This window comes from Paenibacillus profundus, from assembly GCF_021369635.1.
GTDB lineage: Bacteria > Bacillota > Bacilli > Paenibacillales > Paenibacillaceae > Paenibacillus_B > Paenibacillus_B profundus.
In genome coordinates, this window is the sequence record NZ_JAJNBZ010000030.1 from 1 (window position 1) to 57,671 (window position 57,671).

Annotated in this window: 56 protein-coding genes and 10 pseudogenes; 18 read left to right on the forward strand and 48 right to left on the reverse strand. The window is 41.2% G+C overall.

The window, feature by feature from the left end; all coding sequences use genetic code 11:
• A partial coding sequence (locus LQV63_RS24540; RefSeq protein WP_233698650.1) for an IS3 family transposase occupies window positions 1–590 on the forward strand: 590 nt, incomplete at its 5' end.
• A 194-nt stretch (window positions 591–784) separates the two neighbouring features.
• Here the strand turns inward: LQV63_RS24540 and LQV63_RS24545 are convergent.
• From LQV63_RS24545 to LQV63_RS24565, 5 genes and pseudogenes are all read right to left on the reverse strand, one after another.
• Window positions 785–997: pseudogene (locus LQV63_RS24545) on the reverse strand (helix-turn-helix domain-containing protein).
• A gap of 777 nt (window positions 998–1,774) precedes the next feature.
• Entirely contained in the window at window positions 1,775–1,867 is a 93-nt protein-coding gene (comI, locus tag LQV63_RS24550; RefSeq protein ID WP_233698651.1) for a competence inhibitor ComI, read from the reverse strand.
• Window positions 1,868–2,264: 397 nt separating this feature from the next.
• Window positions 2,265–2,954, reverse strand: a complete 690-nt coding sequence (locus tag LQV63_RS24555) for a hypothetical protein (protein WP_233698652.1) — start codon at window positions 2,952–2,954, stop codon at window positions 2,265–2,267.
• 283 nt (window positions 2,955–3,237) lie between these two features.
• Window positions 3,238–3,714 carry a GNAT family N-acetyltransferase gene (locus tag LQV63_RS24560; protein ID WP_233698653.1) on the reverse strand — a complete coding sequence of 159 codons (477 nt, stop codon included), beginning with the start codon at window positions 3,712–3,714 and terminating at the stop codon, window positions 3,238–3,240.
• A gap of 361 nt (window positions 3,715–4,075) precedes the next feature.
• Entirely contained in the window at window positions 4,076–5,005 is a 930-nt protein-coding gene (locus LQV63_RS24565) for an ADP-ribosylglycohydrolase family protein (protein WP_233698654.1), read from the reverse strand.
• Window positions 5,006–5,643: 638 nt separating this feature from the next.
• On the opposite strand from LQV63_RS24565, the pseudogene LQV63_RS32160 reads away from it, so the two are divergent.
• A pseudogene (locus LQV63_RS32160) lies at window positions 5,644–5,946 on the forward strand (S41 family peptidase); the annotation flags it as partial.
• On the opposite strand, the gene LQV63_RS24570 reads toward LQV63_RS32160, so the two are convergent.
• The 23 genes and pseudogenes from LQV63_RS24570 to LQV63_RS24680 form a co-directional block, all read right to left on the reverse strand.
• Window positions 5,936–6,229, reverse strand: coding sequence for an RNA polymerase alpha subunit C-terminal domain-containing protein (locus LQV63_RS24570; RefSeq protein WP_233698705.1), 294 nt, complete (start codon window positions 6,227–6,229; stop codon window positions 5,936–5,938). The pseudogene LQV63_RS32160 and the gene LQV63_RS24570 overlap by 11 nt on opposite strands.
• A gap of 161 nt (window positions 6,230–6,390) precedes the next feature.
• On the reverse strand, window positions 6,391–6,975 hold the full coding sequence (locus LQV63_RS24575) for a GNAT family N-acetyltransferase (protein ID WP_233698655.1): 585 nt from the start codon (window positions 6,973–6,975) through the stop codon (window positions 6,391–6,393).
• A gap of 262 nt (window positions 6,976–7,237) precedes the next feature.
• Entirely contained in the window at window positions 7,238–7,687 is a 450-nt protein-coding gene (locus tag LQV63_RS24580) for a GNAT family N-acetyltransferase (protein WP_019419028.1), read from the reverse strand.
• 402 nt (window positions 7,688–8,089) lie between these two features.
• Entirely contained in the window at window positions 8,090–8,416 is a 327-nt protein-coding gene (locus tag LQV63_RS31855; protein WP_233698656.1) for a GNAT family N-acetyltransferase, read from the reverse strand.
• Window positions 8,417–8,746: 330 nt separating this feature from the next.
• The gene (locus LQV63_RS24590; RefSeq protein WP_233698657.1) at window positions 8,747–9,100 is read right to left on the reverse strand and encodes an acylphosphatase; all 354 of its coding nucleotides are present in this window, start codon (window positions 9,098–9,100) and stop codon (window positions 8,747–8,749) included.
• Window positions 9,101–9,469: 369 nt separating this feature from the next.
• Entirely contained in the window at window positions 9,470–10,447 is a 978-nt protein-coding gene (locus LQV63_RS24595; RefSeq protein WP_233698658.1) for a phosphotransferase enzyme family protein, read from the reverse strand.
• Between the two features lie 286 nt (window positions 10,448–10,733).
• Complete coding sequence (locus LQV63_RS24600) at window positions 10,734–11,735, reverse strand: phosphotransferase (RefSeq protein ID WP_233698659.1); 1,002 nt, start codon at window positions 11,733–11,735, stop codon at window positions 10,734–10,736.
• A gap of 348 nt (window positions 11,736–12,083) precedes the next feature.
• The gene (locus LQV63_RS24605) at window positions 12,084–12,344 is read right to left on the reverse strand and encodes an AAA family ATPase (RefSeq protein ID WP_233698660.1); all 261 of its coding nucleotides are present in this window, start codon (window positions 12,342–12,344) and stop codon (window positions 12,084–12,086) included.
• A 50-nt stretch (window positions 12,345–12,394) separates the two neighbouring features.
• Window positions 12,395–12,925, reverse strand: a complete 531-nt coding sequence (locus tag LQV63_RS24610; protein ID WP_233698661.1) for a hypothetical protein — start codon at window positions 12,923–12,925, stop codon at window positions 12,395–12,397.
• A 330-nt stretch (window positions 12,926–13,255) separates the two neighbouring features.
• Window positions 13,256–13,453: a tyrosine-type recombinase/integrase gene (locus LQV63_RS24615; RefSeq protein WP_325175918.1), complete on the reverse strand. Its 198-nt coding sequence runs from the start codon at window positions 13,451–13,453 to the stop codon at window positions 13,256–13,258.
• Window positions 13,454–14,181: 728 nt separating this feature from the next.
• Window positions 14,182–14,781 (reverse strand): YdeI/OmpD-associated family protein, encoded by a 600-nt coding sequence (locus LQV63_RS24620; RefSeq protein ID WP_233698662.1) that lies wholly within the window; start codon window positions 14,779–14,781, stop codon window positions 14,182–14,184.
• A gap of 134 nt (window positions 14,782–14,915) precedes the next feature.
• A pseudogene (locus LQV63_RS24625) lies at window positions 14,916–16,091 on the reverse strand (alanyl-tRNA editing protein).
• Window positions 16,092–16,339: 248 nt separating this feature from the next.
• Complete coding sequence (locus tag LQV63_RS24630) at window positions 16,340–16,846, reverse strand: DinB family protein (RefSeq protein ID WP_233698663.1); 507 nt, start codon at window positions 16,844–16,846, stop codon at window positions 16,340–16,342.
• A gap of 301 nt (window positions 16,847–17,147) precedes the next feature.
• Window positions 17,148–17,657: a DUF6985 domain-containing protein gene (locus LQV63_RS24635; RefSeq protein ID WP_233698664.1), complete on the reverse strand. Its 510-nt coding sequence runs from the start codon at window positions 17,655–17,657 to the stop codon at window positions 17,148–17,150.
• A 570-nt stretch (window positions 17,658–18,227) separates the two neighbouring features.
• On the reverse strand, window positions 18,228–18,686 hold the full coding sequence (locus LQV63_RS24640) for a DUF6896 domain-containing protein (RefSeq protein WP_233698665.1): 459 nt from the start codon (window positions 18,684–18,686) through the stop codon (window positions 18,228–18,230).
• Window positions 18,687–18,796: 110 nt separating this feature from the next.
• Complete coding sequence (locus tag LQV63_RS24645; RefSeq protein ID WP_233698666.1) at window positions 18,797–19,258, reverse strand: hypothetical protein; 462 nt, start codon at window positions 19,256–19,258, stop codon at window positions 18,797–18,799.
• A 449-nt stretch (window positions 19,259–19,707) separates the two neighbouring features.
• A complete protein-coding gene (locus tag LQV63_RS24650) occupies window positions 19,708–20,079 on the reverse strand; it encodes a retropepsin-like aspartic protease (RefSeq protein ID WP_233698667.1) in 372 nt (123 codons plus the stop codon).
• Window positions 20,069–20,326, reverse strand: coding sequence for a hypothetical protein (locus LQV63_RS24655; protein ID WP_233698668.1), 258 nt, complete (start codon window positions 20,324–20,326; stop codon window positions 20,069–20,071). The genes LQV63_RS24650 and LQV63_RS24655 overlap by 11 nt, the downstream gene beginning before the upstream one ends.
• A gap of 290 nt (window positions 20,327–20,616) precedes the next feature.
• Entirely contained in the window at window positions 20,617–21,540 is a 924-nt protein-coding gene (locus LQV63_RS24660; RefSeq protein WP_233698669.1) for a DUF7638 domain-containing protein, read from the reverse strand.
• Between the two features lie 590 nt (window positions 21,541–22,130).
• Window positions 22,131–22,460: a hypothetical protein gene (locus LQV63_RS24665; RefSeq protein WP_233698670.1), complete on the reverse strand. Its 330-nt coding sequence runs from the start codon at window positions 22,458–22,460 to the stop codon at window positions 22,131–22,133.
• A 15-nt stretch (window positions 22,461–22,475) separates the two neighbouring features.
• Window positions 22,476–22,943 (reverse strand): serine hydrolase domain-containing protein, encoded by a 468-nt coding sequence (locus LQV63_RS24670; RefSeq protein ID WP_233698671.1) that lies wholly within the window; start codon window positions 22,941–22,943, stop codon window positions 22,476–22,478.
• 248 nt (window positions 22,944–23,191) lie between these two features.
• Entirely contained in the window at window positions 23,192–23,287 is a 96-nt protein-coding gene (comI, locus tag LQV63_RS24675) for a competence inhibitor ComI (RefSeq protein ID WP_019419116.1), read from the reverse strand.
• A 69-nt stretch (window positions 23,288–23,356) separates the two neighbouring features.
• Window positions 23,357–23,866, reverse strand: a complete 510-nt coding sequence (locus tag LQV63_RS24680; RefSeq protein ID WP_233698672.1) for a hypothetical protein — start codon at window positions 23,864–23,866, stop codon at window positions 23,357–23,359.
• 142 nt (window positions 23,867–24,008) lie between these two features.
• On the opposite strand from LQV63_RS24680, the pseudogene LQV63_RS24685 reads away from it, so the two are divergent.
• The 3 genes and pseudogenes from LQV63_RS24685 to LQV63_RS24695 form a co-directional block, all read left to right on the forward strand.
• A pseudogene (locus LQV63_RS24685) lies at window positions 24,009–24,479 on the forward strand (MerR family transcriptional regulator); the annotation flags it as partial.
• A gap of 11 nt (window positions 24,480–24,490) precedes the next feature.
• Window positions 24,491–24,799: pseudogene (locus LQV63_RS24690) on the forward strand (SRPBCC family protein); the annotation flags it as partial.
• A gap of 30 nt (window positions 24,800–24,829) precedes the next feature.
• Entirely contained in the window at window positions 24,830–25,300 is a 471-nt protein-coding gene (locus LQV63_RS24695; protein ID WP_233698673.1) for an SRPBCC family protein, read from the forward strand.
• Between the two features lie 249 nt (window positions 25,301–25,549).
• On the opposite strand, the gene LQV63_RS24700 is transcribed toward LQV63_RS24695, so the two are convergent.
• Together LQV63_RS24700 and LQV63_RS24705 are read right to left on the reverse strand one after the other, a co-directional pair.
• The gene (locus LQV63_RS24700) at window positions 25,550–27,961 is read right to left on the reverse strand and encodes a penicillin acylase family protein (RefSeq protein WP_233698674.1); all 2,412 of its coding nucleotides are present in this window, start codon (window positions 27,959–27,961) and stop codon (window positions 25,550–25,552) included.
• A gap of 386 nt (window positions 27,962–28,347) precedes the next feature.
• Window positions 28,348–29,259 carry an acetamidase/formamidase family protein gene (locus LQV63_RS24705; protein WP_233698675.1) on the reverse strand — a complete coding sequence of 304 codons (912 nt, stop codon included), beginning with the start codon at window positions 29,257–29,259 and terminating at the stop codon, window positions 28,348–28,350.
• Window positions 29,260–29,948: 689 nt separating this feature from the next.
• Between LQV63_RS24705 and LQV63_RS24710 the strand changes: the two genes are divergently transcribed.
• Window positions 29,949–30,194, forward strand: coding sequence for a hypothetical protein (locus LQV63_RS24710; RefSeq protein WP_233698676.1), 246 nt, complete (start codon window positions 29,949–29,951; stop codon window positions 30,192–30,194).
• On the opposite strand, the gene LQV63_RS24715 is transcribed toward LQV63_RS24710, so the two are convergent.
• Window positions 30,179–30,595, reverse strand: coding sequence for a hypothetical protein (locus LQV63_RS24715; RefSeq protein WP_233698677.1), 417 nt, complete (start codon window positions 30,593–30,595; stop codon window positions 30,179–30,181). The genes LQV63_RS24710 and LQV63_RS24715 overlap by 16 nt on opposite strands.
• A gap of 266 nt (window positions 30,596–30,861) precedes the next feature.
• On the opposite strand from LQV63_RS24715, the gene LQV63_RS31860 reads away from it, so the two are divergent.
• Window positions 30,862–31,236, forward strand: a complete 375-nt coding sequence (locus LQV63_RS31860; protein ID WP_325175919.1) for a hypothetical protein — start codon at window positions 30,862–30,864, stop codon at window positions 31,234–31,236.
• Window positions 31,237–31,533: 297 nt separating this feature from the next.
• On the opposite strand, the pseudogene LQV63_RS24720 reads toward LQV63_RS31860, so the two are convergent.
• Window positions 31,534–32,449 (reverse strand): annotated as a pseudogene (locus LQV63_RS24720) (LysR family transcriptional regulator).
• A gap of 110 nt (window positions 32,450–32,559) precedes the next feature.
• On the opposite strand from LQV63_RS24720, the gene hutG reads away from it, so the two are divergent.
• The 7 genes and pseudogenes from hutG (at window position 32,560) to putP (ending at window position 37,704) form a co-directional block, all read left to right on the forward strand.
• Window positions 32,560–33,549, forward strand: a complete 990-nt coding sequence (hutG, locus tag LQV63_RS24725; RefSeq protein ID WP_407672966.1) for a formimidoylglutamase — start codon at window positions 32,560–32,562, stop codon at window positions 33,547–33,549.
• Window positions 33,533–34,371, forward strand: a pseudogene (locus LQV63_RS24730) (sodium/glutamate symporter); the annotation flags it as partial. The gene hutG and the pseudogene LQV63_RS24730, both read left to right, overlap by 17 nt.
• Before the next feature lie 20 nt (window positions 34,372–34,391).
• Window positions 34,392–34,805 (forward strand): annotated as a pseudogene (locus tag LQV63_RS32165) (ATP-binding cassette domain-containing protein); the annotation flags it as partial.
• 9 nt (window positions 34,806–34,814) lie between these two features.
• Window positions 34,815–35,114, forward strand: coding sequence for an ATP-binding cassette domain-containing protein (locus LQV63_RS32170; RefSeq protein WP_407672967.1), 300 nt, complete (start codon window positions 34,815–34,817; stop codon window positions 35,112–35,114).
• Window positions 35,111–35,296 carry a hypothetical protein gene (locus tag LQV63_RS24740; protein WP_233698679.1) on the forward strand — a complete coding sequence of 62 codons (186 nt, stop codon included), beginning with the start codon at window positions 35,111–35,113 and terminating at the stop codon, window positions 35,294–35,296. The genes LQV63_RS32170 and LQV63_RS24740 overlap by 4 nt, the downstream gene beginning before the upstream one ends.
• On the forward strand, window positions 35,293–35,853 hold the full coding sequence (locus LQV63_RS24745; RefSeq protein ID WP_233698680.1) for an ABC transporter permease: 561 nt from the start codon (window positions 35,293–35,295) through the stop codon (window positions 35,851–35,853). The genes LQV63_RS24740 and LQV63_RS24745 overlap by 4 nt, the downstream gene beginning before the upstream one ends.
• Before the next feature lie 354 nt (window positions 35,854–36,207).
• The gene (gene putP / locus LQV63_RS24750) at window positions 36,208–37,704 is read left to right on the forward strand and encodes a sodium/proline symporter PutP (protein ID WP_325175920.1); all 1,497 of its coding nucleotides are present in this window, start codon (window positions 36,208–36,210) and stop codon (window positions 37,702–37,704) included.
• A gap of 1,222 nt (window positions 37,705–38,926) precedes the next feature.
• On the opposite strand, the gene LQV63_RS24755 is transcribed toward putP, so the two are convergent.
• Window positions 38,927–39,400, reverse strand: coding sequence for a GNAT family N-acetyltransferase (locus LQV63_RS24755; RefSeq protein ID WP_233698681.1), 474 nt, complete (start codon window positions 39,398–39,400; stop codon window positions 38,927–38,929).
• 217 nt (window positions 39,401–39,617) lie between these two features.
• On the opposite strand from LQV63_RS24755, the gene LQV63_RS24760 reads away from it, so the two are divergent.
• Complete coding sequence (locus tag LQV63_RS24760) at window positions 39,618–40,091, forward strand: helix-turn-helix transcriptional regulator (RefSeq protein ID WP_233698682.1); 474 nt, start codon at window positions 39,618–39,620, stop codon at window positions 40,089–40,091.
• 481 nt (window positions 40,092–40,572) lie between these two features.
• Here the strand turns inward: LQV63_RS24760 and LQV63_RS24765 are convergent, their stop codons facing one another.
• The 10 genes and pseudogenes from LQV63_RS24765 to LQV63_RS24810 form a co-directional block, all read right to left on the reverse strand.
• Window positions 40,573–42,105 carry a vanadium-dependent haloperoxidase gene (locus LQV63_RS24765; RefSeq protein ID WP_233698683.1) on the reverse strand — a complete coding sequence of 511 codons (1,533 nt, stop codon included), beginning with the start codon at window positions 42,103–42,105 and terminating at the stop codon, window positions 40,573–40,575.
• A 226-nt stretch (window positions 42,106–42,331) separates the two neighbouring features.
• The gene (locus LQV63_RS24770; RefSeq protein ID WP_233698684.1) at window positions 42,332–42,658 is read right to left on the reverse strand and encodes an AzlD domain-containing protein; all 327 of its coding nucleotides are present in this window, start codon (window positions 42,656–42,658) and stop codon (window positions 42,332–42,334) included.
• Window positions 42,649–43,377 (reverse strand): AzlC family ABC transporter permease, encoded by a 729-nt coding sequence (locus LQV63_RS24775; protein ID WP_233698685.1) that lies wholly within the window; start codon window positions 43,375–43,377, stop codon window positions 42,649–42,651. Before LQV63_RS24775 ends, LQV63_RS24770 begins: the two co-directional genes overlap by 10 nt.
• Before the next feature lie 79 nt (window positions 43,378–43,456).
• Window positions 43,457–43,891: pseudogene (locus LQV63_RS24780) on the reverse strand (TrmB family transcriptional regulator); the annotation flags it as partial.
• Between the two features lie 16 nt (window positions 43,892–43,907).
• Window positions 43,908–44,195 (reverse strand): stalk domain-containing protein, encoded by a 288-nt coding sequence (locus LQV63_RS24785; RefSeq protein ID WP_233698686.1) that lies wholly within the window; start codon window positions 44,193–44,195, stop codon window positions 43,908–43,910.
• Between the two features lie 393 nt (window positions 44,196–44,588).
• Window positions 44,589–45,152, reverse strand: coding sequence for a cupin domain-containing protein (locus LQV63_RS24790; protein WP_233698687.1), 564 nt, complete (start codon window positions 45,150–45,152; stop codon window positions 44,589–44,591).
• 233 nt (window positions 45,153–45,385) lie between these two features.
• A complete protein-coding gene (locus LQV63_RS24795; RefSeq protein ID WP_233698688.1) occupies window positions 45,386–47,725 on the reverse strand; it encodes an ABC transporter permease in 2,340 nt (779 codons plus the stop codon).
• A 74-nt stretch (window positions 47,726–47,799) separates the two neighbouring features.
• Window positions 47,800–48,549: an ABC transporter ATP-binding protein gene (locus tag LQV63_RS24800; RefSeq protein WP_407672968.1), complete on the reverse strand. Its 750-nt coding sequence runs from the start codon at window positions 48,547–48,549 to the stop codon at window positions 47,800–47,802.
• Window positions 48,550–48,665: 116 nt separating this feature from the next.
• Window positions 48,666–50,099: a HAMP domain-containing sensor histidine kinase gene (locus LQV63_RS24805; protein ID WP_233698689.1), complete on the reverse strand. Its 1,434-nt coding sequence runs from the start codon at window positions 50,097–50,099 to the stop codon at window positions 48,666–48,668.
• Between the two features lie 20 nt (window positions 50,100–50,119).
• Window positions 50,120–50,814: pseudogene (locus tag LQV63_RS24810) on the reverse strand (response regulator transcription factor).
• A gap of 438 nt (window positions 50,815–51,252) precedes the next feature.
• Here LQV63_RS24810 and scfA point away from each other — a divergent pair.
• Both scfA and scfB read left to right on the forward strand, forming a co-directional pair.
• Window positions 51,253–51,402: a six-cysteine ranthipeptide SCIFF gene (gene scfA / locus LQV63_RS24815; RefSeq protein WP_076321126.1), complete on the forward strand. Its 150-nt coding sequence runs from the start codon at window positions 51,253–51,255 to the stop codon at window positions 51,400–51,402.
• Window positions 51,403–51,504: 102 nt separating this feature from the next.
• Window positions 51,505–52,884, forward strand: coding sequence for a thioether cross-link-forming SCIFF peptide maturase (gene scfB, locus LQV63_RS24820; protein WP_233698690.1), 1,380 nt, complete (start codon window positions 51,505–51,507; stop codon window positions 52,882–52,884).
• A 110-nt stretch (window positions 52,885–52,994) separates the two neighbouring features.
• Here the strand turns inward: scfB and LQV63_RS24825 are convergent, their stop codons facing one another.
• From LQV63_RS24825 to LQV63_RS24840, 4 genes are all read right to left on the reverse strand, one after another.
• Entirely contained in the window at window positions 52,995–53,531 is a 537-nt protein-coding gene (locus LQV63_RS24825) for an SMI1/KNR4 family protein (protein ID WP_233698691.1), read from the reverse strand.
• Between the two features lie 96 nt (window positions 53,532–53,627).
• Entirely contained in the window at window positions 53,628–54,194 is a 567-nt protein-coding gene (locus tag LQV63_RS24830; RefSeq protein ID WP_233698692.1) for a hypothetical protein, read from the reverse strand.
• Between the two features lie 75 nt (window positions 54,195–54,269).
• Window positions 54,270–54,686, reverse strand: a complete 417-nt coding sequence (locus LQV63_RS24835) for a hypothetical protein (protein ID WP_233698693.1) — start codon at window positions 54,684–54,686, stop codon at window positions 54,270–54,272.
• Between the two features lie 131 nt (window positions 54,687–54,817).
• A complete protein-coding gene (locus LQV63_RS24840) occupies window positions 54,818–55,906 on the reverse strand; it encodes a serine hydrolase domain-containing protein (RefSeq protein WP_233698694.1) in 1,089 nt (362 codons plus the stop codon).
• A 223-nt stretch (window positions 55,907–56,129) separates the two neighbouring features.
• Here LQV63_RS24840 and LQV63_RS24845 point away from each other — a divergent pair, with 223 nt between their 5' ends.
• On the forward strand, window positions 56,130–57,128 hold the full coding sequence (locus tag LQV63_RS24845; RefSeq protein WP_233698695.1) for an IS30 family transposase: 999 nt from the start codon (window positions 56,130–56,132) through the stop codon (window positions 57,126–57,128).
• Here the strand turns inward: LQV63_RS24845 and LQV63_RS24850 are convergent.
• Entirely contained in the window at window positions 57,057–57,611 is a 555-nt protein-coding gene (locus tag LQV63_RS24850; RefSeq protein WP_233698696.1) for a hypothetical protein, read from the reverse strand. The two genes, LQV63_RS24845 and LQV63_RS24850, sit on opposite strands and share 72 nt — an antisense overlap.
• Between the last annotated feature and the right edge of the window lie 60 nt (window positions 57,612–57,671).

Consider the following 57,671-nt stretch of genomic DNA (forward strand, 5'->3'; position numbering starts at 1 on the left):
CAAGGAGTCTTTTTGTTTCTCAAATCTCATATTTCTTCATTATAGGAATGCTGCCTGTAGCCGAAAATGTGCTCAATCAAACGTTCGCCACTAGCGCACCAAATAAGGTCTATATGACCGATATCACCTATATCCCGACGGATGAGGGATGGTTGTACCTTGCCAGTGTGATGGATCTCTATACGCGTAAAATCGTGGGGTTTCACATGGATGAACGAATGACCAAAGAACTCGTCATCATTGCGCTGGATCGGGCTTACAACAGCCAGCGACCAGCTCCAGGAGTATTACATCACTCGGATCGTGGCAGTCAGTATGCATCTGCAGACTATCAGAAACGACTGAAGAAATACCAGATGATCGGCAGCATGAGTCGTAAAGGAAACTGCTACGATAATGCCTGTATTGAGTCCTTTCATAGCGTGCTAAAGAAGGAACTGGTTTATCTCGAGAAATTCAAAACGAGAAGTCAAGCAAAGAAATCTATTTTTGAATATATCTCGTGTTTTTATAATGGTAAAAGAATCCATTCATCCATTGAGTATTACACACCCAATCAGTACGAACGTATGTACCTAGAAACTGCGTAATTCTCTCGGTTTTATGTGTCCAATCTATTGACAGAGGTCCAGACCTTAGATATCTCTGATCTTAGATCGAGTCGTATGTTGAATGAATATTCTTGTTTACTTTCACATCCGACAACCGAGAGACGAAGCCCGTAGCGTTGTGATACAACGGGATCCTTCTGTGAATTCCAACTCATCACTGATATTCTTTTAGGTTACTTATCTTCTTTAGGTTTAGGAATATATTCTAACAAATCACCAGGTTGACAATTTAACGCTAAGCATATTTTATCAATTACTTCTAGTGAGACGTATTCGTTTGTATTCAATTTTGCCATTGTTGCTTATATTCCTGTCAATTTCATTAATTCCTGCTTCTTCATATCCCGGTCTATTAATAACTTTTGAAATGGTTTATAACTAATCATTAGCCATTATCTCTATAGAATAGTTGAATTTTTCTTTAATTATATTAATTATTCTTTACATTATCAAAATTAAATTTATGTTCTCTTAAGAAGAGGATTTAGTATGATAAAATCTTATTCAAGAAGTTAAAGTTTATTTCGCAAATATAAAAATGTAGGAGGTGCTGAAGATGAATTCTGATTTCGTACAATTTTCAGGCGAGTCTGAACAGTACTTCAATAAATTCGAGAATCTTTACCTGATAACCTCCAACATACTTCATTCCTCTATGAAAACGCTTAAATCTCATTACAAGCTATTCTGGAAAGTAAAATATATCTACAGGGGTTTAAAGATGCCTTACATCTTTTTAACGAAGTACATATTTGACCCTGTCGTATAACGTTCTTGTATCTACGAGCCTGTGAGGCTTAAGGCGCTCCACGCCGGGTGCGACGGACTTCGCCTCGCAGGGTTGTTCGCTGACTTGACTTCTCTGCTTACCACATCTTGCGAACCAAGGGCGTAGTCCGTAGCGTAGATACGGTGTTAGATGATGGGGATGCCTTCTCTGTGTTGCCAACAATGTATTCTCTTCTTGATTCTTTTTTCATGTTTTTATTTTCTCAGAAATTCATCTCTCACTTTGATACATACATTTCCTTCTGGTTTTATATAAGTAATAAAGACTAAGTGCGCTAACACTTGGTCCATACAATTGGCTTGGATGGTTTTTCCCTTCTTAGTCAGTTGGGAACGAAAACCCACCTTCGGCTTGCAATCTTAGGGTGGTTTTTTTACTTTTTCTTGTTGTTATCGATATAAGTTAAAAGTGCAAGAATAAACATTCCGAATAGGAACATTATCGTCAATGCATCTTTTACTTCCATGGCTTCACCTACTTTCGAAGGGAAACCATGCCCACCCAAGATTCAATTATAGTTATAATTTACCTTTTCTTTCACCTGCGCACAAGTGTTCTTATTCATTATGGATATTAGTTTTCAAGATTTTATGATATTGTTTCAGTCTGCATCCCTTTCGTATAACGTTCTCTGTATTCACGAACCCTCACCGACTTAAGGGCCAACGGCCCGGGCGCGACCGCGCTTAGGTGGTGAGGGTTGTCTCTGAGTTCACCTCCTCGAAAAGCCTCTGCAGACAAGGGGGCGAAAGCCCTGCAACGTGAATACGGTGTTATGTGATGGGCCTGACATCTGCGAAAATTCCCCATTACTATCTTCCCCTAACTCCTGAGGACACTCTGAATTTATTGAATTAAACACCTTATGTTTCTGAAAGCTCAATTAATTCATTTATCTCATTCTCTGGCAGCAATATGTTTCCGCAATATACTCTGTCTGAATGGAATTCCCACTCACCATATGCAACCATAATACTCTTACATTTAAATTTTTTCACTAATGCCCACACTCCTAAATCCCCTTGTGCACTAGCTTGAAATAAAATCCAATCGTTATATTCAGTCATATATGGTTTTCCAAAAAATTTAAAATATCCTAAATATCCTTCTCCGTCCTTTTGTGTGAATTTATCAGTGATCATTTCTAAGCGTATTACTTCTTCGATCTTAATATTTATCCAAGCTCTTTCTTCATTTTTAGAAATAATACTTTCAAAACTGCACTTAATAATTGCTGATGAATCTATTTCATTTGGATGTTCCTCCCATCCGTTAAAACTTGATAGAGCAGGTCTGAACAAAGTCCAAAACTTTTCTCCAACTGACATATTAAAAGGAAAATGCACTTGTACTTTTTTCATCTCACCAGCTATTGGGGGGATTGAAGTCCTTTCCCAATTCCTAATACTCAGATCTGGTACATCTTGCGAAAAATTTGACCATTCCATAACATCTTCATACGCAACCATTTCAAAACCTTTTTTATCATTCAAGTTTTTTTCCGGTACTTGTTTACATGCACTACATATAAAAGTTAAATTATCAAATTCCATAACATTACCTACTTTTAATTTAATTTCCCTAGTCACTTCATGAATTGATGTTTTATTTGGTTTTTAAATTTACAGGCCTTTCACATAACGTCTCTCGCATTCACGAACCCGAGAGGCTTAAGGCCCCACCATGAGTCGGCTACGCTTGCGCAGTTAGCCTCGCAGGGTTGTCCGCCTGATTCACTTCCCTGCTAATAACACCGGGCGGATCAAGGATCGGAGCCAGCCGATTCGCAGCGTGAGTATAGTGTTATAAGATGTAGCAAGCCATCCTCGAATCTACTTACATAATGAAGTTTTGATATCTTCTTCCGTTCTCAAATCTTACCTTTACTTCCCCATCAGATATTTCTTCTATTATCCTATCCCAGAACTTCTGTGCAGGAATATTATTCTCAAGCTGATAGAGTTCCCACTCTCCCTTAAAAATTTTCAATACATGTTCTGCCGCCTTACTACCTATTCCCAATCTCCTAAATTTACGAAGAATAAAAAAATGCGCTAAATAGTTGTATTTTCTGGTCTCTTCTTTTTCTTTAGTCAAAATAAATCCCGCTATTTCATCGTTTACTTTAATAAGATATGGATGATTCCCATTTAGATTGTTCCAGTATGAATCTAAATCAGGCATTGTATTATATGAACCATTCTCAAGAATTGAAGCACTTGTGAATTCAGTAAAATCGTAAATATAGAACTGTAGTAAATTCTCTATTAGCTTCCTGTCATATTGAGTTGCTCTTGAAACAACTACTTCCATGCTCCCACCATCTTTTCACATTTTGCTTATATAATGTTCTTGTTAGCCGCGACGTGGTTAGGCAGTGCGGGGTTTTCTGCCTGGACAACTATCCTTCGGGCAGACCAAGCGACGCATCACTGCACCAATTGGATAAGCCCCTTCTTCAAAAGCTTTCTCAGCTTCCTAATGCTAAGACGACGTTCTTGTATTATGTAAAGACCCAGCCTTTGATAGCTTTCATCTTAGGCTAGGCCTTTTGCTGTCTGCGCTTCTTCCATGATTATACATCCATCAAACAAAGAGAGTTAGCCCTTCAGCCTGATTATGCTGTTAAATGATTTAGAGTACGGTGTTATCTGAAGTAGGGCATTTTAAAATGCTACTCACTCACTTTTTCAAAGTTAGTACATAATGATACGATTTCCGCCAATTTTGATATCTGATTAATCCAATTTTGTGGGATCTGCTCAAGTCCATATATGATTCCTGCAATACCTCCCGTCACGGCAGCCGTTGTATCCGTGTCATCCCCTAAATTCACTGCTTGCAGTACAGCTTTAGAATAACTATTCGTATTCAAAATGCACCATAAACTTGCCTCTAACGTATGAACGACATACCCTGACGACTGAATATCATTCATGCTTAAGCTTGAAAACTCAGTAGAGAACATTCGGTTGAATTGGTCTGCGCATTCATTGAACACATTCAATTCAGTGATGCTTGCATATGCCCTTTTTATACTATCTTCGATCGTCATTCCATGTATCAAATGTATTGCAATCTCAACATAAATGACACATGCAACTATAGATATTGAGTGTCTATGAGTGATTGAAGAAACTTGACTAACTGTTACAACTCGCGATTGTAATGGCTCATTCCTTACATAAAAGGCCAGCGGCAGGATTCTCATTAATGACCCGTTACCATTACTGAATTCATCCTTGCCTCCGGCTAGGTCTGGTCTTATAAATTCATCGTTTATTCTCTCTATCGCCTTCCGAGTAGCAATTCCAACATCAAATACTTCACCATGTGGGGCCCAATGCCCTCTCCAGAGCCAGATCGTAAACTTATCTGCAATGTTGAATAAGTTGATTCCCTTACATTCTATAATGCTTTCCATTAAACAAAAAGTTAATGAACTATCGTCTGACCATGTGCCAGGAGGCTGGCCATGAGAGCCATATCCGATCATCTCTACTATAGGCTCTGCAATAAGAGCTTTCCTAGACCGAAATTCGGCAGGTACTCCAAGTGCATCCCCTACGCAAAGACCAAGTATTCCAGCCTGTACTTTATCCATGCCAATATCTCCTCCAAGTAATTGAGATGTCCGAATAGAGCCATCACCCTGCGTCATGAATGTTATGTTATCCAATCTCCTTGCCTTTTCGATCAACTTCCAACCCTTTCAAGTAATTCTATTCGTATACCATCTAATTCTTCTTCTTTTTCATCCTTGTCGGTGCGTTCAGCATTCTATGTAAATCAGGTTGCAGCTCTTTTAACTCCCCTTTATCTTTACCTCCATCACCGTGGCTTGTTGATTGCCTACAATATCAGTTGTTTCACGGATAACCTCACCTTCATAAGTAAAATGATTATACCCCATATTTCCAATAGTTAGGTCATATAGATTAATTCTATGTTCATAACCTTTTCCAAAAGCTTATGTAGTCCCCAAACTCACCATCTTCATCTTTCCTGCAATACTCTGCATAGAAGATCTTATCTATTATCTTTTTGTTATTATCATAGAGCGCATAGGGATAGCGAAGAAAGCTACTCTTCAAGCATATGACGATAACTCCCAAACATTAAAAAGGGCATCCACAGGAGGTGAGGCGATCGAAGGTGACATATTAAGCAACGGCTATGGTTATTTAAAAACACACTACTTTCCGATGGCCATCTTCTCAAGCCCCGAAAAAATCCTCGAAGAAAAATTGCAGCAGTTCCAAAGATAACCATGTGAAAGGCTTAATTATTGATCTGCGCGACAATAAAGTCAGTTATGACCAACTAGTCGCTAACATAGCTGGATATTTCGTGAAGGAAGAACGATTTTACGAGGCTACAAGTTACTATAATAAATTTACGAAGAAATTTGAGATTAACCATAACGAAACTCGTAAGATCATCCCGACAAAACCTTCGTATGACGGAAAAATGGCTATTTTAATCAACAGCCAAACGATAAGCTCCGGGGAAGGACTGCCTCTCGTTTTATATGTTAGTTTTTGAATGATAATCCTTCTTCTTGCAAAGCAGCCCTAAGTTTAGGTAAAGATGCTGGTCCCATACCGTGAAATTGCAAGATCTCTTTTTCACTATACGTTGAGAGCTTTTCCAGAGAGGTTATTCCATTGTCTTCCAATGCTCGTCTAGCTGGTGCCGAGAGAAGTGAAAGAAATCCTGTGTCGGGTTTGCGTTCTTGCTCGCAGATCGGGCAGGTTGGGCAATCGCTACTTTTAAAGTATTGGTGTCCTTTGTTGCAAGTTCTTAAATTTTTGCTTGAAGCTCCCATTTTCAATTGTCATCCTTCCTTAAGAATTAGTTCGTATGTACGGTGGTCTATGTTACGCTACGACTAACGTTGTTGAATTCACGAACTCTCACTGGCTTAATGCGCTTGTGCCGGGTTCGACGGACTTAACCAGTGCAGAGATGTCTGCTGGATCCTACTACTTATACAGTTATTGTTCGTTTCTCATTCTCTATAAATTCATCCTTGGTTAAACCAAAAAGGATTAGGTCAAGATACTGCCCCTTTGTGTATATTACCTTACGTCGAACTCCTTCTTGGATACAGCCAAGCTTCCTCATCATGGTTGCAGATGCTTCGTTTCCTTCGAGTACATAATCATTGAATTTATTAAGACGTCGCTCGTAAAAGGCGTATCTTAATAACATTCTTACAGCTCTTGTACCGTAACCTTTACCTCGATGATCCTGATCAATTTGTATACCTATACTGAATGTACCATTCTTTTCATCAATGCTATTTAAATTTATTCCTCCTACGTCTTCACCTTTTACATTTTCAATAGTAAACATAATTCGTCCGGTGCCTGATGAAAAATCTGAAAATGTCTCAACGAATTTCTTTGCTTCAACAATCGTCGGTGGCAGTTCAACCGCACATTCTAATAAACGACGAGCCGTCGAATCAAATCGATTATAATAATATCCCTCCCAATCTTCGGGCTGGGTTGCACGCAATCTAATCTCTTCGTCTTGCCAAAAATAATTGGTATAGTTTATTTCTTTCATTTCTATTCCCCCAAAGAGTAATTTACGAGATTTGAAAATAGACTGTGTTCGTTGTTTGCTTTATGTTTTTGTATCTACGAGCCCGAGAGGCTTAAGGCGACGGAGTCGCCTGGTGGCTATGCCACTTAGCCTCACAGGGTTGTCTGCTGATCCGCTTCTCCGAAAAACCTCATGCAGACCAAGGGACCGTCAGGTCTCGCGGCGTGAATACGTTGTTAGACGATGACTGTGCCATCCCTGAAAACGCCATAAAAGAATAAGTCTATAAAGTCTTCTCAAAAATGTATAGGTCATCTTCTTCTCTAACTTTGGTGAACCCGCACTTTGTATAGAAATGATGATTCTTGACACTCCAGCTAGGAGTATCAAGCCACCATTTAGTGCTATCCGGAAAGCTTATTTCGATTTCTTTCATTACTTTCATACCGATTCCTTGATTCTGAAAGTTTGGATCAATAAAAATTCTTCCTAGATTATGTACTTGATTGCTTTCTATAAATATCAAAGCCCCCCCTATTATTTCTCCATTAAAGAGTACCTTGAAATATTTACAATTTTGCATCATCTCTTCTTGCCAACTTATGGAATCATATCCTAGTGGACCACCGATTTCGTTATTATTGAAATGTTTTGATTCTTCATCAAAGCTGGCCTTTTGTATTTCAGCAAGTTTTTGTGCATCATTTTTTATTGCTCGTTCTAGTATCAACATTTGATACACCTCCATTAATGTGATTTATATTAAATTATCTTTTTTGTTTTTGATTATTTTATCTTGCACAGGTTTCGTCTAACGTTCTTGCATTCACGAACCCTCACCGACTTAAGGGCCAATGGCCCGGGCGCGACCGCTCTTAGTCGGTGCAGGGGTGTCCGCTGAATTCACTTCCCCGAAATGCCTCTGCGGACCGAGGAACCGTCAGGGTCCGATGCATGAATGTTTTGTTATCTGTAGTTACCAGCATCTCGAATTCACCTACATTTATCTTTATAATTTCAAGCAATAAAGAACTTCGTCGTCTACGATTTTACCTGTATTTTCAAATCCAAATTCTCCATATAGTTTTTTTGCAGAATGGTTTTCTGGATCAAACGATAAATATATTTCTGAACATTACTTGTTCTTACTCATCTCTTTAATGATTAGACTTAGTGCCTTTCTACCGAAACCTTGACGTTGAAATTTATAGTCAATCATAATACGGCATAATTCAAAACAATTATCCTCCTCTGAATATCCATACATTGTAAATCCAACCATTGAATCTTCACTATAAATTGCTTTTGTTATCCATCCTTTTTCTATCTTTGATTGTGCAATCGAAACTGCATTTGAAGCTACAAATTTCTCTACAAGGTAATGATTTTTATCAGGATCAGTCGTTAGAAATATACATTCTAGCCAGTTAGTTTCGTCTATGTCCTTTAATAAAACTTCCACGAGATCGCCTTCTTTCTAATGTTCTATCGGTAATTGCAGATAACGTTGTTGTATCTACGAACCCGAGAGGCTTAAGGGAGCATCACGACTGGGTCCGACGGACTTGCCTCGCAGGGTTGTTCACTGAATCCTTCTCCACTGATTACCTCATCTTGCGAACCAAGGGCCGAACGGCCCGAAGCGTAGATATGGTGTTATCGGATGGCGATGTCTTCTCTGTCCAGAGGTTGCCATGGACGGCAACCCTTTTCATATCAAACTTAAATTCCCGTTAGTATTAATCAAGTGTTCGAAATTGAAATTAGGAGAGTCGCTTATACTATATGTACTTTATTCCACTATTGTAAAGCTTTCTTCCCCCTCTCTGATAGGCAGATTAATTATAGTCATTTTCTTTACAGACGCCCGTTTCAATGACCGCATGCAATTGACCAGAAAATCAATATGTGACTCTTCCCCTTGTAATTCTGCTTCCACACTTCCATCTTTTAAATTTCTCACCCATCCAGTTAATTTCATTCTTCGAGCAATACAATATATCTCCAAGCGGAATCCTACCTTTTGCACCCTTCCAGAAAAAGCTACGTTTTTTCTGACTATACTACTTGGTGTAAATTTTGGAAACTTAACACGATTTGCATGCCAAATTACATATTCATTTCTTAATTTCTTAAAAACACTCATTCTTCCGCAGACTCCTTTTTATTACTGTTTTTGCCTTTTAGATTATTAAAACATACCACCTTCAATTAACGAGCCGTTAGTTAATTTAACAATTAATTTAAATAGGTTTTGATTTTTTTAATTATTTGCGTTGATTTCCTATAACGTTTCCGTGTTCACGACGTCCCACCACTTTAAGCGAACGTTAGTGAGTGGCCGCGATGCGGTTAGATGATGCGGATGTGTCCCGGCAATCACTTCTTCGTCTATCTTCCGGGTCCGAGGCAGCTTGTCTGCCGAAGCGTGAACACATTGTTATAGGATGTCAGCGCCGTCTTAGAAATATTTAGACTATTTAACTGTCGTTTCTCGACAGCGGAATAAACAATTTTATATACGTAAAAAGTCCAAATCAATATATGGTGTATTATTCAGTAAGTTAAAATAATAGAAGCGTCGAGCTTGTTCATCCCATTCACTCCAATCAGGAGCATTAAAATCTCTGCTTCTATATAACGCGGATAAGACTCTAGCTTGTCTTAAATCGATAAATAAGGGTATTTTCTTTAACCATACTTGACTTATAGAATTTTCTTTACAATAGCCGTTTAAGAAGTTGGAAAAAAAGCGCTTTGTAATCTCCTTCCTTACCTCTCCATCCACAACCCACGGGATAGGAATTTCGTAAAATAGTGGTGTAGCAATATCGGACACAAACCAGCTATATTCCGCCTCGTCAAAGTCGATAATATGGGCTTTATCCCCGTCATTTAGATAATTACCGCAGCTGACATCTCCATGAATGAGGCCATATGTATCTGTATCCTTGGAAAGAGCGCTAACTTCCCTAATTAAACGGTCAAAACTGTCATTTAATTCTGACGGACAGTAGTTTTTAAAAGAAGATAATAAAGCGTTATCATTCCATTCATAGCGCATATGTTGGGGGGTATAATGAAGTGAAAGCTTATGTATTTTTCCAACAAATTGACCTATATTCTCATAAAAAGTATTGCTCTCCTCAGCAATTTTTGCATTTCTACCAGGGACTTTTTCAAAAGCTGTCACAACAAAAGAAGTATCAATTGTATGAAGAAGATCCCCCGTTAAAGACTGAATCGGTCTGGCTACTTTTAAACCGGACTCCGCCAAAAACATGATAAAGTCTAATTCCGCTTTCGTTAATATTTCATTCCGATGTGTGATATGGGCAATTCTTAGAATAACTTCACGATCTCCGACCAATCCAGAATAAACGAAGTTTTGAAATCCATTTAATTCGATCATTGAGTCTTCGTGTATACCATAATGTTCTGCGGCTTGTCTCAATATATCTTGAGTGAATAGCTGCTTAATCCTCTTGTCCATATTATTCCACCTGCCCGTTAATTGAGTATAATTATCTTAATTTTTTTCTTCAGTCCCATGGTGGGACAAATGATCTGTTTACAAAATGTGTTTTGGGGCCGATCTTTCATATAACATTGTCGTGTTCCTGACGTTGATTCCCCTTAGATAGCTCTTATCTTAGGGGAATCGATGTGTCTGCCTGAATCCGCTTCCTTGAAATGCCTCTGGCAGACCAAGCGGCGACAGCCGTGAAGCTGGAACATAGTGTTATACGATGTATGATACTTCTTTGAGTTATCCAAAATCAATTAAGCCTTAATCTTAACGTTTCAATAAATTCATATTCATTCTGTTCTATCCATTGCTTTCTAATAACTAATTGATTAAGTATGAACCGAAAGTATTCTTCTATCTCCCGTCCTGAATAATATTGACCTATGTAAATACATATTAATGATACATAGTACATCTGCATTAAAAAAGGAATCCATTTAATTTCTTCTTCTGTCAATGTCATATATTGAGAATATTCATCCAAGAATAACTTCAGATTTGCAAGTGAATCATTGTCAAATTGAAGAAGATGATTTATACAAATAGCTAATTCTAATGCTCGAACATCATATGAAGCAAAATCAAAATCTAATACCCCACTCATCTTCCTTGTTTGATTATCAATAAGCAAATTAAAAATTAAAATATCATGATGAACAATTTGCTTTGGTAAATTGTCAATAATGGATTCATTTCTTTGAACAGCTTGTAATGAATCTATTAATATAGATAATTGGTTACTTTCAATCTCAAAAGGTGGCTGATCAATAAAACGTTTTACAGATCTTTCGTTAGATAATTGATGAAGATTGTATATTTTATAAAACTTAATTTCTTTCATTAATACGTCACTTTTAAATTTCTTAAATGCAACCGATATTTCACCAACGGTTTTTCCATATTCCTTAATATCTGATACCTGTGTTAGGTCAGGGACTTCCCCTTCAATAAAACGTACCACTGAACCAAATTGACCATTTGATAGCTCGATAAATCTATCCCCTGTCTTAGCAATTAAAAACCCAGGAAGCTTAAATGGAAGATTATTTTGTTCAAGGAATGTCGTTAATTCAATTTCGAATTTTAATTTCTCTAGATTTTTTGAGTGGTTGTCATATATTCTTGCAACATATTTATTATTGTTAACGGTTAATACTTGAGAGTAATTAGTAAGACCGAATGGCAGTGATTCAATGTTTTCAACTGCCTCATTAAAATAATATGTAATCAGTTCTTTGATTAAATCTTCCAATATGGTTTCCTACTTTCTTTGTCATATATCGTATAACGTTCTTGTATTCACGAACCCGAGAACCTTAAGGCCCGAAAGGGCCGGCCGCGATGCGGTTAGGTTCACAGGGTTGTCCGCCTGATTCAGCTTCCTCGAAATGTCCCGGGCGGACCGAGGGCCGGATGGCCCGATGTGTGAATATGGTGTTAGCTAATGCAACTGTCCTCTTGAATTACTACTACGTGTACTTACCAGTTCTCCAAGATCCAATCTTTAATTTGTTCAGCTACTTCTTCCGCTGGAAGCTCTGTCGTATCAATTGTTGGCATTGGCGGGTTAAATGCAGTTTTTGAATTATTTATTAACCAATTAGCAAAGTTTTTTATGATCTTGAATTATTCTCTCTTCCCATCCTCTTGCCTTTATTCTTTCTTTACGGGCAGAATCATCACAATGCAAGTTAATATAAAGAATTCTATCAAACTTATCTTTATGATCTGCTAATTCAATGTTCTCGGGGATCATCGTTCCACAAAGAACCGTCCCTCGGCCACTTAATGAAATGCTATATGCATTTTTCAACCAATTAGCTCTGGCAATTTGCCAATCAACATTATTAATAATATCCATATCAAAGATGTCATAATAAGGTAGCAGCTAATGATCCGTTCGATTAATTCCTATTGTTGTTCAAACTCCTTAATTAGCTTCTGGGACTTTTTCATTGCTTCTTCTCTGTCACTCGCAGGAAACGTTATCATGTACCCGTCTGATAAAGTTAATGAACCATTCATAGTTAATTTTATTGTAAAATCAGTGAATTTATCATTTGTGTACATCCAACCGTATTGATAAATATCAGGTCTGATTCTGCCTTTAAGAGCTCCGTTTAACTTTCGGAAAGGGGAGAATATCGTGGTGAAATTATGACCGTCGTAATGTAACTCTAATTCAGCTCTATCTTTTGGAATATTAGGAATTTTATCTCCCTTAAAGTCAATTAAGCCATGAAAGGTTTTATTGCCATTGATATGATTCTCCAACTTACCATCAATGTGTACTTTTATATGCTCGATTATTCCTTCCGTCCCTAATTGATAATAAACTCCATCTAATGTCTCTGAATACTTCTTGGGTGTAAAGTACCAAATTAAGAATATTCCTATAACAACAGTAACTATTGAAAGTATGACAGCAATTTTTGTCTTCATTAACTCCTCCATGTTTTTTGATATCCTGTCCGCTAAGTAATCATCGCCATAATTTTAAATTTTATCTTTCATATGTTTCATCAAGCAACAGGACGTTGCGAATGTATTTCCTTACAATGTTTTAGGGGCATTATTTCAGATAACGTCTTTTTTGCGCAAGCACCCTATATAAGGTGATATCTACGAACTTCGCGAATACCTACAAAATTGCGGGATTGTACGAAACCTACCTGCATCAAGGGCGAACTAGCCTCTTACATCTCTTTTTCTCCGTCCTCCATATCACTCTTTATCCGATCGAGCGGGCTCATAATGCGTCGGACTCAATCGTTACTGACATGCGTGTAACGTTCTGTTGTTCGAGAGCCCTGATGACCAAGAAGATTTTGAATGTCCTCGTAAATCCGTACCTGCTTCCAGCAAATGCGTAGCAAAAGAGTAACGAAGCGAATGGACGGTTACAGGCTTTGGTATCGCTGCTCTTTCCTTTGCTTGTCCGAATAACATCTGAACCGTTCGTTCCGTCATATGCTTTCTTATCCTGGCTAGGGAATAAACTGCTCAGCTCTTTCGTAGACATCTCATACTTTTTGCTTGATGTAACATTTGGAATCTTTCTCTATCTTTCTCTCTTTTAAGTATACTGACAGTGTGTAATATTGGAAATATCATCTTACATAGAAAAAGAGACACCTCCTCCACCTAAAGGCAGATCGTGCCTATACCGTTCATCTGATGAAGGCCATCGAAGCGGCTCGGGCGAAGGCGGATGTGTTGGATCTGGATCTCAGCAATTGTTACATCGACTGCCATGAGTATCGTCCGGTACAACAGCCCGATTCCCGCACCCTCTCGTTCTGGTTCTACTCAGAAGATCTAGTGAACTGGAGGGACGGCTACAGCGAGGACTTCCACGATCTTGCGGTGAAGATTAACGCCGATACAGGCCAAGTAATCCAGCTCCTGGGATCGAGCCGCTAAAATTGCTTACATGAAGGTAAACTTACGTTATCTAAACGGATCATCATACTCGTGCTCCAAGATGGGATTGATAGGAATCGTGATGAGGGGGATATAAAAGGCGTTATCGTTCAACCTTTTTCGATTCACGTTTGCGACTATACGAAGTTGCGAAGTCAATTTGGGTAACCAAAGTGCAACAAGCTTTCCGTATAGTCGCTGTTATCGTCCGAGGCAAAGCTAGAGGGCAATGTGGCTCTTACTTATCAATTTGATTCATTTATTTCTCATCGCGTTTACCGATCATTTAAGCCTTTTCCATTGAGGATTTGCTGTACACATTTTTCAACCCTTGACTCCCGAGTTTTGGATTGTTTGGGTGCAGAGAAGTGCATAACATATGCTCTCTGCCGTCCCGGCGTTAATGCTTCAAAAGCCGTTTTCAAGGCGGGATTTTCATCTAATTTGTTTTGAAATTCTTCAGGAAGTATGAGATCCGTACTCTTTTTAAAATCCACTTTCAAACCGGCTTTTTCCACTTCAATGGCTTCATGAATATAGGCTTTCAAGATGGTATCCATCTCAACGATTTCTTGAACATTGGTGAATCGAATCTGGCGGCCCGCCTGCGTATTCTCCCCAATTTGGACTAAAATGCCGTTGGGATCATGTAATAACACACCTTTGAAAAACATAAGCGCACAGAATTCTTTAAATCCTTGTATGATAACGATGTTACTTCCCTCAAACGTGTAACAAGGTTTCCCCCACTTCAATTCTTCGGTCAGCTGACAGTCAAGTATGATCGATCTCAACTTCTCCGTTTCTTCCTGCCATTTATTCGTCTTACTTAAAAAAATATCAACCTTAGGATTCATTTTCATTCCCTTTGTCATATTCGCTTCCTCTATATCGTTTTTACTCATGATGGTTTAGGTATATATCAATATTTGTTTACAGAAAATCGTTTTCTGATACGAAGTGGAAGAAATCACGATATGAACTCTTTCTAAAAAAGAAAAGATCAAATCTATTCCCCTTGTAATGACTGCGCTGTAAAATGGCAAAACGCCTCGGCATCCTCTCTGGTGGCAAAACCGGCCTGTGCCATCTTGTCGCTGCCTCCGCCTTTGCCGCGATAATCGCCCAAATGCTGTTTGAAGAACGCACCGCAGGCTAGTCCACCCTCTCCTCCTTGGGCGAGCAGCACCTTATGGTCTGCATTGGACACGAAGAGCACGACCAGATCAGCTTGGTCGGTGGGCTTTACCGCCAAGTTCTGCATATCCTTCAGTGACTTATCCATAAATACGTGCTTAATTAGGCTGCCCTGACAATCTGCCAATAGCTTCCCAGCCAAATAAGCGTCATTCTCAGCCTTCACCGCGTTCAATTCAGCTTGGAGCTGCTTCTGCTCTTGATCCCATTTTTCAATCCGATCCAGAATCTCTTCCTTTGCCGTATTGAACCGGGCCGATAGACTGCCGAGGATCTCCATTCCGGCATTAAATTCGTTCAACGCACGATATCCACATTTAAAATAGATACGCATATTCCCCTTCTGCTTCTCTACTCTCAGCAGTTTGATCATTCCGATTTCACCCGTTGCCAAGACATGTGTGCCACCGCAGGCGTTATACTCGATACCTTCGATTTCAACGATCCGGATATCGTCGGTTACCTTTGGCTGCTTCACTAGCGACAGGACGGCAGCTTGCTCCTGGTTCACAACATAATTCGTTACCTTGCGATTAAGGTAAATCTGATCATTTACCTCCAACTCCAGCATCATGAGCTGATCCAGAGGCAGATCAGGTCGGGCAATATCAATGGTGGCGTAATCCTGACCTAGGTGAAAACTAAGCGTTTCCGCCTGGCATACCTCCAGACACATGGCTGACAGCAAATGCTGGCCGCTATGATGCTGCATATGGTCGAACCTTCTATCCCAATTCAATCGGCAGCCGACCTCTTCCTACTCAGGAAAACGCTCGACTTTATGCAGAATTTCTCCTTCCTCAAGAACGACATCAAGAACCGGAATTTTATCGATCCACCCCAGGTCACAGGGCTGCCCTCCGCCGTGTGGATAAAAGGCCGTCTCATTTAATATCAGATATGTTCCGTTCTCCCGCTCCAGTTTACGTGTGATTCGTGTATTCCACTCTCGGATATAAGCGGATTCGTAATATAACTTCTTCGTCATCTTCATGTCCTCACTATTCCTAGGTTTCATTTACTTTACTATAAAACGCTCCTATAACTCCAATTGCTTTTTTACCTTGCTTAATTTAGGAATAATCGATAACGTGCAATGCTGATACACTTCGAACTTCGAACTCAAGTGGCTAGGAGCTATGCCATTCATAAAAAAAACAGCCTTAGATAGCATTATCTTAGGCTGGTGCTTCGAAGCAACTAAATCCCAACTACAACTACACATCCGGCAAATCCTTACTTAAATCCATCTATCATTTCATGAATTTGTTTGATATGTCTTTGTTCATGCATGTATATGGATTGAACCCATTCAATTAATAACATCTCTTTGAAGACCGGGTGTTTAAAATGTCTTTTACTCAGCACTGACGGGTCTTCTATTGTATTTAATAACTCAAGCAACTGCTGCCTTGAATGATTTAGTCTCTCTATGATCGCTTGATACTGTAAATATTCATCCGTTGGTTTAGCAATTTCAGGTGCGTCAATCTTTTGGCTTCGATCAAGGAGAAAGTCTAATGATTTATTTCCAACCAAAGATTCCTCATTGCTCTGCAAACCTGTCCGTATTGCCAACACATATAATTCTTCCGTCTTACTTAAGTGCTGGCATACCTGAGCAATACTCCAGCTGCTTTCATCTTTCCGTTTGTTTAATTGCTCTCCAGTCAATCCATTAAGAATTCCAAATAATTCGACTCTGGTCTCTATTAAATTTTGCTTGATTTCTTGAAGTTCCATAGAAATCTCCCTTTCTTTGTATTTTGCGGCTCTTCCTTACAAAGTCATCATTCATTTTATGTTTAAAAAATGTCTTTCAGAATAATAAAAGTCCCCATAAATCCATAGGCCTTGTTAAACCCACTATGATGGGTATCTATGATAAAGACTTATAGTTTTGTATGTACGAAACGCCCCAACCTAAGATCTCTTTCATCTAGGCTGAGGCGTTTATAGTGCGACCTTATTCCATTATTATACATCTAACAATAAAAAGGCGATAGTCCTGCTATTGAATAAGGAGTTGGCCGCGGCTAGTGACTTATGATTCATTTCCGTCGGATTCATTCCAAATTGCAAATTTGCCGTAACCTAAATAATCACGCACTTCAAGAACCTCACTGCCTCGTATAACAATCTCCATCCCATTTTCAGAATCCCATTCTGTCCCCCCACTCAGAATCGCTCCGAATGTATGATCATTTCGGTCGTAAGGATTTCGATATAGCTCAACATCCCCAACCGACATAAAGGCCAAAATATCTCTACCATAAGTCTCGGCTAAGCCACTAGGATAGTCAGCCGTATCACTGGACATTTTAAGATTTTTCCACTCGCATGCTTTGTTACAAATCTCATTAATCGTTTCATCCGGCAAATGATTAAGTACGTTTTGAATATATATTTCTGCTTCTTCCACACTCATGTCCTCAGTACTAAAGTGATATTCAACATGGCATTGGAACAAAGCAAGCAACCCAAACCCAGACATACTGCTTTCATCTATAGGATCTTCTACTCCAACACGTTCTAAATGTAATCTTTCGGTCAAACTACATCCCCCCCTAAAATTATGTATATCTACTTGAATACTCTAAATCTTTTCATAATCATGAATAATCTTAAAGAATATGCTGTTAAGTAAGACAACAGTGGAGGTATTTTTACGTTGACAACTAGAGTGAGCTGCTTGATGAAAGTGATGGCTGACAAGCACGACATATCACTTTTTCCTCGATACGACGTTTCAGTTTCCGACACGATTTCACAAACGGCTACGGCCAGCTTTTTTATATAGGCTCTGCTGTTAAAGTCTATTTTAACAGTCGTTGCTATGGTATCGTCCAATGTTCTAGTATCTATGAACCCAAAAGGGCATAAGGCGCGCTCGCGCTTTTCCCATCGGACTTAGCACGAGCAATGTTGGCTGCCTGAATTCGCTGCTCTGCAATACCTCGGACAGACCTAGGAGCGTACGGACGAAGCAGGAATACGGTGTTTTATACGCTGGTTCGTACTTCTTCGAAATCTTTGCTTCCTATTGTCTCTCTTCCTTTATCTTACAAGAATACATCAATTCTTCTCAATATTGTCTTACTGGATACGGATGCTCCACAATGATCTAAATCTTTCTGTATTCAACACCATGAATATGTATAAGCACTTTTCGCTTTGCTAATATTTCAAAAAGATTCAACATATCATCAAATGGATTTTTGAAATATTGAATTAAGTGTTTAAAATGATCAGTTGATTTCAAGAAGTTGTAAAAAAAATAGGGATCAACATTTCCAACATTGTCTATGTTCCCGAGAGAAACTTCCAATTGTTGTCCAGTTTCTACATTTTCAAACATGCAATGCTCTCCATGAACATCAAAGTACCAATTACCGGTTAAAAATTCATTATCGTTTAGTAATTCTGCATTTGAAATTAAGTAGTAATCTCCTTTTATAATCTCAGATTTTTCAGGCTGGTCAGTTTCCAATATTAATTTGTCAATGAGTTCTTGCGCAATAATTTTATAAGTGTCCATTGCTGCCAACAATTCATCTACCGTTTCCTTTGCAAGCAAGTTCATAACTTACCACCTTCTAAACCATTAATTTTTTTCAAACAAAGCCTTCTTTAAAGTACTTCTTACCAACTCACCCTGCGGGAACGCTTCTTTTATTAAGACCCTCCTATAAATCACCGTTCTCTATGAACGTTACCTACTTTAGCGCGATTGTATTTGGGTTGAAACTTTCTAATGAATTCGGTTTCAACACGAGAAACTGATGGCCTATCAACTTCAAGGTACCAAACATCGTCAAATTCTTTATCTCCACTTTTTAAGTGCTGTAATATTCGGGCAGGCCATGGCGAAGTTGTCTGACCAACGTAAACAATTTCCTCTCCCATTAAGAGAAAATAAACATACGATGGTTCTGTAATCTCTAATCGTTTTACATGCCTAATATTCGCTAGACATTGTGGTACTTCTGCTATATTAACAGGATTCCGATTTCTCCATATTCGAAGTGTCGGATGTCTATCAAGAGTAAATTTCTCTAATAAAAATTCATATGCCTTATTAAAATCCTCATGATACCTTTCTTCATTTAGAGTTTTCTGACTCTCTAACTCCTCTAGTTTTTTTCTAACTGGCATAAATAGCTCTTCTATTGCATCTATGTAGCCCGATCATACACGCAGATTATCCTCTATACTATTTCTCGATATTAATCCTCCCTGAGTGCGCCAAGTTGATCGTGAACATCTTTCCAGTAGTTCTCGAATCAAATCGTGTCCTCCCGTCTTCTTAAATCTCATGATAAAATCAGAGACAATTTCGAATAATAATTGATTATCCTCTGACAAAAGGATCACCTCAATTTAGAATTAGCATCTCTCCGAATTTCTCATAACGTTTCCGCATCTACGACGCGACCCGGCCTCAGATAGCTCTTATCTTAGGCCGGGTCGTGTGTTGTCTGATTATTCTTCTGTGCTTTCCTATCTGATACCTAAGGGGCGTTAAGCCCCGTAGCATAGATGCATTGTTATATGTCGGCGACTTCCCCGATTACACTAATAAAGTGTTCCATTCAATCCATTGCTCAGTTGCGTAGTTCTAATTTTTTCAAATCTACAATAAAGTTATGTTGTTTTAAAATGTCCAAACCTAGTAATCCTTTATGATCTTTGGGTAGTATTCCAACGTCAATTTCTATATCCTCAATACTTTTTGTACCTATTTCTATCCTGTCCATAATTTTTGTGTAGAAAGGTACGCTTCCACCTATCCCATACGCTTCATATATGGAGTCCCCTGTTTCGTAGGTCACACCTATTTCCTCCAAAATATCAGGACTTATTATAGTATGTGAAGACCCCGTGTCTATAATAACATCATCTATTCTCAATATTTCCCCTCTGAATTTAACAGTAATCGATGTTGTAATTAACTGTCCGTTGTAGTTAATTTTCATCTTTACTACGTCTCACTCTTATTAACGGATCTCTACGAAGATGGATCACAAAGTCTTGATTTGAAGTGTGATACACCAAGCTTCCAGGCTCTACTTGAAAAAATTCCTTATTAGCATCCTGCTCTGATATAGAGCGAATCGGTGCAACTTCATCTATTATTTTTTTGTTGCCCTCCTCATGATAATTAAGAATGGAAACCAGAACAAATTGATCAGGAAATAGCTCCCTTACTTCTTGCCATTTCATACGATCTACCTCCTTCAAATCTTTCTCCATCGTTTTGTTTGATATAATTTTATCATATTTAAACTTTTCGCCGATTTCAGATAACGTGTTAATATGTCCACGACTTCCCACCAACTTAAGCCCCGCAGGTGCGGCGTGATGTGGTTAGGTCATGCGGATGTATCCGTCTGAACCTACATCCCTGCTACGGCCAATCTATGAACCTACATCTAACTCCTGCCTGATCAAAGGCCGAATGGATCGATGTGTGAACATAGTGTTATAAGATGCCCCTGCCTTCTTCGGGTCACTTAAACTTCACGCTTTTCGTCGGGTCTGTAAATTATTCTCTGATAATCCCAATCTTTACTATCCATATCGCCTAAGAACATTCTTTCATGTTCGGGTACAAGTTCATATTTTACTTTTAGATTTTGTCGATAAAACTCAATCGGATCTTCTAGATACTGATAATATGCTTCTTTACACTCTTCTAAAGACGTCTTCTCGCCTTTAAGTTTTTTATAAATATCGACCAACTCGACATATTTATCTTTAATATCTGTTGAATAGGCGACTTGTGAAAATGTTACTTCACCAAGATCAGATAAAATGATTTTTGTTGGTTCATTAAAGCTTGTAAAGAACGTTCCATTTGCAAAGAGTTCAGAAATCTCCTCAAACCGAAAGGTAAGTTCATTCGCCTGGAAATAGCAAACAACTAACCCATTCTTATAAACAACTAGATTTACTAAATAATTTTTATCTTCATATTTCATGAAGATGGAGAATGCATCGCCATCTATTGTTTCATAAAACATTTCACGCTCAACATAATAATTAGTAGCTCTAGGCATGTACATAATTTGTCTTTTCTTTGCCAATTGTTTTTGCCAAGAAGTGATTTCATAGATATTTTCAAAGTTAGGGTTAAGAGTTTTTACTTTGTTTCTTATATGTTTGTAGTATTTAGACTTATCAAATTTCCATTCAGCTTCTTGAACGGTATACATCCCTAAACCATGTATAGACAGACTTTCGTTTTCTGGAATTGATGGGTTTAACCAATTAGACCTGAGCTTATTTTTAAGTCCATTCAAATCTACAAGCTCCCAGCAATTTGACATGCCATCTTCATAAACGTCAACATTGATATAAAAATAATGACCACCATTATTTATAATCCCGGGTACAGTTATGCCCTCTATTTCTTTTGTTCTTCGAATTTTCTGCAAATGATTCACACCCTTTGATGTATTATATAATTGCATGGATTTCTTAGTTCAATTATGTATTCACTTCAATAATCAACACTTTCCTTAGACAAACTGTATATTCATCAAACTTCTTTATGTTTATTTACATATCGTTCGTCCTTTTTTGTACCAATAAGTAAGCTTAATGGAAGAACAACTAGGGGAAGAATAATAGTCTCTACCACGATCCCTAGCATTCCAAAGCCCATTTTACTAAGGGCCAAAAAACATAAGGAGCTTGTATTCCATAACTTTCTCGCTTCCTGGCATTCCATTTACAGAAAAAAATTCATTCTGATCAGCATAAGGAAGAAGAAAGAGTAACATATATATTGTCACTTACAATGACATAAGCAAAATAAATATATTGAATTTATGTTTCTTAATCAAAGGCATAAATGTACCTGTCATTTTGATACGTAACCTCCTATAAATAATCTAGCTTTGACTGCTGCAAATTTATCGACTATACATAAATCTTTCCCATATACATGATTTGAGCACATCTCTTCCATGGATTATCAGGTTTATCATAGAATTGAAGTCCGTGTATTGATTCCTTTCCCCAATCATATGTGAATTCTAATAATGCGCACAATATCATTTTCCTTGAAGGCAGTTATAAAATATTTCATTAAAAGAATTCTGATCTTCGTGTCAATTCGCAATTGTTCAATGAGCGTAAATACTTCAACAGGTACTAACTGACTATGATTGATCAAACCTCTATTCAGATGTAAATTCCCCCACTGCGCCAGGTCTCTCGCACTTGAATACAGATTTCTTTCATGACCTTCATTGGACTCAATTCGAACAGATGCATAGCCGTCCGCAGCTTGAAAATCACAAACTAAATTTTCTTTAGGTACCGAAATCCACTCCGTATTCGTTAACTTCATAGGTTTCAATACTCGTTATGTAATTAGTTGAGCAATATTAAATTCGGTAAGTTCTTTGATGAGGTCACGCGCTACTTCCTCACGTTCAATACGATTTGGCCCAAAATATTTCGCACCTGATTTGGTTGCTAAATCTCTTATTGTGGTATTGCCCAACTCGTATTCAGGCCTGTTTGTGAGCACATCAGAAACTTTTCGGTCAACAGACAATTCACTTTCTACAACAGCAATTGCTGTAGCGAGTCCGACATATGTCTTCCTTAGGGAATACAAGTTAAACATTGAATCATGTGTCACTACGAGTGATCCATTCTTAAAATGATGCGTTCCAGAATACCATTCTGTTAACATTTTGTTGTCCTGAATGATCACAATAGACGCAGCTGAAGCCCCAAACTTCTCTTTTGCTCCTTCTGTATATGAAACTAAAGGTGAAAAAATGTTATCAATAAATGTTGGTGCTGCTATGACTTCGACCTCCAATTATTGTTTTCAGAACTTTTACATGTATCCATGAACCCGAGATTCACGAACCCTCACTGACCTAAGTGAACGTTAGTATGTGGATCTGAGGGCACGCTTTGATACATTTTTTTCATTGTGTTATTATATATGTAATAAAGACCAAGTGCTGCGAACACTTGGTCAGTACAATTGGCTTGGATGGTTTATTCCCTTCTAAGTCGTATAGGAACAAAACCCACCTCTGGCCTCAACCTTTGGGTGGGTTTTTACTTTTTCTTGTTGTTATTATTGATGTATGTTAAAAGAGCAAGAATGAACGTTCCAAAGAGGAACATGATCGTTAATGCATCTTTCACTTCCATGGCTTCACATCCTCTCGAAGAGAAACCATGCCCACCCAAGATTCAATTGTAGTTATATTTTACCTTTATTCACACTTGCGTACAAGCGTTCTCATCAATAACTTGGTAATATTCCATATTGCCTTTATTTATTATTGCAGCATCAAACATCCAAATATTATCCAAGTCGTTCTGCATTAAGGCTTCCCAAGGACGACCATCCGTTGCTTCATTAGTAAAATACACACCAGCTTGAATAGGGAAATCTGAGAATGCATTCATTAACTTCCAAATCACTAATCTATGTTCTTCTCTTAATACGTAATCGAAATGACATTGTACAATCTCCTCTGTCCAAAGGAGAAGGCTAACTTCAAGCCAAGATTGCTGCAATTCTTTATAGCTTTTTGAAGTCCAGCCCATTACAAAAGGACGAATGTGTATAAGTTGACCAGCGATCATAAGTTCTTTTGTTACTTCTCCCTCACTCACATAAATAGCGCCATCCTCATCCATCTCCCATTCTAGTCCACTAAAAGCAGAAATTATTTCAGCGTCTTTAATCCCGAAGTCATTTAATGTGTTTATAAAGTCCAGCATAATCTCTTTTATATTGCTTTGTTCGCATTTCTACTTCTCGAATTACGATAATCGTTTCAGGTGGCAACACTTGCACATGACGTAACGTCATGTTTTATAGTATATTTGCCGGCAATAGATGCGCAGCAAAAAAGAGGTGATTATGAAGCAGCTTTGGAAAGTGGGAGAGCTTGCTAAGCTCACAGGACTCACGTTACGAACATTGAGATTTTACGATCAGATTGGCTTGTTTTCTCCTTCGGCGTATTCCGATTCGGGGCACAGGCTGTATAACGAGGCCGACCTGTCGAGATTGCAGCAAATTTTGTCGTTAAAAGAGCTCGGCTTATCGCTTGAGGAAATTAAGTCCGTAGTAACCGGCGGTCACTTTAGTCCGCTGCAAATCGTGTCGCTGCAAGTCGCCCGTCTGAAAGAAACGATCCGGATGCAACAAAAGCTTTTGGCCGAATTGGAATCCGTTTCCGACCTGATGCTTTTGAAACAACCAGTGACGGTCGAAGATTTTACAAAATTATTAGAAATGATGAAAAAGAGCCAAGAAAAAATGATCCTCGAACGTTGGATGAATTGGGAGCATCGCCTAGACCTGCTGGGCGACCTCCTCGACAAGGATGCCGACGAATTGACTTCCGTGTCGGCGGTGGAGAAAGCAGTCAAGGAGGGCCTCCCGGCGGACCGGTGTTTACCTTCGATGCCCGGTACCACGACATTGTACCGGACGAGCGCATCGTTTATACCTATACTTTGGATATGGATGAGACGCGGATTTCCATTTCCGCAACGACCGTCGAGTTCAAGGCGGAGGATGAAGGAACAAAGCTGATTTTCACCGAGCAAGGCGTCTTCCTGGACGGCCACGATACGCCGGCTCAGCGTGAGCACGGCACCAAGGAGATGCTGGACAAGTTGGGTGTGCAGTTGGAGATCGGCTAGCCTACTTTAACATGCGAGGGAGGAACGGGCATGACGGAAAACCGTGCGGCAAACAACGAAATCAGCGCTGCAGAAGAATACGAATTGGTAACAACGAGGGTGATAAATGCATCCCCTGCTCTCGTTTATGAAGCCTGGACAAAGCCCGAGCATTTGGCACAGTGGTGGGGTCCGAACGGGTTCACGAACACTTTTCACGAATTTGATTTACGGCCGGGAGGGATATGGGAGTTTGTGATGCACGGACCGAACGGAGTCGAGTATCCCAATAAAAACGAATTTGTCGAAATCAGGCCAGAACGGATCGTGCTGCGACACGTATGTGAGCCCCATTTTCAACTCACGGCAACCTTTGAGTATCTAGGCGGCACAACCAGACTAACTTTGCGCCAGCTTTTCGAAGACGAAGCCGTATTCAACGCCATCAAGAAAATCGCATCTTCACACACCGAGGAAAATCTTGACCGACTTGAAGCGCATTTGCAGAAGATGTCCATCTGAAAACCTCAGTACCTTTTCCGCGAGATCGCGGCCGGCCGAAAGGCCGGTTTTTTCATGTATTCTTGTATTCGTCACACGACTCAGCCTTAGATAGCTCTATCTTAGACTGGGTCGTGTGTTATCAGAGTTATCTCCCATTATTATACTTTTGACAACCAAGGGATAAAAGCCCTGCAGCATGTATAAGATGTTAGACGAAGCGCATGGTGCTGCTTCAAAGTACAGAATATGGACGATCTATCGCATCTTTCATTCTGGCACTAATTTCAGCTCATTTCCTCCATTTCGGTAATCATTCGGTACGTTACTCGTGATGTGGTATTGTCCGGTAGTCCAGTCATTCACCTGGTCATGGTACCACTTGCTCAGCACATGTCCGGATTGGCCGGGTCCCACCACATTCAACGAGCGGGTCGGATCGGACATATCGATGACCGTTCGCCACGGTGCCCCATGGATGACTTCGCCGCTCTCTGTATTCCAACCTGCAGCCCCGACGGTGACACGGCCGCCGCCCATGGGGACAGAATTGGCGTTAAAAATCAGATCCAACGGCTTCACAGCACCAAGAGGATGCGCAAAATCCACCTGATGGAACTTGCCCCATCGCCAGTTGTCCGGATGTTTGCCCTGCAGTGAAGCAGCCTGTTCCACAGCCAGCTGAAATGCCTGCAGCGCCGCCTTTTCGATTCCGCCTTTTTCGTCGATCCATGGCTCCCGCTCGCCTTGAAGCGCCCTGCGGAGCATTTCATCCTTAACGACAGACTTATTGTTAAACAGCTCCATCAAGTCAGCGTTGATTTCGGGCTTGAACAGCACATCATCAAAACTCTGCATCCACAGCTCATAGACAAGCGGAGCAGCCTGTTCCGGATCATTTACTTTATTCCAGCCTTGTAAAAGCGAAAGCGCGTCGCGGTCGATCTGCCGCAAATCCGGCGATTCTTTGATCTTGGCAATCAGCTCATCCAAAAACTCTCCCGCCTGAAGGTTATGGCTGTCAAATTGAAGTTTTTTCATATCCTCTACGGTCAGCTTATCCTTGGCAGACAGCACCTGCTGGATACGCGCTTCGCGGTATGGCTGGGACCAGACATCTGTCAGATGATACGGGTAGCTGTCGCCGATCACTTTATTGTTTGCCGTAGCGATAAACCCTTCCTTCGGGTTCACGGATGTGGGCAGTTCATCCCATGGGATATATCCCGTCCACTCATATTCATCGGTCCAGCCCGGTACCGGAACCGAACCGTCGCCTTTTTTGCGAATTGGAATCAGGCCGTTCCCACGATAGGCAATCGTGCCGTCCGTAGAAGCAAAAACAAAATTTTGAGCAGGTGCTTCAAAATGTGTCAACGCCTGCTTGAAATCCTCCCAGTTTCGCGCTTTCGCGAACATCTGAACCGCTTCGAGCTCGGTCGTTGCATCCAGGGCGGTCCATTTCATCGCAAGCGCCGTTTCCTGCCGCTGATCATGCGCGAATTCTGAGATAATCGGCCCATGCCGGGTCACGACAACTTCATACGGCACCGGAGCCTCGCCTTTTACCTTAATTTCCTCTTGATAAGCCTTGGCATCCTCCCAGTTGCCCATATATTCGAATTGATGCGGATTGTCCGGGTTTCTTTTTTCAATATAGAGATCCTGTACGTCCGGACTCAGATTCGTCACTCCCCAGGCTATCGTGTCGTTATGCCCGAGAATAATCCCTGGAACGCCCGCAAAAATCACCCCGCTCACATTCAGCTCCGGCGCCGAGAGATGCGTCTCATACCAGATGGACGGCGTACTTAGGCCCAGATGCGGGTCATTGGCCAGCATCGGCTTGCCGGATGCCGATTTCTCTCCCGATACGACCCAGTTGTTGCTGCCGTTAAACGGATCCCGCGGAACCGCAGTGGCAGCCAATGCCGTCAGATCGACCGGATGTTCTGTCAGCGCCTGAATGATCATTGCCCCATCCTTCGGATAGGTTGGCATAAGCGACTGAAATTTCTCGGAGGACAGCTTCTGCGCCATGGCATATCTGAAAGCCTGCCCCTCCCAGTTGCCTGCCAGATCATAGGCCATGTATTTGCCGATCGTCAAGGAATCCACCGGCTGCCATTCCGCGGGTTCATATCCCAATATCGTAAATTCGACCGGCAACGACTTGGCGTCTTTGGCATGTGTGATGTAATTATTGACGCCATCCGCATACCATTGCAGCACCTGTATGGACTCTTTCGAGTAAGCTTCAAGAGAAAGCTCTGCCGCCCGCCGCAAACTGAATGCACGGAAAAATTTATCGCGGTCGATAGCCTTAGCCCCCACCACTTCACTAAGCTGTCCGGAAGCCTGCCTACGGCTTAAATCCATCTGGAACATGCGGTCCTGCGCCGTTACGTAACCTTGAGCCATGTAGAGATCATGTTCGTTTTGCGCCTCGATATGCGGAACACCGAAAGCATCCCTCCATACCGTCACTTCCTTTTCCAGTCCAGAAATGTTGAGTTTCCCCTTAACGACAGGCAGACTTTTATTTACGAACCAATATACGTATCCCCCAGCGCAGGCAAGCAAAAGAACTAAAACCAAAACAATGATTCCGGTAACGCGCGGCCAGCGTTTCATCTTGCGACGTCTGACGCTTGGAACGGTTATTGCCGCCAGAAGCTTCATGCAGAGCCACCTCCAGACTTTTGGATGTATTTTGTAAAATCATTCAATATGGATAGTTAAGCGCTTACAATTTATCTGAGTATCTATTCATAATTGTATTAATGAATACTTTGTCCAATGTTCACATTTACAGATAACATGAAAGCCGTAAATCATCGGAAACCATAATCTATTGTTATTCATTCCATATATAGAGGGGACATAACGAAAACCGGTGATTTCCATGGTCAAGCGGATATTAACCGATACTGAAGTCTTCAATCATATCAGCGTCTATGTTCGATACGAGAATCGATATAATTGCCTGGCTATACCAGAGCAAAATGGCGATCGCTCCCGGTTCTATACCGTAGAGCGATCGCCATTTTGTCAGATAAACAGTTCTTTTATAGCATGGACAGCACGGCTTTTGGAACTTTACAAACGACGCTGTAGGCGGGGTTGAACACATTGGCCACCTCGTATTCCACAGCCTGGCCCAGGAGCAGACTTGCTTCCGAGGCAGTCAGGCCGTAGTCTTTCGTCAGCATAGCCAGCATTTCCGTCGTAGCATGCTGCAGCGCTTGATCAAGCGGCCTGGCGTTGCCGATGCAAAACCAGTGCGTGTCCGATTCGCCTCGCGGCCAACCGATCGTTTTCCCCTTCAATACCTGAACTGTGAAACGGACGTCGAGCGATATTTCCACACCACTGCCTACAATTTCCCCGCAGCCTTGAACGGCATGCCCGTCCCCAAGATGGAAGAGCGCCCCCTCCGCAAAAACCGGTAAATAGACGGTAACACCGGCTACAAGGCCTTTATAGTCCATATTCCCGCCGTATTCCCCGCTCGTTGCCGTAGAAATCGTCTGATCTTTCGGAGGAGCAACGCCAAAGCAGCCCAGAAACGGGCGCGCTTCCAGCTTCAATCCGGCCAAACCAGACGTCGGCTTTTCCAAAACAACCAAAGCTTCCTCAGCGTCCACAGACCATCGCACAATCTCGAGTGGCGGCAAAGCTGCGACAGCTATTGGATCGACGACGTTCTTTGCCAGCACGTTGAACGTCCAGCCCCAATCCCGGCTCGGCACCATCGACTCAAGCCGTACGGCAAGCGTATCGCCGGGCTGCGCCCCTTCCACATAGAATGGTCCCGTCATCGGATTGCCGCCCCCGGCCACGCTTTCCCCTCTGTAGTCCCAGCCTCTCGCATCTACTGTGGATGTCACGACGGAATCGCCGTCGGCAATTTTAAGTACGGGCTCGTGCGCCCCTATGGTGTTATGGTAATGCTTGGGTTGAAAGTGGTGTACAGCCATCGTTTCGTCTCCTTTAGATCGAGGAATTTTCCTTGGCTTTCACATTGCTTTAGAGCATCGATAATTTCGGTATTTTCAGTATAGGCGCAACCGCTAACAGCAAGCACCCGTTAATGGCGAACACAATCGTGATGGACATTTGCGAAGATCGACTTTGCATCAGACTTTAATGTGAAAAAATATTAGTTCAACTTATATAGAATTTTTCTATTAAAAGTCACTTTGGCTGTGACGACCGAGGGCCTGCACAGTCGACCCGAAGCGTGAACACATTGTTATAGGATGTCAGTACCTTCTTCGATATACTTAAACAAAAAAAAAAAGCCGCAATTAAGCGACTTTTAAGCATATATGTTCTTTTCAACCGGCATCTGCCGCCGGGGCGGCAATCTGATAAGGAACACTCTGCAGACGTTCGTATCCACGGACGCCGTGTTCCCTGCCGGCAGAACAAAATGCTGCCGATGTTGCCTAAGCCATAGCGATTGCATTAGCGATTGCTATGGAATTATCCTGTGTATTTAATCTTAACCACAGTGCCTACTGTCCCTATTACTGTCCAGCCCGCTGGCATAGGGAAGCCCGGAAGGACATCCACCGTCGTACCCAAGCTGGCACCGTTCAGGTTCTTAATCCAAACTGTAGTATCTGTTTTGTTAATGACCGCCCAACCAGATGGGAGTGGAGAGATGGGTAAGATCGTGGTGGTCTCTCCGAAGCTTGTTCCTATCACGTACTTAATGGTCATCGTTGAACCTATTGTATTGACAATCACCCATCCATTCGGTAATGGAGTACCGATCAGAACTGTGACCTGCGCGCCTGTTGGTGCTCCATTTAGGTTTCTGATCCACACCGTGCTGTCCGTTCTGTTTATCATCGCCCAGCCAGCTGGCAGCGGCGAGATGGGTACGACCGTTTATGTTACGCCGTAACTAGCTCCGTTCGCATTTTGAAGGGTAAGCGAAGTACTTGTTTGGTTGATAACCACCCAGCCGCTCGGAATCGCGCTACCAAGCATCGCGACGGTCGTCACGCCTGTCGCTCCCCCGATCAAGCACTGGGCAGTTATCATGTCGCCGTTTTTCAGCGCAATGATCCAGCCAGCAGGCAGCGTCGTGCCGACGGGCACCATGGTGGTCGCACCATACTTAGTGCAATTGAACGTCGCACTGCTTGCGGCAGCTTCTGCAATAGATGAGAACCCTCCTACGTTCATACCTAACGAAAAGCTCAACAGAAGCACAAGTATCATCACCCTTGATATCCCTTTTTTAATCATTAATCCGACACTCCCTTCTATTATTTGTCCAAGCGATTGAATATCATTAGTCATTCCAACAATCTTATGATAGACCAATCCATTAGCGGTGTTGTTTGTTAATTTATGATCTTACTCTCCTAATTGCATACTGTAAAAATTTTTAAATTCTAGAAACTTCAATTTGCTGCCGTTAATTCACAGCCAGTTTCCAGAAAAGATCAAACTAACACCTGTATCGTGTATTATTAAAATCAATCTATTACCTTGCTCAATTTATCTATACCATTCTTAAAGAACTGCAATATACTATATCATCCTTAGAAAAAGGAGTGATATAGTTGGCAAACAGTGATATACGTCTTGCGCTTTGGTCAGGTATCAATTTTACTGGTCGCCGGATCCTCTTCAGACGTGGAGGGGTTGCGGTTCGTGATCTTGGAGCGTTTCGATTTGACAATGTGCTTTCAAGCTTCCGACTCAGAAATGTTGTGCAAAGAAATCAAGTAACACTTGTACTGTTTTCGAGAATTAACTTTCAGGGGTCATTCCGGGTGTTTCGTGGCAGTCAAAATGTAGCTAACTTGGGCAATTTCAATTTCAACAACATCACATCTTCATTCATTTTGGTAGGCCGCAATCTTACTAACACGGAAATATCTCAAATTCAAAGCACTGGAATACCTCCTCGAGACATTCTTATTATAAGACAATAACTCTAAATAATATGTTCTTTTGAGATAAGGAAATGATAGTCTGCTACATCAGCGGCAGTCTAGGGCTTATTTATCGTCCTAGGCTGCCGACTTTATTGAACGCAACAAAACGTTGTTGTATCTACGATTTCTTTCAACTGCTGCTGCGCTTCCATGCTGGAACGCTCAAGTTCTTTCGTCTTAACGGTTAATTTTAGTTTTACCTCAGGTAATGGATGTTCTTCCTATTGGAAATATTATCATACATAGAAAAAGAGACGCCTCCTCCGCCAATAAGGAGGTTAAAGTGTCTCTACCTTATACCTCATCTATAATATCCGTTGCTTTTTTCCCCGGCGCAAAGTTTCGTTGAATCTCTTCCAAGAAGCATTGAACCGCAGGTGCCAAATACCGATTTTTCATATACATCATATAAACTGTTCGTTCCAACGCAGGCGAATCCAACGTTTTGTGGACAATCGATACATCCTTCGGTTCAACTAAATAATTTTCAGGAATAATGGCAAGCCCAAGATTTTCTCTTACCAATGTCAAAGCGGTCTCAAACCGTTCGATTTCAAATTTGATGTTCGGAGACACTTGCTCAAGCGCAAAGGCGTTCAAAATATCTTCCCTTGTCTGGAATCCTTCCATGCTAATAATGAAGGGTTCTCTTGCCAACTCTTCGAATGTAATGGTTTCCTTCTCGGATAGAGCGTGATCCCGATGCAGCACCAGGACTAACTTTTCCTTATACAAAGGGAGCGATTCAATATCGTCTTCGTGGATGCTGGTTCGTAATGATGAGATGGGTATGGTATTTCCGCAATGAATCGACCACCGCCTTTCTGCTCAGCACCTCGAACAGCTTAATATGAATCGAAGGAAAGCGGCCTTGATATTCACGAATCACTTGGGGCACCCACTGCCTTACGGACTCGATCATGCCAATCACAAGTTCCCCTCTTCCGGTCAGTTTTACTTCTTCCATCTCTTTTTTCAAAATGTTCATTTGGGAAAGCAGCCGAATCGACTTTTCATACAAAACGCTGCCAGCGTCCGTCAGTTCGATTTTTCTCGTGCTGCGTTCAAACAACGGCAATCCGACCTCATGCTCCAAATTTTTAATGGCATTGCTTAAAGATGGCTGTGATATATGCAGTTTTTGTGCGGCTTTGGAATAGCTCAACTGATCGGAAACCGTCACAAAATAATGTAATTGTTTGATATCCAGAACGATTTTCCTTTCGCTATTTATAACTAAAAGCTATTAATTTATTTGTATTATATATTTTAAATGATAAGAATGTCATCATATAATGAAACAACAGAATACGAGAAAGGGTGGGGACATTGCGAAAACCTATTGGAGCCGATGTATGGACCGGTCGAACCGATCATGCGGAAAGAAGAAGCAGCTTCCGCTACCATCAAATTGTGGAACGGATGGAACTGGATGCACCATGTAAGACCTTCTCTACCAACACTTGTGCCATCATCGGTTTTGAATGCGAGGAAGGCGTTTGGCGCAATCAAGGGAGATTAGGCGCAGCGAACGCTCCGAATGCGATCAGGCAAGCGCTCGCAAGCCTCCCCTGGAGAACAGCGGAAGGACATCGTCTTGTCGATGCGGGGAATGTGACTTGTTCCAATGACAAGCTGGAAGAAGCCCAGGAAGCATTGGGCCATACCGCCACTGATCTCTTGTCCAAATCCGCTACTCCTATTATTTTAGGCGGAGGACATGAGACGCTGTATGGCCATTATTTAGGTGTCCGGCAGCATATCGGACCAGATGCTTCGCTAGGAATTATCAACATTGACGCCCATTTCGACTTGCGCCCCTACGACAATCAGTCTTCATCAGGAACGATGTTCCGACAAATAGTAGAGAAGGATAGCAATAGCCGCTATTTTGTGCTTGGCATCCAGCGTTTCGGTAATACACAAGAACTGTTCGACAAAGCGGACGAGCTCGGTGCCCGCTACATTCTAGAAGAAGACATGCATGAAGGACAGATGGATGACATCCTTTCATCCTTACACGCGTTCATGGAACATCAGGATTATGTCATGCTCACCCTTTGTACCGATGTTCTCAATGCGGCATTTGCGCCGGGAGTCAGCGCTCCATCTCCTTTCGGATTAACACCGATGGTAGTTCGCACCCTTATTCGCACGGTCGCCGCTCATAAGAAAACGCTTTCTTTCGATATTTGCGAGGTAAATCCGGCTGTTGACGAGAACGGAAGAACCATAAAGCTAGGTGCATACTTGACGAATGAAGCTATCATGACATTTATGGGGAGGAACACTGATGACGCTGGCACTTAATCAAGTGAATACGATATTTTTGGCCGTAGCCCTGCTTGAACTAGGAACCTTTATTGTCAGAAAATCGGGAATACTGCAAAAGTCTGTATTCCAGCGCCTGTTGTCGGTGGACTGCTGTTTGCCATCCTTGCTACGATCCTGAAAACGACGGGTCTATTGGAAATTACATTAGATACTTCGCTCCAAAGTCTATTCATGCTCACGTTCTTCACCACGGTAGGATTGGGCGCAAGCTTTCAACTCATCAAATTAGGCGGCAAGCTGCTCGTCATTTACTGGCTTGCCTGCGGATTCCTCGCTTTGGCGCAAAACGTAATCGGGGTTTCCCTCGCCTCGTTATTCGGCATTCATCCGCTGATCGGAATGATGGCAGGGGCCGTAACTATGGAAGGCGGACATGGAGCGGCAAGCGCATTTGGACAAACCATTGAAGATATGGGGATCCACTCGGCATTGTCGATCGGGATCGCGGCAGCTACCTTCGGTCTTATCGCCGGTCTGCTTGGCGGTCCGACGGTTAAATATTTGATAGCGAAATACAGTCTGAAGCCAACGGAAACAAAAGAAGAAGCAGCCGACGTGGAACAAAACGTTCAACCGATAACGACAAATTCCTTCTTCATCCAAGTGCTGCTCATTACATTCTGTATGGCGTTAAGGACGTATTTGGGTGAGCTGTTCACGTCAGCGACAGGCTTTGTCCTTCCCGGATATGTCGGATCCATGTTCGTAGCCGTTATCGTCCGCAACCTCGTGGATAAACTCAATCCGAAGGCCATCGACATGAAGAGCATTAACTTGGTTAGTGACGTGACGCTTGGATTTAGGAGGGATTTGATAACGTGGAAACAACGATCAAGGTAGAAAACTTGAGCAAGACTTACGCCAACGTCAAAGCAGTTGATCATCTAAACCTATCGATTTGTCGTGGTGAAGTATTCGGCTTGCTGGGCGCAAACGGTGCAGGCAAAAGCACCACCATTGAGTGTATATTGGGCACCAAAAAATAGGACAGCGGTACGGTGTCTATATTGGGAATGGATCCGCAAACAGAACGAAAAAAACTGTTTGAGAAGGTCGGTGTTCAATTTCAAGAAGCCAATTACCAAGAGAAGATAAGAGTGTCGGAACTTTGTGAAGTCACTGCATCTCTTTACAAAACCGCTATGGATTACGCGAGCTTGTTACATCAATTTGGGCTTTCCGACAAGCTGAAAAGCCATGTTAGCGAGCTTTCGGGTGGACAGAAGCAACGACTGTTCATCGTGCTTGCGTTAATTCCAAATCCCGAGGTCGTCTTTTTAGACGAGTTGACTACTGGGCTTGATGCAAGAGCAAGACGAGATGTGTGGAAAAGCCTTGCTGATTTAAAAGCAAAAGGGTTAACCATTCTGTTGACCTCTCACTTCATGGACGAGGTGGAAACTCTTTGTGACAAAATCATGATTCTGAAAAAAGGGAAGAGCATTTTTTGCGGGACAGTACAGGAAGCGATTGCGGCCAGTCCTCATGAAAAATTTGAGGATGCATATTTTTGGTATACAGACGAGGAGGGAAGAAAATGAGAGCATTTAGGGCGTTGCTCAAAACTGAGTGTAAATTGTCTCTTCGCGGGATGGACATGTTCATCTTTGCGATCTGCATGCCTGTTGTCGTCGTGATCATTTTAGGTGCAGTTTTCGGAAATAAGCTAGCTTTCGATGGCGCAGCTTATACCTTCCTGGAACAATCCTTTGGAGCGAAGTGACGATTGCAATATGCGCTGAAGGAGTTATGGGACTTCCTTTAGTGGTATCCGATTACCGAAGCAGGAGGATACTAAAACGTTTTAAGGTAACGCCGACCAGTCCCGCTCTTATACTAGCCGTACAAGTTGTCATTTATGCGATTTACTCCATTGCTTCACTTATCCTTGTTTATATGACTGCAGCCATTTTTTTTGGTTATCAATTTCATGGCTCATGGCTGCAATTTTTAGGCACATACTTACTGGTCATGCTGTCCATGTTCAGCATAGGACTACTGGTGGGTGGACTGGCGCCAAACATGAAAATAGCAAGTGCTGTAGCCAGCCTGCTATATTTTCCAATGCTTATTTTCTCTGGTGCTACCTTGCCTTATGAAGTTATGCCTGCGGCGCTTCAAAAAGTGGCCGATATATTACCGCTAACACAGGGCATCAAGATGTTGAAAGCCGCTTCACTTGGCATGCCAATGGATAGTGTCATCATTCCCGTGGTGGTGATGATTGTACTTACAGTGATATGTATGAGTATGCCTCTTCGCCTCTTCAAATGGGAATAATCGGTTGATTTTTCATTTTACACTTTGATACATTTTTTCCATTGTGTTATTATATATGTAATAAAGGCCAAGTGCGCTAACAATTGATCCATACAATTGGCTTGGATGGTTTATTCCCTTCTAAGTCGTAGGAATAAAACCCACCTTCGGCGCTAACCTTCGGGTGGGTTTTTACTTTCGCTTGTTGTTAAAATTTCCTCCAGCTCGATGGACAATCGCCCTCTCTATTGAAAAAAAGTTGACCTAATTTAGAGCCGCCTGCAATCTGACGATAAAAAACTTCGAAATTCAGGTCAATATGTTAATGGGATGGTTATATATTGAATAATAATCATTTTTAAACGAGGTGGAACAGTGTCAGAAAATATCCCAAAAATGATTTCCATTGTACTATATATGGTAACTATGCTAGGTATAGGGTGGTATGCTTTCCGCAAAACGACAAACTTGACGGACTATATGCTAGGGGGTCGTTCCTTAGGGCCTGCTGTAACTGCTTTAAGTGCTGGCGCTGCCGATATGAGCGGATGGCTGTTAATGGGGCTTCCGGGAGGGATTTACCTGACGGGACTGTCAAATATCTGGATTGCCATTGGCTTATCAGTTGGCGCCTATCTTAACTGGCTGTTTATTGCCCCACGTTTGCGCACATACACGGAAGTTTCCGGGAATTCCATTACCATTCCGTCGTTTTTGGAAAATCGATTTAAGGATAGCACCAAACTTCTGCGGATCGTTTCCTCTATTGTTATCCTAACCTTCTTTACGTTCTATATTTCCTCAGGAATGGTGGCAGGAGCCGTCTTTTTTGAAAACTCCTTCTCCCTTCCTTACATAGCGGGGCTGCTCCTCGTATCCGGAGTGGTTGTTGCCTATACATTGTTTGGGGGCTTTCTTGCTGTCAGTTGGACGGACTTTGTCCAAGGGCTTATCATGCTGTTTGCCCTTATCCTTGTACCGGTGTTAGCAATGAGCGAGACGGGTGGGTTTGCCAACACAGTTGCTACAATCAGATCCATAGATCCGTCCCTTCTGGATTTATTTGCTGGCACTACTGCGCTCGGCATCATCTCCGCAGTTGCCTGGGGACTTGGCTATGTTGGACAACCGCATATTATCGTCCGCTTTATGGCCATCCGCTCTGTACAGGAGACCAAAACTGCGCGACGTATTGGTATGGGCTGGATGGTTGCCTCATTACTTGGCGCTTCACTAACAGCATTGGTTGGTCTTGCTTTTTTTACACAAACAAATTATACATTGTCTAATCCAGAGGCTGTCTTCATTCAACTTGGACAAATTTTATTCCATCCGTTTATTGCCGGACTTGTCCTTGCTGCCGTATTGGCTGCAATAATGAGCACGGTTTCTTCTCAGCTCATTGTAACCTCTAGTGCATTAACAGAAGATTTATATAAGCTGATTCTTCGTAAAAATGCCTCTGATAAAGAACTTGTGTTCTTTGGACGAATGGCTGTTCTAACGATTTCAGTCATCGCCTTCCTGCTTGCGCTGGGCGGTGAAAATAAAACCATTTTAAGTCTCGTCGCTTATGCTTGGGCCGGTTTTGGCGCTTCCTTTGGCCCCGTTATCATGTTAAGCCTATACTGGAGAAAAATGACCAATTGGGGTGCCATTGTCGGAATGTTAGCAGGTGCAACAACAGTTATTATTTGGAAAAATGTTGACTTGCAAATTACTAAAGATATATACGAAATTATTCCCGGATTTATCGTCAACCTTATCGTCAGTATTGCCATAAGCCTGTTTACCTATCAACGGGACGAAGCTATCGAGAAAGAGTTTGATACCAGCTTGAAACTGTTACACCCAAATGTAGAAGAAGCATGACAATTGCGGGTAGGGGGAAATTCCTCTCCCCCACCTCTGTATACACATCACCATATGTGAAAACGATTCTCAGATGGAGCAAGCCAGTCCCCGTTCGGGACGTTCACCCTAAAGATGACGCCCATGCCGGGCTTATGCGAAGGACTCTGGAAGTGGGTCAAAGCGGATATAGTGAATAACGTCTTCTATCACACTGTAGATGAGATTTTCGGAAGAATGTCTGCTTTTGTGTTGAAAGAACCTCAAGCAATCATTGACCGTCCCTGTGTGCGAATGAAGTCTGATAGAGTCGACCAAATCATCACAATAATTCTCTTCATTAAAAACTCCTGTTTGTCTTCGACCTGCTTCATGCATACCGACCGTATATTTCCGATTTTCTAATATCCCTGCTTTTGCTAATAAATAGGGTGATCTTGAAATTGAACCAATGATCACTTCGCTATTAAACTCAATGCAGCAAATTTCCATTCTTAAGCCCGAAGGGCGGTATTGATACTAGTTAAGTATATTCTTTCTCTTTTTTTGAATAGTTGTTATGTATCCCGTATCTATTTCATATTTGTTGCGCTAGAAAAATCTCAGCTAGTCCAGGGCCAAATGTCAAAAATCTCATTTACAATTCCTCCAAACACTACATTTGGCAACCCCAAAAAAATGATCTTATATTTTAAACGATTCTTCTCCTGGTAATCAGCTCCTTCATGATTATTTCTAAGCCCGTTATAAATATAAAACCACCGTAATCCGATCTGAATATAAAGCGCTATTGCTAGACTTATCATCCCTAATATCAAATTAAAAAAAACTAAAATTTCAGGCATTCGTGTCATCCAAGCAATTATTAAGGATATAAAAACAAGTAACAATCCTGATAAAAACCATATACGCAATATTAGCAACCAACCTCTCTTTGATAATCAAACGCTTTACCAAATAATTTTTACATTCACCCCGCCTATTGGTATTACTATAAGAATTTTTCCGATTTTGCGATGATTTCTTATAACGTTTGTGTGTTCCCGACGCCTCACCACCTTAAGGTCGGAGGAAAGGCCGCGATGCGGTTAGGTGGTGCGGATATGTCCCGGCATTCGCTTCCCAGACTAATCGCCCAGGATCGAGGCGCTTGTCTGCCGATGCGTGAACACATTGTTATACGCTGTTGTTGGATTTTATTGAAATTCCTACAATATTAGGGTTTAAAAATACTAAGATTACGCTAAATTAAACTTTTATCATAAAACACAATTGTCATTTTGTCGTTAATTTGCTTTATTTCCCCCGTCTTTTGATAACCTAACTTTTCATAGAGATAACAATTACTCTGCTCTTGTAATATTGTTTCTAACTCCCAATTTCTCGCGTCGTTATACATATTTTCGATAATCGAAAATACTTTTTGAGCAATTCCTTTCCCTTGATGTTCAGGCAAAATAAATATTGGGCTGATGCGATAGGTCTTATTCTCTTTCTTTACAATTCTAATTGCACCTACGGAAACATTGGAAATTTTTATAATGTAATAATCCGTAAATGATTGATTTAATCGATCTATTATTCGTTCCACAGATTCATTAGCAGGGCTGGTTTCATAATCTTGATATTTATCTAACAACGGCATAAAGGCTTTGATTTGCATTTCGTGAATAATCGATGCTTCATTAAGACCTGATTTGAATAAAGAGATATCCATTTTATTACCCCCTCCAGATACAAACTTATGACGTGTTCTATTTATATATCGGTTTCCAGCAATTTGTGTATAAAGTTCTTGTATCTACGAACCCGAGAGGCTTAAGGCGACGAAGTCGCCGAGTGGCTCCGCCACTTAGACTCGCAGGAAGCCTTATACGCAACCATTTTGGCTGCCGAAACTTTTCCTTAAAAGGAAAGAGGATTGGCAAAAGAAGATGCTCGAAAAGTTAGATCAAATTTTCAAAGTTTATTTTGGTCATAAAGAAGTTGGATGGGAATATAAAATAGCTATATTATTGACTCAAATCTGGTTTTTGGTAATTCTAAATATAAAGAAAAACGAACTGACTGATACATCCCCTAAATTGTCACTACAATTTGAAAGAATCCAACTTATGTTAAGATTTATCCATGAGAATTATCAAGAAAACATTTCACTAGATGACATCGCTTCTAGTGCTAATATAAGTGTAGCTGAGTGTGGGAGAACATTTCGGAAGTTCACAGCCATGACACCATATAAATATGTAATGGATCATCGTTTACAAAGAAGTGTGGAGTATCTCAAGACAAATAAATACTCAATCACTGAAATTACTAGTTTAACAGGATTTAATCAAGTAACTCATTTTATTCAAGTATTTAAAAGGAAGTATGGTAAAACACCTAAGGAGTATCAAAAAAATTGAAACAACTGACTTTAGATGTTTCCTTCTTAAAGTTACAGAACATCGTGATCTTACTACTAAAATCATTAAATCTCTCCATGTAAGTCGGCTGTTTATACTTCACTCCATTAGTTTCCTCTGGTTCTACAGCCGAGTTTGTAAAGCCGGAAATAATCTTTTATTTATCTCTCATTTCCGTGGTGTGCTATTCAGTAACTTGAAAATAGTAACGTCGAGCTTGTTCATCTCATCCCATTCATTCCAATCAGAAGCATTAAAATCTCTGCTTCTCCCTTTGCAACGTGTTACAAAGGCATGTTAGGCATTCCACTCATTTCTAACATGCCTTTGTCTTATTAAATCTGTTAGGACTTAACATGTCAATCGATCATAATAATCTCATAACCAATACTCTTCCCCGTGACTGGCTAAAAGTCTAGCTAACCATGTAGGAAAATCAGAATTTTCGAGGAAAGTCCTAGGCTGCTTTATACCCGGGCAATCATTTTACAAGTATGGTTGTGCCGTCGAATTTCGTAAGCTTAAATCCGCGGAATGGCTCGTTAAAAGTATGCCTGTAGTTGCGAAGCAAACCAATGGCGGCAGCCTCGCCCAAATTCATGCCATCGAAACAGTCAGAGCGATAATGAATACCAGCAAATGCTCGAGCGATGGCCAAGTTATTGGCAAGCTTATTCAATTCACCGCCTACTGTGAGCGGCGCTCCGTTAAAAGGCTCAAGGGACAGGCCGTCGTCGCTCGCTGTAACCGGATTCGGAAGAACAAAATCTTCATTGAAGAACGCCTTTAACATAGTGACGCCTGCGCCGGCAATTACGGCATGACCTGCCGGATAGGACGGATGTGCCGGGCAGCCTTCCGGGTAAGCCTGCGGCAGCAAATAGGTGCCGTATTTATTGAAGGTTAGATCAACTGCGGGAGAATTCAGGAGTTGGTCATTAATCGGATAATTTGCTTTGTTCGTTATTTTATGTTGAACGAGACCGCCAAACTCTTCCGGCCGAAGTCTCCGATGCACAAGAAACTTCTGATACCAGGCAGACTCGAGCGAGAAATTCGCGGCCCGCGCGACCAAATCCAAAATATACGGAGCACCAAAGGTGACAAATCCGGTTTGGGTGCGCGATTGGGAATACGGATTGGCCGGATCGAGTGCGGAAGGCCCCAAGCTCAACAAATATAAACAAGCCATTAACACACCTTGATAAGAAAAATCTTTATGCACCCATTCGCTTACATCTCTTCCGTTTCTTAAAAAGCGAGGCACCGGATCGTAAACGATGGAAGCAGACGGAGCAGCGCCGTTTTGAATGCTCAGCCATGATTGATAATCTATTAGAAAATGTTGACCCGCCAAAGGAACCTTGTATTTTTGAATCATGGCAGTGGCGCCAAATGGAATATCTTTATATAAAAATTGTGAGATATATGGACCTGTCAGATCGCCTTGCGTAACGCCGCGAAATAAAGTTTGCGGCGTTACTTGTCCATTTATTTTGGGCCCGTAAAAATCCGTCAGATTTGAAAGGTTTTCCGCTGCTGCAGCCGCTAATGGATCCCTATCGTAGCTGTTGAACGGAACATCGCGTAGCAGCGATTCCCAGTACAGTTCTACCATATCGCTGGCGGCCGCAGCACTGTTTATCGAAGGAGGAGCTGGAATCGTTAATGCATGTCCGTCGGGGCCGGCAAGATCATACACGTAAGCGCCTTGCGGATCAACGAGCTTGAGCGTTCCCCCGAGCGGAATTTTTTCAAATTTACTTGGCTTTCCGCTTTTCAATGCTTTGAGATATGCCTGGTAAGCATGCCGATCGACTTCTCCAAGACCGTTATGCGGCAGGCCTTTCGAGAAGTTTCCGATTTTGTTCGGATATTTTTTTTCATCGTGATTGCAGGGCTGCGGTAAGATTTTGCGCAACTTTTCTTCAATGGCAGCTTGTTTCCGAATTTGATACGCGTTACATTGCCTTTCCTCCGGATCTAAAGGGCCGAATGCACATGAGTCATCCATATGATTCCTCCTTGAGCGATTAGTAAGAAACACAAAGTTCTTTACAGTCTATTCAAATTTATCGTTTTAGTATGGTTATATGTAGATTACTAGGCCGTAAAAGCAAAAAAGGGCTTTATTAACATTTTTGCTTGCATATAAAAGGATCTAGCGGCTTGCCGCTAGATCCTTTTAACACGCGCATTTGCATGCAAACGTGGCACTTGACCAAATTAAGTATCTCGTTTTAAAACAAAAAGCGTAAAATGATAATGGAAATAATACCTCCCACTACGGTTCCCAATAGACTACGTGTTTTTATCGCAATAAAAAAAGTCGGTATGGCTGCAAAAAATTCGATGTTATTTGAAAGAGATGAAATCTTTCCATCATGCATAAATATCTCTTGACCTATCAAAGCAGCTATAACAGAAATGGGAACATAATTTAACCATCGCATTCCCCATTCTGGTAATTCAAAACGACTAAGCACCATAAGAGGAACAACCCTTGGAATGAACGTTACAAAAGCTGAGCCTAAAACAATCAAAAAAACGTCCCATCTTACCTCCATTTTTCCACCACCATTCCTATTGTTGAAGCAATAATTGTAGCAACAATAACCCCCATACTGCTGGAAAACACGAAAGAACTTCCTACAGCAATGACAACTGCTATAATTGCGACAACGATATCAAGTTTAATTTTATTTCGCCCTAACATGGAGAGTATGAGAATTCCAATAAACATAGCTGGCAAGGCAAATTCTAGACCAAATTTCTCGGGATTCGAAATCCATTGTGCCAAAAATGCGCCTGCTACATTAGCTATAAGCCAATTTACATAAGCTGTTATGTTGAGGCCATGCATCCATTTCTCACTGATTCGTTTTTTCTTCGCAGCCTCGGTAATCGCGACACCGAATGTCTCATCGGTGAGTAGAGAGCCTACTAGCATGTTTCGAAGAGGAGACAGATGCCGAAAATAAGGTGCTAGTGCTGCACTAAGTAAAATATGACGAAGATTCACAAAGAAAATCGTAATAATAATGGCCGTAAGCGAACTACTTGTTGCTATCATTCCTGCAGCAATAAACTGAGCTGAGCCCGCATAGAGAATTAAAGACATCAGAGCGATCTCAGCTATGCTAAGTCCCGCAGTTTTTTGGATAACACCAGCAGCTAATCCGATACTTAAATACCCCAGTAACGTAGGGATACAATCTTTTACTCCTTGGATAAAGCTATCTTCATCTCTTTGAGATGAATTCATTTGGACGTTCGACAGACTCATTTCATCCCCTCATTATTTTGAAAATTTAGAAGCTAACACACTAACTACTACGAAAAAGTGAAAGAAAATACGGTTCAATTTATTTGAACCGTTTTCCAGTAACAACATGAAATAGGTTAGGGTCGTTTTTCCAAAGAGCTTCTGTTTTCTCTGGGCCAACTTCTTTCACTAATTCTGAGAACATAATGTCATGCCTAATGTATTCCATCGCGATTAACACAAGTGCTGGGTCTTCTGTTTTTACCGCCCATGCAGGCGTATTTGGCGAAAAATTCGCAATTAATACTTCTTCATTATCCCGTGCAACAATCGTTAATCGACCGTCCATACGTTCCTCAGCTACTTCTGGAGCCATGTAATTGTGATGAGTTGTTACACCGAGCTGAATCTCAGGTGCTCCAAAAAGAATAGAAAAAACGTGGATATCATCTTTTATCCGCCTATCTATAGCACCTTTTATCGAAGCGACTTGTGGCTCCCAAATCGACAACCATATTTCTTCTTCTGCTTTATCTTTATTCTACTAGCCCTTATTTTTTCTGTCCAACTAAGTGTAGCCGATCCACTTTTGAGCTTTGCTGTATTTTCACGTTTTGCGCTTTTTGCTGCCAATCCACTTTAAATTTCAAATTCTCGGCAACTACCCGAATGGGAATCATCACGTTATTGTTTATGTTTACGACCTCAGCATTCTCAGGGAGAATGCACTCTTCACCATCCAAAATAATTTTAGTTTGCTTAGCTGCCGCATCGCTATCATTTGGGAGTGCTATCAGAAAAAATAGACAAAATAGAATAAAAAGTATGGATTTCTTCATAATACACCTCAGTCTCATTTCTGCTTCTTACTAGTTATTCATGAGGAAATCTACGGCCTGCCATCCAGTGTAAAAGCATACGATGATTCTCTCGACTGCTTCTAGTTCCTCTTCTATCACAATCCCCAATGATTTGACATACAATATTCTACAAATCTATGTATAACCCCTTCTATTTTATTGGTAAAAATATTCACCCATTGTCTTATTGATCAGTAGAACATCCTCTTAGAACGCCGAAGCCTTGCATTACAGTGGACTCCGTTCCATGACATAAAAAAGACGCCTGGATATAGAATATCTCAGCGTCTTCATCGTCATTTTAATCATCTCTGTCATGCAAGGCTTGGTTGATCTTCATCCTGAATTGGTCTTGGTCTAGTTTATTTTATTTCAATGGTTACTTTCTTCTTCGGCCATGGCAATCGCTTTTGTTGGATGAACGGTTCCAAATGGATGCTCGGGCGGGGCATAGATGGTATAAAGTTTAAGCGGTTTATTCCCTATGTTGACTATATTGTGCCACGTACCAGCAGGAACCAAAATTGCATAATCCTCATTGACTCGCTGCTCGATGTCTACTTTGTCTTTGCTTGGCCCCAACCTGACAAGCCCTTCTCCCTCCTCAATTCTTATGAATTGATCCGTGTGAGGATGTACTTCCAAACCGATATCATCCCCAACATGAATACTCATCAGCGCCACTTGTAGGTGCTCTCCAGTCCATAAAACGGTGCGGTAAGTATCGTTTTGCTTCCTGGCATGATCAATGTTCACTACGAACGGATTTGGACCGTAATCCTTCAATATCATATTTTCCATACGTTGGTTCCAGGCATAAGGCCATAGATATTGACTCCAGCTGTAATCATAAGGGTTCACATTAAAACCTCTAAGAGGGTTATTCACGGCGTAATACATAGAATACTGACATTGCGGGCAATTGCATGGGTACATCTTCATTCACCTCGTAATGATTTTGTTATGCACCCGTTATCCTATGCAATCGCCTATAGAGGCGGAATCAAACATGTCATATTTAGTTTGCTGCTGCGGACTTATTCCTCGGGATTTCGCGGTCGTGGTGTCCGTTAGAATAACGCTCCCCAGTTTCGCTAGTCGAATTCAGATAATATAAGAAAATGGGTCAGAACGCAGGCGCGCTCTAACCCAATATGATTTCTGCAGTTCTACTCTATCACCAGTATTCTAGGGGCTGTTTTGGCAATCACTCTCGTTGATAACCATGAACCAAACATCGCGGATACGATACTGATGAAGGCAATAGGAAGAATACCGCCCCAGTTCATAACAAGGGGGAGTTTTACAAGCCCATAGGTGGCCAGGATTTGTTCCAGTAGGATCGGCAGGATATATATTCCGGCACAAATGCCGATGATCGCCCCGATGACGGATAAAGCCGCGATTCCCAAGGCTACCGATATTCGGATTCGATTTGCGGTCATACCAATCGATTTATAAATGCCATAGGTTTTGCTTTCTTTTCTAATATTGATACGGCAAGTACTGTAGATGATGATGCAAGTGACCACAATAAATATCAAGCCCATGATGCTCATCGGCAAAATAAGTAGTCCAACGGCCACCTTAAATACGGAATCTATTAGCGATTTCTGTGTCTCTGCGGAGAGAGCTTCCTTATATTTCTCATTGATCTCGCGTACGACTTGATCGGATTGGCTGCTATCATGCAAATTGACAAAACACACTTCATCATTGCTGTTCCCGAAGTTTTCCCCTGAGATCACATCGGCTGTTATCCTAGCGGAATAAGACATGTTGGCGATGGATTGGTAAATCCCCGTAACCATAAGGGAATGCTTCATCCCATTGATGTATACTTCCATGACATCCCCAATGTCTTTATTCAGCTTCTTGGATACATTAACTCCAATGGCTATCTCGTTTTTGTGTTGAGGGTTGGTACCTTTGAATGCAGAAAATCCCGCCTGATCATAACTCCCGCCAGCGACGTCTATATTTACATACATGGATGGTGCGTCTGCAGTTCTGGGGTTCTTAGATGTTCCTGAGGTAATCACTCCCGAAATGTTTTTATACCATCCGAAGTTTTTGATTCTGGGGTCGGACCGCATGTCTTTTTCAAATTGGTCGTTCGAAAAAGCCGATTCATTAAAAACGGTTACAGCGATGTTGGAATTGTCATATCCCCATAAGGGCGCCGTCTTCGGTATGGAAATGATGCTGTATAATAGGACAAATCCGAATACAAGGACGGCTGACGTAATCATTGTAAGAACGAGCATTAAGAGAGAACCTTTTACATTTTTCAGAACATTACGAAACCCAATGGTGAGCATTACTGGAAAACGATCGAATCCAACCTGGCGCGTTCCATTAGTACTTAAACGTCTTGTCCGCTTGCTGTTATCCATTTCAGACATGCCATATCGGATCGCTTGCACAGGCTGTACAGAACGGGCTTTATTGGCATAAATCAACACGCATAAAATGACGAGGAGGAATACAGATATTCCCACTGCTATAGCCGCGGTATTGCCTTGCATCGCCAGACCTGAACGGCTTGTTTTCAAAGATGAAAGGGAACTCTCCACAATGATTTTGGATAAAAAATGACTGGAAAATAATCCGGGAATAATGCCTACGATCGAAAGCAAAGCATATTGAGACATGTAAGTAGCGATAATTCCAGCCGAAGATAGACCACAGCTTTTCAATATGCCAATCGTTCGATAGTTAGCCAATATCGCGTCAGAAATTGTGAACCCAATCGTGAACAGCGCCACAAGCAGCATGACAACTCCAAGAAAAACCATTACGAATCCGATCATTTTATTCATAATCAAATAAAATGAAACTATCGATTCGAATTCCCTTTTAGATTCAAGGTATGGGGTACCGAACTTCTTCTCGAAGAGTTTCCAATACTGTGTATTTGCGTCGTAATCTGCGAACCGAAGCCCCATCATATACATGTCTTTTCCTTGTAGGGATTGAAACTGCTTTTCATAATCCTGCGAGTTCATCCAAATGCGAGCATTTGTTGTGAACGGAGCTCCATAAGGAATATCCACGACTAAGCCCGCTACCTTTAACTCAAATGTACCCTGACCTGTTTTAAAGCCTACTTTATCACCAACATTAATTCCGTTGGAATAAGAGAGCGAAGTAGGTATCCATACGGTTCCGGCTTCAGGAGTGCTTCTTTCTTCTCCTTGAGCCCAGACCAGCTTATCAACCGTAAAGGGAAGCTCCGGCGTATTCATCATGTACAAGTATAAATTGATTTCTTTTCCTTGATGGATAATTCCAGATAAATTTCGATAGGGCATCAGTTCGGACGCTGTAACCCCTTGCTGCTCGTCCCACCATTGCTTGAGCTGTTTCGGATCATGCAGGCCGTGTTCTAAAGTTAACATTTGATGAGAACCGTTCGTTTTGTTATGCATGTCCGTAAATAAATTTTGCGTATTTGAGATCACAATCACGGATGTCGACAACATCAGCGCAGATAACAGAATGAGCAATGTTGTAAGCCCGTTTTGCAGCTTCTTCGTTCTTAGGTTAGATCGGAAAAGAGTTCAGACCGCATTCATCACAGTCACTCCTTCCCTGACACATAAGAAAATATGATTTTTTCTCTGTCCTGAATGTACTCATTGCCAGGCTCATATTTATCAAATTCCAGAATGCCGCCAACTTTGCCGTCCCGGATTAAAATAAGCCGATCTGCCCGGCAAGCCGCTTTGATATCATGCGTAACCATGACAACCGATTGCCCTTGACGATTCATCTCCGTTAAAATATCTAATATCGCGACGCCTTGGTCATAATTCAAACTGCCTGTCGGCTCATCGGCAAAAATAACCTCCGGAGAGTTAATGAGCGCCCTTGCAATAGCCGCCCGCTGCTGCTGTCCCCCCGAAGCTTGCGCTGGCAAGCGATTGCCCAGGCCCTCAATCTCCATTGCTTCCATCAGCGAACGCGCCTTTTTCTTCACTTCATTTTTCTTATTGCCAGCGATATAGCCGGGTAATGCGATGTTTTCCAAAAAAGTGAGATCAGGCACCAAATGAATCCCTTGATAAATAAATCCGATTTTCCGCGCCCTAAAATCCGCCATTTTCTTTGCGCTATAAGTATCGATGCGCTGCTCTTGGTAGTACACCTCTCCAGTCGTCACACTATCCAGTCCACTCAGAAGATACATCAAGGTAGATTTTCCTGAGCCGGAATTCCCCATAATGACCGTGAAATCTCCTCGATAAATTTCGATATCCAGATTGCGAATGGCATGGTATTGCTCGCTGCTGGTAGAGTAGGTTTTACAGAGGTTTGCTGCACGAATCATCGTTTTTTTATCTGTCACATTAAAGCCCTCCTGCAATTTCAGCATATTCGTCATTGTAAAGGGCATTTCTTGCATGCTGCTTATCAAATTATTAATAAAGTATTACAAGCGGAGCATCAGCATAATGGAATGGAAAAATAAAAGGTTGTTCCTTGACCCGGGGCGCTTTTAAAGGAAATCGAACCTTTGTGCGCTTCAATAATATATTTGCATATGGACAAACCTAATCCCGAACCCTCATTTTTTGCTTTAGCAGCCCCACCGCCAGCATATCCTTTAAAATAACGTTCAAAAATAAACGGCATGTCCTGTGGAAGAATTCCTTTTCCCGTATCCGCGATTGTGATGATGAGCTGCTCCAGCTCCTGTTCAATGCTAATTCGGATGGAATCTCCCGGACATGTATGCTTCAAGGCATTCGCAATGAGATTGGAAATAACTTGTTCCAGCCGGTTCGCGTCCACGTTGATGAGCACATTCGGAATCTCTGCCGGTTCGATAAAGGTAATGCCTGCCGTACGAACATTGTGGCCCATCGGCTTAAGGATTTGCAGCAGGATCTCTTTACTGTATTGCTCTGTCCTATGGACTGAAATTTGCCCTAATTCTTTTAATGCATGCAGGAGCAGATCGTCCAAAAGCACGGTCATTTTATGCGTATTGGTCTGCATCACTTGAATATATTCCATTACCGAATCCATATCGGGACAAATCCCTGCACGTATGGCCTCTAGATATGCATTGATCGTAGTTAGAGGGGTCTTGAGTTCATGGGATAAATTCGATACCAGCTCTTTCTGGGCCTTATCCTGCTCATCTCTTCGTTTGTTAAGATGTATGATTTCCAGCCTCATTTGCTCGAACATGGCGTATACTTCTCCGATTTCATCCATACGGCCATACTCCGCTTTGTGCTCGTAATTTCCCTTTAGAATCGCTTCCGAATAATATTTTAATTTTTGAATGGGCCGGATGGTATCGTTGTTGATTTTCCTTCTAAGGAACCACAATAAAATGAATACCAGCAGTAAACATGTCACCATCAGGAAGAGAGGAAAAAGGATGGTTTGATGTGATTGTGTTGGAATGACAAGTGCTGCTGGCAATGTAAAAATGGCGTTTCCGATTTGAGTTTGTGTTTCTGGGTTGATGACGGGAAAAGCAATTTTGAAAAGATCCTTATCTACCTTCGAATCATATAAATCATAATGAAGTGAAGTCCTTAAATCGATGGTTTGGATCTTCGTTTCAGGTGCGGAATTAAAAATAACTCTGCCATCCAACAGAGCAAACAGAATACTAACGCCGCTACTTTCGCTCATCTTCAGTAAGTTCTGTCGCAATGTCGCATCCGTAGCGATCGCTTTATGATTTTCCTCAAGAAATAACATCATTTCGTTGACCTTGATCCGCACTTGATTAATGACGTAGTTCGTCTGAACATTGTCTTCTTTCCCGGTCCATATGATGTACGCTCCACAGCCGATCACGATGACAAGGCATAAACATACGGCCATAATCCACTTTTTTAACCAACGGCTTACATACATGATATTCCCCATCCCCAGACTCAATCCGAGCTGAATTTGTAGCCAACACCCCAGACCGTTTTAATATACATTGGTTTTGAAGGGTCCGGCTCCAGCTTTTCTCTAATCTTCGAATATAAACAGTTATTGTGCTTTCATCCCCAAAGGTGTCGTATCCCCATACTGCGTCTAATAGCTGGCTTTTGGAGAACACTTGATTTTTATGTTTGGATAAGTAGTACAGCAGTTCAAATTCTTTGGCAGATAACGAAATTTCTTGACCTTCAACGGTTACCTTGTAGGCTTTCTTATCAATGACAAGGCGCCCGAACTGCAGCAATTCATCTGGCTTCGGCTTATTTTCCATGCTTCCTCTTCGCAAATGGGCGTTAATTCTGGCGACGAGTTCGCTTAGAGAAAACGGCTTTGTCATATAATCATCCGCGCCAAATCCGAGTCCAAGCACCTTATCCGTATCGCTGCCTCTAGCGCTCAAAATTAGAATCGGCGTATTGCATGTCTCGCGAATTTGGCGGCAAAGCTCAATCCCGTCCACATCTGGAAGCATGATATCCAGAATAATAAAATCGGGGGACAAGGTGTCTATGAATTTCAAGCCATCCTGACCGTTTTCAGCAACCGATACCTCATATCCGCTGATCGTTATGTAATCTTTCAAAATACGGGAAATGTCTAGTTCATCTTCAATAACGAGTACTTTCCTTGGTAGATTCATCGTCTAATCTCCGCTTTATATAATATATTTTCAGGTCCGCGTCTTTAATAAAAATAATTGGCCAAGTTGAATGATCATGATTAGTTCTCTTTGTTCAACATGTTATTCACATTTATTCCCTATATCATTTTGGGAAATGATCGATATCATCTGGTTCTAATTATTGTACATCTTTCCTATATATCATAATCTAACTCACTTTTCTAAAATAGACCTATACTAATTTTCACTGTGATACAAGTTGTCAACAAGTCCCTTCACGGCAGCCCGGTTAGGGATCGTGTTACAGCGCGGCCCCTTATTAAGGCATATGGAATTTTATACTTCAAGAGTGGAATGTGTGACCTTTTTGATTGTTGAACCTCCAAAGTTGTTGCTACCATAGTTCAACGTAGCAAGTTTATTCGAATTCACGAAATGGTAGAGGAGTTATTCATGATGAAAAGAATCGTAACACTAAGCACACGCAAACTGATGGACACTGCAAAACACGGCGGATGCGGCGCATGCCAGACATCTTGCCAGTCTGCTTGCAAGACTTCCTGCGGCGTAGCCAATCAGCGTTGTGAGAACGCAATGAACAAATAACAAATAGGCAATGAAACTCACCGCCGTCCTGCCAAGGACGGCGAAGTTGTTTCTACGGATACCACCTGCAATTTGTAGACAAAAAGGAGCTTGATTCGCAGTATGATTCATCAATACCAACTGAACGGATACAACATCGTGATTGACACCTATAGTGGCTCAGTGCATGTTGTTGATGACCTGGCGTATGAGATCATTGCGCTTTATGAACAGGAAACAACCGAACAAATCCTGGCCTTAATGAAGGGAAAACAATATTCAGAAGAAAGCATTCGAGAGACAATCTCAGCGGTCGAGGAACTTATAAAGAATGAGCAGCTTTTTACCGAGGATGCGTATGAGGAACTATCTATTCATTTAAAAACACGTAAAACCTATGTGAAGGCGCTCTGTCTCAATGTCGCGCATACCTGCAATCTGTCATGCGATTATTGCTTCGCCAGCCAAGGGAAATACAATGGCGATCGAGCAATCATGAGCGTAGAGGTTGGACAAAGAGCTATCGATTATCTGCTGGAGCATTCGGGCCACCACCGAAACCTTGACATCGACTTCTTTGGTGGAGAACCGCTTATGGCTTGGAAAGTCGTCAAAGAGATTGTAAAGTATGCACGAAGCAAGGAGAAGGAATGGAAGAAAAAATTCCGCTTTACCTTCACAACGAACGGGATGCTGCTCAACGATGAGGTCACTGAGTTTTTAAATCAGGAAATGTACAATGTCGTCTTAAGTCTGGATGGGAGAAAAGAGGTTCATGATCGGCTGCGCACAACCGTCACCGGTAAGGGCAGCTATGATTCTATCGTGCCGAAGTTCAAGGAATTCGTCCAAAAGCGCGGAGACCAGGAATACTATGTACGGGGAACGTACACGCGGAACAATGTCGATTTCACCAATGACATCTTCCATATCTCAGATCTTGGTTTTGATAAAATCTCGATGGAACCCGTCATCTGTGATCCAAGGGAACCCTATGCGCTTACCGAGAAGGATCTCCCGGAGATATATAACCAATACGAAATTCTCGCCAAGGAAATGATTAAGCGCAGCGAACAAGGCAAAGGATTTACCTTCTATCATTACATGCTTGATCTTTCGGAAGGCCCTTGTATCCAGAAACGAATCACGGGCTGTGGTTCAGGCACAGAATACCTCGCTGTCACGCCATGGGGCGAACTATTCCCTTGCCACCAGTTTGTCGGGGATGAAGCGTACAGCATGGGCAACATCTGGGATGGCATCACCCGGCCTGAGCTGCAGTGCCAATTCAAAGAAAGCAACTGTTACACGAAGCCGGAGTGCCAGAATTGCTGGGCTAAGCTCTACTGCAGCGGCGGCTGTCCTGCCAATGCCTTGCATGCGACGGGTTCCATCAACGGAAGCTACGAGTTTAGTTGTGACGTGTTCCGCAAACGGATCGAATGCTCCATGATGGCCAAGGTCGCCGAATCCATTCGAGAGATGGAAGACAATCAAATGTAGATAGATGAAAGAGGGGCTCACCGCCCCTCTTTGATATTGCCGCTAATAATTCTCTGTCATATTTATCTGAATCAATTTGCGAAACATACCATGTAGAATGATAACATCATCTATTCCCTACGTTGTGCCTGAATGTGCTTGCAAAATTCCAAGAATGAAGGTGCTACAACTATTGCATCATCAGGGTCGTAACTTTCTTCGTAATCCATATATTTAATTTCTCCTGTTTGGATATCAATCCAAAAATCATTATCCGCATGATTGTCAGCAAAAGGGATATGAAATAAAATGAAATTTTCAAAATCCTCAGAATAATCTGCCCTTCTATCTTTTGCTTTTTCCATAGACATTGTGTAATAAGAATCATCCTTATCCTCGATTAACGGAATATGAAAGAAACTCCCAATCTCTATCGATAAATAATCATTGTTTGATATTTCATAAAAATGTTCAGGATAAATGTATGCCCCTTTAGTAAAAACCCCTCCATTATTAGCAAGGTAAAACGCTATAAACTCTTTTTTTCCTGGAAACTCATCAGCTACAACCTCATTTATTTGGGAAACTGATATCTCCTTCCAAGAATCCTCAAAACAAATATCATGATTCAGAAATCTATTATTATTCCCTTTAGAATGGTTGTTCATTTAAGTTCCACATCCCTTTTTAATAGTTATTAGCGCCGCCTATATATGGATTACTTGAGCTTATAGTTTCGGGGTGTACTTGTTTAACCCTTTACATTACTTCCAAAAGCAAGATGTTTGCAAATCCTGAAAGCTGATTTCTTTATATGCGGTTTGAAACCCTCTTATCATATTCGTTGTGCGTTCTACCTTATCTTCCCCAACATAAGGAGCTTCGATTTGAAAGATTTCATATTTCCCTAAAGATTGATTTTCTCTAAATTCTAACACCTTTGTTCCATCAAGGAGAATTACTCCAAACTCCCAATCGAATTCCTCAGATTTACATACATATACGAGAATATCCTTGGACTCTAGACATTCTTGGAAATCAAATAATTTCGGAGAGTCTTCATAGAATTCAATCGCATGCAAGTATCGTTTTCTTTCTGAAAAATACAACTTCAATTCAACTTCTTGGTCATTAAGAATTTCTATGTAATAGGATAAAATCGCATCATACTTCTCATCACCAGACATGTTATTGCAATATCTTTTTAGTATGTCATAGGATTCATCATATACACTGTTTTCAAATGTAGTAGGCTCCGTAATAAAACGATAAACGATTTCATTTATACTAAGTCCTTCTAGCTGACTACTAAGCCTTTTTCTTATTTCCATGATAAACTCCTCTTCTTAAGTAGAACATATCTATAAACAACTTGAAGTAGTTACCGTCGCATCATATTACATCACTCAAACTATTTTATAATCAATAATAATTTCACTAGAAATTATTTCAATGTAATGATCATTATTTTGAATAACATAATGAAAGTACTCCTTTTTATCAAAATTTCTCCACTCTGAATCTTCCTCATCCCTTAGTTTTATTAGAGATTTTAGCCAAGATGAACTAGGCACTACTAAGAAATAAGAACGAAAACTATGTTCCTCTTCTTGGGGATAATAATTTAGCCTTCTATATCTCTGAACCCTTACTGCCCAAATTGATTCAAATGTTAAAACTCCTATTGTCTTCGAATAAACCCCTGGAGTATCCCAAATTTTAAAGTAGCAATGCATAGTGTCTCGAATATATTCTATATTCATGTAATCATTTGGAGCCATCCATTCCTGTAACTCCACTGCAACTGCTTTATCATTTAACACAGTATTATTCTTTTCCTTTCGGAATTTTGCTAGTTCACTCTTTAGAAGTGTTAGATTAATTAAAGCCCTCTCTAGTGAGAGGGGCTTAAGACTAAATTATCTTTTATCAAACTTGAGAAAAGGCTATATAATTAAAGACGCTCTTCCCATATCCAAATTGGCTCCTGAAGAACGATGGATGTAAGATGACGGTTGATTCTTTTTGAATTCACCGTCATCTCGTTGCTAAGAACGATCACTGTTAATTCCTCGTCAATTAGCCGTGTAACATAATGACGGAAACCACTTGGATATCCTCCTGGATGCCCTACTGCTTTTTTCCCCATGACATCTTGCGTATACCATCCATATCCATATTGAGACGGAAACTTTTTAGCATGCGTCATACTCATCAGTTCTGATGATTCTTTGCTTATTAATAAATGAGTACGCAGGGCTCTGTCAAACCGTTCTAAATCTTCAACTGTAGAAATGATATCCCCAGCTGCAAATGCTGCAGAATTATGCATTACGGGTCCGACTTCCCCCTTTACATGTCCTTCCGCTATTGGTGTACCAGCCGAAACCGTAAACATAGAATTCAACATGTTGCTTGGCTTAAAAATATGCTCTTCTATATAATTTGCATATGACTGTCCGCTAACTTTTTCAACAATAAGTCCTAACATCACATAACCAGTATTGCTATAACTAAAGCTTTTACCTGGGGTAAACTCTAATTCAGAATCGCTAACGGTTTTTACAATATCATTTGGATTCCATTCTTTGCTGTAGTCAAATTTGAAATTCGCCTTTAGATAATCCGGGATTCCCGAGCTATGACTTAGTAGATGACTTATTGTAATAGACTCTCCATTCGGAAAGTCTGGAAAGTACTGCGAAATTGGATTATCTAAGTTAAGAAGTTCCTTTTCTACTAGTTGCATGACTGCTACTGCAGTGAATGTTTTAGATAATGAAGCAATCTGATAGAGCGTGCTTGGGCTGTTAGGTAAATCAGTGGCTGCCAATCCATAACCTTTTTTAAATAAAATTTCACCTTCCTTTGCAATTAGGACGGTTCCCTGAAATTTTTCATTTGTCAAATACTGATCGATTTTATCAGAAACGCTTCCAGATAAATTACTATGGTTGTTACGTCCAAATACTAGCAAAGCTACTATAGACACGATTACAATAACAAGAATAGTAATAGAAAAAATTTTAAAGAATTTTTTCATATGTATACCTCTCAGTCTATTTCTTTATGGCCTATTAAACACTCACTATTACAATCACCGTTAAACGAAACCAAAATTCTGACCTTTTACTCCAATTAAAAGTTTTTTATCATGACGGATTGTAATATGAAGTGCGACAGTTACCATTAAATAAAAAAATGGCTCATGATTGATTCGTGTAAAATGGAGTCACCACAACAACCATTACACGGAGGAATCAATCATGAGTTACTCACATTTTAACATGTTCGAACGGGGGAAGCTAGAGCTCCTGCACAGCCAGGGCTGGTCCACCCGAGTCATAGCGAGGGAACTAGGACGACACCATTCGAGTGTTGCTCGTGAATTGAAACGCAATCAGATTTCCAATGAATACAAGGCAGATGCTGCTCATATAGCCTCTGAGGAACGTCGTAATCTTGTCCGTTACTTAGGAAAGCATACACCTGAGCGAATCGATTACATCACGGAGAAACTCGAGGCTACTTGGTCTCCTGAACAGATCGCTGGTCGTATGAAACAAGACTACCCAGACATCCGTATATCCTTTAAAACGATCTATCGCTGGCTGTACTCAGGCCTGTTGGTACAAGGGAGCATTGAAGTTCTTCGACACAAAGGAAAACGCCGCAAACCAGCAGAAACACGTGGACGGTTCAATATCGGAAGAACAATCAGCCAGCGTCCCGTGGAAGTACGAAAGCGTGAGAGCTTTGGGCATTGGGAACTCGATACCGTCGTATCTAGCCGTGGTAGAAGCAAAGCTTGTGTGGCAACCTTTGCAGAGCGTAAGACACGCTGGTATCTTGCGGTGAAGATGCCTGATCGCACCGTTTCTTCCATGGAAGAAGCATTTGATAAAGTAGCTAAGTCCTATCCTACACCCACGTTTCAGACGGCGACCGTGGATCGAGGGAAAGAGTTTGCTTGTCATCGAAACCTTGAGTCCTCGCACAAGATTAAGGTCTATTTCGCTGATCCCTATTCGTCATGGCAAAGAGGAACCAATGAGAATGCCAATGGGCTCCTCAGAGAGTTCTTTCCCAAGGGACATGACTTTGCTAGGGTCACAGAGGAAGAACTTTCACATGCAATAGAATTGATTAATAATCGACCAAGAAAATGTCTTGGGTGGAAAACGGCGTACGAATCATTCATGAGTGAACTGTCGCACTTGGCCTGCATCGTTTTGAATGAAATTTCTAAAAGTATAACGTATTAAGTCTGTTTCGATATCATCATAATCAAAAGAATCATGAACGGTAATATCATCAATATAGTATAAACTTCCATTATCAAAGGGGTTGTCATATAATTCTCTATCAATTATTTCATCAGCTCTTGAGCCTATTACCATATGATCGCCATCAATTGCATCAAGCCAGTAAGACCAAGAAACACCCATACGTTCTCTCCAATTATTTGGAAATTCCGTCATTGTCATCTTTGCAATTATTAATCGATCCCCATTTTCATCAATCCAATATTTCTTTTTCAATTGTTCCTCAATTTCATCTGTTATTTCATATTCATCATTTATTAATTCCAAATTAGAAACAAGCTTTATTGTGTGGACTATTGGATCTATAACGGAATTAAAGTCCACTTCAGGAAAATCAATATGTTCACAATATGTTTCATAAGCGACGGAAGGAAGCACTTCATACTCCCTTCTTCCGTTTGATGTTAATAAATCAATATGCATAACTATCATCTCCTTTATTTATTTTGCAAGTATTTCACCTAACGTTCCTGTACTCACGAT

Coding starts and splice junctions, on each gene's coding strand:
- LQV63_RS24760 (WP_233698682.1), top strand. CDS start 39,618: ATGCTCGAAAAGTTAGATCAAATTTTCAAAGTTTATTTTGGTCATAAA.
- comI (WP_233698651.1), bottom strand. CDS start 1,867: ATGGAAGTAAAAGATGCATTGACGATAATGTTCCTATTCGGAATGTTT.
- LQV63_RS24765 (WP_233698683.1), bottom strand. CDS start 42,105: ATGGATGACTCATGTGCATTCGGCCCTTTAGATCCGGAGGAAAGGCAA.
- LQV63_RS24830 (WP_233698692.1), bottom strand. CDS start 54,194: ATGGAAATAAGAAAAAGGCTTAGTAGTCAGCTAGAAGGACTTAGTATA.
- LQV63_RS24620 (WP_233698662.1), bottom strand. CDS start 14,781: ATGACAAAGGGAATGAAAATGAATCCTAAGGTTGATATTTTTTTAAGT.
- scfA (WP_076321126.1), top strand. CDS start 51,253: ATGAAAAGAATCGTAACACTAAGCACACGCAAACTGATGGACACTGCA.
- LQV63_RS24605 (WP_233698660.1), bottom strand. CDS start 12,344: ATGGATATTATTAATAATGTTGATTGGCAAATTGCCAGAGCTAATTGG.
- LQV63_RS24740 (WP_233698679.1), top strand. CDS start 35,111: ATGAGAGCATTTAGGGCGTTGCTCAAAACTGAGTGTAAATTGTCTCTT.
- comI (WP_019419116.1), bottom strand. CDS start 23,287: ATGGAAGTGAAAGATGCATTAACGATCATGTTCCTCTTTGGAACGTTC.
- LQV63_RS24595 (WP_233698658.1), bottom strand. CDS start 10,447: ATGGACAAGAGGATTAAGCAGCTATTCACTCAAGATATATTGAGACAA.
- LQV63_RS24705 (WP_233698675.1), bottom strand. CDS start 29,259: ATGGCTGTACACCACTTTCAACCCAAGCATTACCATAACACCATAGGG.
- LQV63_RS24755 (WP_233698681.1), bottom strand. CDS start 39,400: ATGGATATCTCTTTATTCAAATCAGGTCTTAATGAAGCATCGATTATT.
- LQV63_RS24840 (WP_233698694.1), bottom strand. CDS start 55,906: ATGAAAAAATTCTTTAAAATTTTTTCTATTACTATTCTTGTTATTGTA.
- LQV63_RS24650 (WP_233698667.1), bottom strand. CDS start 20,079: ATGAAAATTAACTACAACGGACAGTTAATTACAACATCGATTACTGTT.
- LQV63_RS24785 (WP_233698686.1), bottom strand. CDS start 44,195: ATGAAGAAATCCATACTTTTTATTCTATTTTGTCTATTTTTTCTGATA.
- LQV63_RS24655 (WP_233698668.1), bottom strand. CDS start 20,326: ATGAAATGGCAAGAAGTAAGGGAGCTATTTCCTGATCAATTTGTTCTG.
- LQV63_RS24645 (WP_233698666.1), bottom strand. CDS start 19,258: ATGCCAGTTAGAAAAAAACTAGAGGAGTTAGAGAGTCAGAAAACTCTA.
- LQV63_RS24800 (WP_407672968.1), bottom strand. CDS start 48,549: ATGATTCGTGCAGCAAACCTCTGTAAAACCTACTCTACCAGCAGCGAG.
- LQV63_RS24570 (WP_233698705.1), bottom strand. CDS start 6,229: ATGGGAGCTTCAAGCAAAAATTTAAGAACTTGCAACAAAGGACACCAA.
- scfB (WP_233698690.1), top strand. CDS start 51,505: ATGATTCATCAATACCAACTGAACGGATACAACATCGTGATTGACACC.
- LQV63_RS24775 (WP_233698685.1), bottom strand. CDS start 43,377: ATGAGTCTGTCGAACGTCCAAATGAATTCATCTCAAAGAGATGAAGAT.
- LQV63_RS24565 (WP_233698654.1), bottom strand. CDS start 5,005: ATGGATAAAGTACAGGCTGGAATACTTGGTCTTTGCGTAGGGGATGCA.
- LQV63_RS24680 (WP_233698672.1), bottom strand. CDS start 23,866: ATGCTGGACTTTATAAACACATTAAATGACTTCGGGATTAAAGACGCT.
- LQV63_RS24610 (WP_233698661.1), bottom strand. CDS start 12,925: ATGAAGACAAAAATTGCTGTCATACTTTCAATAGTTACTGTTGTTATA.
- LQV63_RS24665 (WP_233698670.1), bottom strand. CDS start 22,460: ATGAAGTTAACGAATACGGAGTGGATTTCGGTACCTAAAGAAAATTTA.
- LQV63_RS24630 (WP_233698663.1), bottom strand. CDS start 16,846: ATGGAACTTCAAGAAATCAAGCAAAATTTAATAGAGACCAGAGTCGAA.
- LQV63_RS24575 (WP_233698655.1), bottom strand. CDS start 6,975: ATGAAAGAAATAAACTATACCAATTATTTTTGGCAAGACGAAGAGATT.
- LQV63_RS24560 (WP_233698653.1), bottom strand. CDS start 3,714: ATGGAAGTAGTTGTTTCAAGAGCAACTCAATATGACAGGAAGCTAATA.
- LQV63_RS24790 (WP_233698687.1), bottom strand. CDS start 45,152: ATGTACCCATGCAATTGCCCGCAATGTCAGTATTCTATGTATTACGCC.
- LQV63_RS24580 (WP_019419028.1), bottom strand. CDS start 7,687: ATGTTGATACTAGAACGAGCAATAAAAAATGATGCACAAAAACTTGCT.
- LQV63_RS24805 (WP_233698689.1), bottom strand. CDS start 50,099: ATGTATGTAAGCCGTTGGTTAAAAAAGTGGATTATGGCCGTATGTTTA.
- LQV63_RS24825 (WP_233698691.1), bottom strand. CDS start 53,531: ATGAACAACCATTCTAAAGGGAATAATAATAGATTTCTGAATCATGAT.
- LQV63_RS24710 (WP_233698676.1), top strand. CDS start 29,949: ATGGGTAAGATCGTGGTGGTCTCTCCGAAGCTTGTTCCTATCACGTAC.
- LQV63_RS24700 (WP_233698674.1), bottom strand. CDS start 27,961: ATGAAGCTTCTGGCGGCAATAACCGTTCCAAGCGTCAGACGTCGCAAG.
- LQV63_RS24850 (WP_233698696.1), bottom strand. CDS start 57,611: ATGCATATTGATTTATTAACATCAAACGGAAGAAGGGAGTATGAAGTG.
- LQV63_RS24845 (WP_233698695.1), top strand. CDS start 56,130: ATGAGTTACTCACATTTTAACATGTTCGAACGGGGGAAGCTAGAGCTC.
- LQV63_RS24640 (WP_233698665.1), bottom strand. CDS start 18,686: ATGAACTTGCTTGCAAAGGAAACGGTAGATGAATTGTTGGCAGCAATG.
- LQV63_RS24770 (WP_233698684.1), bottom strand. CDS start 42,658: ATGGAGGTAAGATGGGACGTTTTTTTGATTGTTTTAGGCTCAGCTTTT.
- LQV63_RS24695 (WP_233698673.1), top strand. CDS start 24,830: ATGACGGAAAACCGTGCGGCAAACAACGAAATCAGCGCTGCAGAAGAA.
- LQV63_RS24615 (WP_325175918.1), bottom strand. CDS start 13,453: ATGACGGAACGAACGGTTCAGATGTTATTCGGACAAGCAAAGGAAAGA.
- LQV63_RS24555 (WP_233698652.1), bottom strand. CDS start 2,954: ATGGAATTTGATAATTTAACTTTTATATGTAGTGCATGTAAACAAGTA.
- LQV63_RS24715 (WP_233698677.1), bottom strand. CDS start 30,595: ATGACTAATGATATTCAATCGCTTGGACAAATAATAGAAGGGAGTGTC.
- LQV63_RS24590 (WP_233698657.1), bottom strand. CDS start 9,100: ATGAGTGTTTTTAAGAAATTAAGAAATGAATATGTAATTTGGCATGCA.